Origin of the sequence: Pseudoalteromonas sp. TB25 (genome assembly GCF_000497995.1) — a bacterium.
Lineage (GTDB): Bacteria > Pseudomonadota > Gammaproteobacteria > Enterobacterales > Alteromonadaceae > Pseudoalteromonas > Pseudoalteromonas distincta.
On sequence record NZ_AUTI01000229.1, the window covers coordinates 1 to 48,136 of the forward strand.

A 48,136-nucleotide genomic window follows, 5' to 3' on the forward strand; every position below is an offset into this window, starting at 1 on the left:
CTTGTTTGATATTTAGCAAGTTCTTCGCGTACAGAGTTTGACTCGGTCTCGCGGTAGCGGCGATTCATGTTGTTTAAAACGCCTTCAAACTCATGGTTACGCGTAATTAAATCGCCACGGTCGTTACGGTAATTAAACGCAATCTTAGTGCTACCAGAGCCATCTAAAATAATTTTTTTCGAGTCGCTGTCTAAATCTTGATAAGGCACGTCTAAATCAAAATTGTAATGATCTGCAACCGCTTGCAGCATTTGATAGTAATAAAAGCTGCGTTTATCCCAGCCTTTAATTGCACCGCCAGCAAGGCTTAACTCTGGGTTATGCACTACGCGATTAGGATCAAAATATTGGCGTATACCTAAGCCATCACAGGTTTGACAAGCACCAGCTGGGTTATTAAACGAAAACAAACGCGGCTCAAGTTCAGTCATTGCATAGCCACAAGTAGGGCAGGCAAAATTTGCTGAAAATAGAATCTCTTCAGCGCTGCTATCGTCCATGTATGCTACATGTGCAACGCCATTAGACATTTCAAGTGCAGTTTCGAACGATTCTGCTAAGCGTTGTTGTAAGCCATCTTTTACTTTAAATCTGTCTATAACAACTTCTATTGTATGTTTTTTATGAAGCTCAAGCGTTGGAGGATCAGACAAGTCACATACTTCACCGTCTATACGGGCGCGAATATAACCTTGGCTAGATAGCTGTTCTAATAACTTAACATGCTCACCTTTACGCTCTTTTACTATTGGCGCAAGCAGCATTAATTTACTGCCCTCAGGTAGAGCCAAAACAGTATCTACCATTTGGCTAACGGTTTGCGCAGCAAGTGGTAAATCATGTGTAGGACATCGTGGTTCGCCAACGCGGGCAAACATAAGTCGTAAATAATCGTAAATTTCGGTAATAGTACCTACGGTTGAACGCGGGTTATGAGACGTTGACTTTTGCTCAATAGAAATGGCAGGAGAGAGGCCTTCGATGTGATCCACATCAGGCTTTTCCATGAGCGATAAAAATTGTCTTGCGTACGCAGAGAGTGATTCAACATATCGGCGTTGTCCTTCTGCATAAAGCGTATCAAATGCAAGTGATGACTTCCCCGAACCAGATAGACCCGTAATAACTATTAATTTATCACGTGGGATGGTTAGGCTGATGTCTTTTAAATTGTGCGTTCGGGCGCCTCGGACTTCAATGTTTTCCATGCTATCTCGTTTATTACCAAAATTATTTACTCAGTATCGCATAATACGAAGCAATATTAATCCTTGATCAATGAAAAATCCTTACTTATAGGCGATTAATTATTGCCAAGCTTATGGTAGAATCCCAACCTCAATTTTTCATAGAGTAAGATCACGCAGATAATGACCGCATCTTCACTTAATTCACGAGAAAAACGCGCCGCTGTATCACTGGCGAGTGTGTTTGCATTTAGAATGCTCGGCTTGTTTATGCTGATGCCTGTATTGGCTATTTATGGACAATCGCTTGAAGGTTTTTCGCCTATTTGGATTGGTTTTGCCATTGGTGCGTATGGTTTAACGCAAGCTGTACTACAAATACCTATGGGTCGATTATCCGATAAGATTGGTCGTAAAAAGGTTATTGTTGGTGGCTTAGTTGTATTTGCTATTGGCTCTGTCGTTGCTGCATTAGCTGACTCTATCCAAATGGTTACCGTAGGCCGTGCTTTACAAGGTATGGGCGCAATAGCCAGTGCGCTACTCGCGTTTGCTTCAGATTTAAGCCGCGATGAGCAACGACCAAAAGTAATGGCCGTTATTGGTATGAGCATAGGAATGAGCTTTGCCTTTGCTATGTTACTTGGGCCAATTGTTGCAGCTTCGTGGGGTATTGCTGGTGTATTTTGGTTGACTGCTATTTTAGCTGTCTTTGGTATATTTATAGTGACCATGCTAGTGCCAAAGGCGGTAAATAAAGCGCCCAAAGGCGATACATTAGCAAGCTTCAGCGACATTAAAAAATTAATTAAACATCCTCAGTTAGCACGATTAAATGCAGGTGTATTGTTATTGCATTTAACGCTAACCACAATTTTTGTGGTACTGCCGAGCCAATTAATTAAAGATGGCTTGGTTGCCGACCATCACTGGTATTTGTATATTCCAGTGCTATTTTTAGCATTTTTATTAATGGTACCAATAATGATTGTGGCCATTAAAAAAGAGAAAGAAAAACAAGCATTTATTGGCTCAGTAGCCTTGTTAACTATTAGTATGTTAGCAATGTCGGTATGGGTTAATAGTGTAGTAGGCATTGCTGTGTGTATGCTGCTTTATTTTGTGGCGTTTAACTTTTTAGAAGCCACTATGCCTGCGCTTGTATCGCGAATAGCACCAGCAAGCCAAAAAGGCTCAGCGATGGGTGGCTACTCATCGAGTCAGTTTTTAGGCGCCTTTTTGGGCGGTATGTTAGGTGGCTATGTAGCACAAACTACAACGGCGCAAGCTGTGTTTGCGGCAGCGGCACTTGTTGGGTTAATATGGCTTATTATTGCGTGGAAAATGCAAGTCCCACCCAAAAGTAAAGTTATTAGTTTAATGACCAAATTAGATTCTGAAGAGCATGCTCAAGTACTTGCTTCTCAGTTAGTTGCTTTACCAGGTGTAATAGAAGCAACTGTAGTTCGCGATGAAAGTCGCAGCTATTTAAAGATTAATGATAAAGAATTTGACCTAGACCAAGCGCGTAAAGTCGCTGGTTTAATCTAACATTTATAGGAGATGGTTCCATGGCACGCGGTGTGAACAAAGTAATTTTGGTTGGTAATTTAGGGCAAGATCCTGAAGTTCGTTATATGCCTAACGGCAACGGTGTAGCAAATATTACCCTAGCAACTTCGGATAGCTATAAAGATAAGAACACTGGCCAAATGGTTGATAAAACTGAGTGGCACCGTGTTGTATTTTTTGGCAAGTTAGCTGAAATTGTTGGTGAATATTGTCGTAAAGGTTCACAAATTTATGTTGAAGGTAAACTTCAAACACGTAAGTGGACCGATCAACAAGGCCAAGAAAAGTACACTACAGAAATAGTTGTAGATGGCTTTACTGGTCAAATGCAAATGTTGGGCGCACGTGGTGGCGATCAACAAAGTGGTGGTTACCAAGGTAATCAATCACAAGGTGGGCAACAAGGTGGTTACCAAGGTAATCAAGCGCAAAGTGCTCAACAAAGTGGTGGTTACGGCCAAAATAATCAAGGCCAAAATAACCAGCAACAAGGTGGTTATGCTCCACAACAGCAAGCAGCACCTGCAGCGCAACCTCAGTCAGCGCCAGCACCACAACAAAATAATCAATACCAACAACCGCAAGGCGGCTTTGCACCACAACAAAATAGTGCACCGCAGCAGCAAGGTGGTTTCGCTCCTAAACCACAAAGTGCTCCGCAAGGTGGTGCATCAAACCCAATGGAACCAACCATTGATTTTGATGACGATATCCCGTTCTGACGATATAAAGTTATCAGTGTAAAGGTAATTAGATTCTTTACACTTTTTACTCTAAACCCAGTATTCGTACTGGGTTTTTTATGCGTATTGCGCTGTGATGATAATCAAAAAACTATCAATATAAGACCTCATTAGGCTGTAAAGTGAAATAGTATTGTTGGTAATGTTAAATTACAGTAAATTTTATCTTGTATTTAATTGATATATATCGTTAACACTTACCATTAAACTACTTTCCCCTGATTACACAATGAGAAACATGAAAACTAATATCTTATTTTTATTTCTTGTTTTGCAATTCTTGAGCCCTAGTTCACACGCTCAACCTACTTCAGACGTTACTCATATTTTATTTATAAATTCAACAAATCAAGATATGCCTTGGTATAAAAGTGTTGAGCTTGGACTGCGTACAGAGCTTACAAAACGTTCTTTTAGTTATGAACTATTTGTCGAAAATATGGATGTAAATCGCTTTGATGAAGTTAATCAAAAACAGTTAATGAAAGACTACCTCAAACAAAAATATAAAAATAAGCACATCGATATCATCGTTACTCAGTCGCCTTCTGCAGCGACGTTACTATCTCAATTAGATGATTTTTTTATAAATGCTCCACGAATATACTTAGAGCCAGGCGCCCAGTTTAATCTACCAAAAAAGACCAGCGGAGCTGTGATCCAAGCTAAATTAGATTATGCGCAAGCAACAGCAAATGCTGTTAATTTAATGAAGCCTAAAAAATTGATCGTGATTTTAGATACAAAAAACGATATTGGTATGAGCTTTCATCGAGGACTATTTTCGGTTATTAACCGTGATTTTTCGTATTTAAGTGTAGAAAAGTGGTTTGATCTTCCATTACCAGAATTACTCACCAAAGTAAGAAATGCCCCAGCAGATTCAATTATTTTATTTACCCCCATTTTTAGGCGTTACGATAATAAATCACTTAGTCCTTATCAGCTAGTAGAGCGATTAACTGAAGAAAGTCCGGCGCCAGTGTTTAGCTATTGGGAAGTACTATTAGGCTCAGGTGTTGTTGGTGGGTATGTATTGTCGGGTGAAAAAATAGGTAAACGTATTGCCGATTCAATAGTTTTTTATAATGAAAATAAAGCGTTAAATGAAATTAGTGGTGAAGGGCTTAGTACATACTCATATGATTGGCGACAATTAAGTAAGTTTAATATTGCTCCGCAGAGCTTGCCAGAAGAGTCAATTATCTCTTATTACGAGCCAACTTACTTTGAGAAAAATAAAATATTAATTTACAGCGCTACTGTAATTATTTTTATTCTTAGCAGTTTTTTAGTTTTTGTTTTGTTTTTAAACCAACGCCGCATTCAACTTTTAAAAGAGCTTGATGAAGAAAAGCAAAGATTAGAGTCGCGCGTTGAAGAGCGCACTGAAGAGCTTTTGCACGCCAAGGAAGAAGCAGAGCATCTGACATCCGCTAAGTCTGAGTTTTTAGCAAATATGAGTCATGAAATTAGAACCCCTATGAGTGGGATTATTGGTTTGACTAATATTTTGCTCGAAAAAGGTTTACCTGGTGAGTATGAGTATTATTTAGATAAAATTAAATACTCCTCAGATCAACTCCTGGTGGTTATTAACGATATTTTAGACTTTTCAAAAATTGAGTCTGGAAACATTAACCTTGAGGAATTTCCTTTTTCTGTAAATTCGATTGTTGATTATATCAAAGCAACCTTCAATGAATTGGCCCAAAGTAAAGGGGTCACATTTGATATTGTCATTGATGAGGCAGTTAAACTGGACTTAATCGGCGATGTAGTGCGAATAAATCAGGTGCTGTTAAATTTATGCTCTAACGCAATTAAATTCACCCCTCACGGCACTGTATCGGTTTTAATTGAGTCAAGAAAGTTATTAGACGATCCGCAAAGTGTTTGCTTATATTTTACAGTTAAAGACTCAGGTATTGGCATCGCTGAGGATAATCTTAGTAATTTATTTGAATCATTTACTCAGGCAGATAGTTCTACAACTAGGAAGTTTGGTGGTACAGGGTTAGGTTTAACAATTAGTAAGAGTTTATGCCAATTGATGGGTGGTGATATAACAGTACACAGCACTCAAGGTGTGGGTAGTGAGTTTGTAGCTTCGGTGGAAGTTAAATTGAACAACCAAGCGTTGATTGATGATACGCCTAACCTAATCTTTACTGATCCGTTTGATGTATTAATTATAGATGATAATGAAGAGGACCTTAAAGTAATTGAAAATCAGTTTACAGCTATGGGTTTAGCATGTACTGCGTGCTCGTCTGCTAAGCAAGCTATTGATATTATTGAACAGAATAAAGAAAAATTTAAAGTCATTATTGTCGATTGGATAATGCCAGCGATGAGTAGTGAAACATTTTTAACGCGTATTTATAATATTAATCCCCAGCTTTGCAGTAATATAATTGTACTTACAAGGGATCATGAGGTTTTACTTAATGATGTGGCTAACAAAATAAATATAAACACAATTTTGCAAAAACCTGTTTATTCGAGTGTCTTGTATAAGGAGGTGAGCAGTAGAGTGTTAGGTTTTTTTAATGAAGTGCCTAAAGTAAATACTGTGAGTGAACAGTCGCTGGCGGGTATTAAAGTATTAGTTGTGGAAGATAATTCAATCAATCGACTCATAGTTACCAACATACTAGAAAATAGCGGCGCTCAGGTTTACTTAGTTGATAATGGATTAGAGTGCATCCAAACAGTAAAGTTAGAGCCGTTTGATATAATTTTAATGGATATTCATATGCCTATCATGGACGGTGTTGAGGCGACTCAAATTATTCGTAATGATAGTGATGAAACTATCGCAAATATTCCAATAATTGCCTTAACAGCTAATGTTATGAAAGATGATATTACACGATACTTATCTATTGGCATGAATGCTCATGTTGCAAAACCCATTAAAACACAAAAACTACGTGAAACTATAATTCGCTGTTTAAATAAATAGTTGCGCTATATAAATAACTTAATATTTTTATCAAATACCTTCCGCAATCCCTTCCATTGGCTTGAGCCGATTTTTTAATAACTTAAAAAAATTTATAAAATAGAATTTGACTCACGCGTGTTTGTATGTGAAATTCCATATATTCGATTTTTCGTATATTCACTTGGTAAAGGTTGAGTTATAAATGTCAGAAGTTAATGGGTTACCAAATACAAATAAAATACACAGCGTTGTTCCACATACTAAAAATTTTAATGTTAGTTTTTCTGAGCACAAACCTAAAATTTTATTGTTATATGGATCATTAAGAGCGCGTTCTTATAGTAAGTTGGTAATAGAGGAGAGTGCACGTTTATTAACGTATTTTGGTGCTGAGGTTAAAATTTTTAATCCTGAAGGTTTACCTCAAACCGATAGTGAAGATGAATCACACCCTAAAGTACAAGAGTTACGAGATTTAATGCTTTGGTCAGAAGGGCAAGTATGGTGCTCTCCAGAACGTCATGGCTCAATGACGAGCATATTCAAAAACCAAATTGATTGGATACCACTCAATTTAGGTGGTGTAAGGCCAACGCAAGGTAAAACACTCGCAGTGCTGCAAGTTTGTGGTGGATCGCAATCATTTAATGTAGTGAATCAACTACGAGTATTAGGGCGTTGGATGCGTATGGTAACAATACCAAATCAGTCCTCAGTGCCACAAGCTCATTTAGAATTTGAAGAAAATGGGCGCATGAAACCCTCTCCACTTTATAATCGGATTGTTGATGTTATGGAGGAGTTGATAAAATTTACTTTGTTATTACGAGATCAAAAAGATTACTTTGTAGATCTTTATTCTGAACGTGTGGAATCTGCAGAAGAACTTAGCCAACGCGTTAATCAAAGCTCTATTTAGGACAGAACAATGGGATTATTTGAACGTTATCTTTCTGTGTGGGTAGCCTTAGCTATTACTTTTGGTATTGTAGCTGGTTCTATAATGCCAAGTGCATTTAGCTTAATTGCTGGTTTTGAATATGCCCATGTAAATATTGTAATCGCAGTACTTATTTGGTTGATGATTTACCCAATGATGGTGCAAATTGATTTTTCATCAATTAAAGATGTAGGTAAAAAACCAAAAGGGTTAGTGCTCACTATCGTTATTAATTGGCTTATAAAGCCCTTTACTATGGCGCTACTAGGCTGGTTATTTTTTAAGGGTATTTTTGCCGATTTTGTTGACCCACAAACAGCTACAGAATATATAGCTGGTATGATTTTGTTGGGTGTTGCGCCTTGTACCGCTATGGTGTTTGTGTGGAGTCAATTGACAAAAGGCGATGCTAATTACACCTTAGTGCAGGTATCAATAAATGACATAATTATGATTTTTGCCTTCGCACCTATTGCAGGGCTATTACTTGGTGTGACTGATATTACTGTACCTTGGGATACACTGCTATTATCGGTGGTATTGTATGTACTTATCCCGCTGGTGGCCGGTGCTGTTACCCGTAAAAAGCTTGATAAAGAAGATGACCATACGTGTTTAAATAACTTTTTAAAGGTAATGAAACCTTATTCTATTATTGGCTTACTCGCGACAGTAGCGCTATTGTTTGGTTTCCAATCGCAGATATTAATAGAAAAACCAGAGGCAATAGTTCTTATTGCAATCCCGCTTTTAATTCAAACTTACGGTATTTTTGCGATTGCTTATATTGCAGCTAAAAAAATGGGGCTTGCACATAACATAGCGGCGCCTGCATGTATGATTGCCACTTCAAACTTTTTTGAGCTAGCTGTTGCGGTTGCTATTTCATTATTTGGTTTACATTCTGGGGCTGCACTTGCCACTGTGGTGGGAGTGTTGGTAGAAGTCCCCGTAATGCTAAGCTTGGTATACTTTGCAAATAAAACCCGCCATTGGTTTAATTAAGGCGGTATGCAGCATAATCTCTGCTGGCATACTTTTTAAAATGATCTGTCGATGGCTTTCATCTATTTACAGAATAAAGGGCATAGCTGTTTATTTTTGTAAGTTCTCGTTTATCTGAGTGTTTTTTGTTTAGTACTATTAATAAACGTTTAAACTTAGTTTGCAGCCTTGTGCTTCTATAGATATTGAACAACACTTTAGTTATCAATATAACGAGTGGCAGGCTATGCAAAAGAGTAAACTCTGGCTTTTAAAGTACTTCAAAGGTATCTCTTTTGTTTTGTTTTTGATGATACTTATTAGTTTTAATTTCATTTTAAATGATGCATTACATCAAAAAGCACATGTTTCTGGGCAGCAGTTTGTTAAACGCGTTTATGAATTAAATTTATCTCCCTCTATAAATAATGAAGTGTTGGTCGCATTAGCTAAAAATGAAGGCTTTAAGTTAGAGCTGCAAAATTCTTCTGATCACTTTAGGAACTTAGTAAATTTAGAACGCGAAGTTTTTACTTTTAAAACGTTAAGTTTGAGCCTTTATCACTATCCAGTGTGGGTAACACAAAGCTACTTATTTATATTTTTGAATCTGATTATATTAGGCGCTGCTAATTGGTCTTATCGCTGGTGGAGCCTGTTAAAAGTAAACCGTAAAGTAATGCCTAAAAATACAGTTATACAGCCGACTAAAATTATTCAACAAAGGCATAAAAATACTCAACTAATCGAACAGGCAAAAAAATGTGATTTAAGTTCTTTGTATGGAGTTAATACTGCATCACATAACTTATTTTTACTTATTGAGTGTGATTGTAGCTTTGATAAAAAAACGGATATAGAAGCCAATTTTAAAGTCTTAATTACTAAAAAATTAGCCGAGCTTAAAGATGTGTCGGTAAAAATACTAAACTCTAATTACTTAGCGGTTACCTTACCAAACATTTCTATTAGCGAGTTGAATAGCTACGTTGAAAAGCTTCATAAAAATGTGTTTTTAATATGTCAAAATCATCAAAAAAATATTACTCATAAAAATATTAAAATAGGTGCGTGTGATTATCAATTAGGCGCTGATCAAGTGGCGGTTTATAAGCTAGCAAAATCAGCACTCGCGCTATCACAAAGCAGCCTATTGCAGCATTGCCACCGTTTAACGTTAAATCACTGCCAAGAAAAACACCTCTCTAGCAAACAGGTTATAGAAAACATTAAAAAGAATAAATTTATATTATTCTTTCAGCCTGTATTTGAACTCTCTAGTGGAGATATCCTGCAGCATGAAGCTCTTATTCGGGTTAGGCATAGCCAACTTGGTTTACTGGCCGCTCGTTATTTTATTAAGCAGGTTTATAGTGATCAAGACGCTTTAATATTAGATAAAGCTGTAATAACACAAGTCAAAAAGCTAATGCTCAGTGAGTCTTCGGCTTTAACAGTTAGTGTAAATCTACACCCTAAAAATTGGTTTAATACTGTATTTTGGGAGTGGTTAGCCAATCAAATGGCAGAGCTTAAGTTAAATACTAAATTACAATTTGAAATAAGTGAGGCAGAATTTTTTACTCATAGAGAGTCGATAACTAATGCACTCAATGTTATTAAAAAAGGGCATTCACATATTGTGATTGATAATGTAAAAAGCAGTGAGAAAGTAGCCATGCTAGTTGATTATAACCAAGTATGTGGGCTTAAGTTATCTTACGAACTGGTTCATTTGTTAGATGAAAAAACTCAAAGTCAAAAGAAAATAAAAAGGATAGTCGAAGCCGCTAGTCTTTTAAATCTACCCGTATACGCGGTGGGCGTAGAGACTCAAAAAGAGCTACTTACGCTTACCAAATTGGGAGTGGTAGGAGCTCAAGGTTTTTACTTTTCAGAGCCACTTCAAGAGTTTACGCAAGCGGTATTTAATTAAGGTCTAGATTAACCCTCTATATTTAAGCCCATTTAAGCCTTGAAGCCCGCCAGTATGAACAGCAATAATTTTACTCCCAGATGGGAAATAATCTTGCTCAATAAGCTGCCACAATGCATACATCATTTTTCCGCTATAAATAGGCTCAAGCGGTAGGTTGTGTGTGCGGCCTATATCTTGGCAAAACTGCCATAACTCAGGTGAAAACTTACCATAGCCACCATCATGAAACTCTGTGAGTAACTGCCAGTTAGTTTGATTATTAGCTTTAGCGCTCAGCTTTTTTATTTCTTCATTTAAATAATCAGCTTGTTTTAATACCGCTATACCAATAACTTGTGTTGTTGAAGCACTGCCTTCTATTAGTCCAGCAAGTGTGCCACCACTACCTGTAGGACAAACTAAGTAGCTATGTTCGGGTAAGCTTTGTACTAATTCTTTACACCCTAATAAAGCATGTTCATTTGTACCACCTTCAGGGATGATATAAGCGTTTGGAAAGCGCTCTTGCAAAGCATTAAGGTAATCGCTGTCTTGGCGTTTTCGATACTCTATACGATTAACAACATGTAGGTTCATACCACAATGTTTTGCAAATTGGATTGTTGGGTTGTTGTTATCCAGTTCTGGTCCGCGAATAATCGCGCGAGTTTTTATATTAAATTCTTTTCCTGCCGCTGCGCAGGCATGAATATGGTTTGAAAACGCACCACCAAAAGTCAGAAGCTCTGTTTTATTTATCTTTTGCATATACGCTAAATTGTATTTTAATTTACGCCATTTATTGCCACTTATTAGCGGATGGAGTAAATCATCACGTTTTATACCTAAACAAATATTTCTCTTTTTTAGAAACGAGCTATCTAATTGTTGAATATAGTTATTTTCATCTATTTTGAATTTTTCACGCATTTTATTGGTTTTCAATTTGGCAAAGTAGTTAAAATGTACGACACTTATTTCATACATAATTAACAATAGTAGCTATATGAAAGAAAAGCTGTTTTCATGGTTAAATCGTAGTTTAGATCCAAATACAGCTATTGGTGTTGCAACTTACGCAGATACTGTTAACGCGGTATGTTTAAAAAAACAACGCGACCAATGGATGGTTCACAGTTCTCACAGTGTTAATGTGTCTGAGCAAACTGATTATACCGCTGCAATTGTTGCTTGTACAAATGAGGTGTCTACTGATATTTGTGCAGTTAATTTAGTCATACCGCACTACTTTTATCAAATAGTGCAAATGGATAAACCAAATCTCAGCGATGAAGAAATAATTCAGTCGCTGCCTTGGACTACAAAAGATTTAGTTGATATAGCTTCTGAAAACATTGTAGCTGACTTTATCGATTATCCAATAACGTTACCAATGCAAAGCAGCAAAATGAATGTATTTATTACCAATAAGCTGCAGCTACTTCCGTTTATAGACAGTTTTGAACAAATTAAACCAGTTTTGCGTGCAATGACCTCTGAAGAAATGGTTTTAGTAACTTTATTTGGCTCATACAAAGAGGCGCATATGCTGATTGTGCAGCATGCTAATCATGAACCTCGAATCTTAATTATTCGTGATGGACAATTAGTATTAGCTAGGCGATTAAATGGTTTTTTAGGTATTTCAGACAAGGATCAAAACCAAGAACTAGTAGAGGCGTTAGGGTTAGAAATTCAGCGTTCGATGGACTTTTTTGAAAGCCAGCTCAAGCAACCGCCAATTCGCAGCATACAGTTACAGTGCGATGATTTATCTTCATTAACTCTTAGAGCCGGTCTTGCAGAGTTTTTACAAGTAAAAGTTGTAGATTTTGCGCCTAACTTAGAATTAGCGCAGCAATTAGAGGCAAACTTTTATTATGCGCTCGGAGCAGCCTATCAATTAACAGATCCGGAGTCTGTGCTATGAAAACCCGGATTAATTTTTATCAAAAAACCTTACGAGTACGCCGAGACCCAGTCCCTTTATCGGGAATGATTACGTTGTGGTTAGGTGCGCTATTAATTATTGCAATCACGTGGGCTTTTTACAGTTATAAAACTTATTCAAGTGAGCTTGATTTAGAACAAAAAAAGAAATATCTCAAACAAGGAAAAGCTCAGTTAGAAGTTGTAAAACAGCAGCTAGCAGAGAAGCAAAATAAAACAATTTTTATTAATGAGCTAAAAACACTTCAGCAAGAGGTTTTGCATAAGCAGCAAATATTTAGTTATTTAGAGCAAAGCTCAGATCAATCCGCAACCGACTATGCGCAGGTTATGCAAGATTTAGCCAAGTATCACGAGCCTAATATCTGGCTTACCCATATTAAATTTGTAGGGCAAAGTGTCACGTTTCAAGGGCAAGTATCGCAGTCAAAATTTTTACCTATGTGGTTTAATAATTTAAAGCAGTCACCTTTTTTTATTGATAAAGAATTTTCAGTTTTAGAACTGTCAACAAAAGATGGTCTGAGTGAATTTAATGTGGCGACCGACCTTGCTGATAAAGGCGCTAAACCATGAACAACAAGAAAGACAAAGGTTGGCCTATTTGGGCAAAGTATCGAGCTCAATTTGCATCGCTGCAAAAGCGTGAGAAGTATTCCACTGTATTTGTAGGCTTATTCATGGTGATTTACCTCGGCCTGTGGTTTGTTATTTTTCCACAGCAAGATGAAGTTGCTCATATTCGCTCTGAACAAAATGCAGCATTGCAGGAGTTACAGCAGATAAATGCGCAACTCTCCATGTTAAATCAAGCACTAAACTACGACTACACTAAGGTTTTACGCAGTCAAATTGCACAAACCAGAGATGAGTTAGCAGAAATAAATAATCAACTTAATAGTTTTAGCCAAGGCTTTGTAGCGGCTAAAAATGTACCTGCCGTTTTAAAAGATTTGCTCGTAGATAGTAGCGACGTAAAAGTGAGTAGCTTTAATGTCAAACCAGCACAGGCTATCGATGTAGAAAAACTAGGTGAACATGATACGCAAACATTATTTTTTGAGCATCAGATGGTCGTTACTTTAGAAGGTAGCTACTTTAGCTTACAAAAATATTTAGCCGCATTAAAAAATAATCAAGATAAGTTATTAATACAGGAGTTTAGTTATCAGGTACTAGAGTACCCTCAAGCTGAATTAACTTTACAAATTGCTACAGTGAGCGCTAATGAAAAATTTATCGCATTATAATTTATGTTTTTTATTACTTTTGTTCACTTTCGCACCCAGTGCATTAGCGCAATTACGCGATCCTACTCAACCAAATATGTATGTAAATAACAACAAGAGTGTAACTCAAAACACAGAACTTAAATTGCAATCTATTATTAAAAACAGTACAGCATTTAAGGCCATTATTTCAGGCCATATTTATCGAGTCGGTGATGCTGTAGACGATTTTCGGGTGCTAAGCATTAACTCAAAACAGGTTGTGTTAGCAAATGATGATAAACAAATAAAATTAGAATTATATGACTATGAAATTAAAAAATAATTTATCTCATCCGTGGCTTGTTCTTCTATTGTTACCTACATTTTTAACTGCGTGCCATAGCTTTAAACCAGGTAAAGAGGTTAAAACTCATATAGAACAAGAGCTGGCTGAAAAGCCTGTAGATACTAAAGCGATTGCGCCTTTACAGATGCCGAGTGAGCTTACCCAAAGCCTACTATCATCAATAAATAATGAGCAAACTATAAGTGATGATTTATCTATAAAGCGTTTTGATGTAGCCGCTAATGACGTTGAAATAGGCGCCTTTTTTGCAGGCTTAACAGACGATACGCCTTTTAGTGTTGCTGTGCATCCTGAGGTAAATGGCACAATTAGTTTAAATCTTAAAAGCGTTACTTTTAATGAAGTCATTGCTGTTATTAAGCGTATGTATCCTTTAGATATTGTTAATGAAGGACGAATAGTACAAGTACTGCCAGCCAAAATGCGCACAGAAACAATACCTGTAAATTATTTAATGATGCAGCGCCATGGTCAGTCTACAGTGAGTGTGGTTGCTGGTGGGGTTAGTCAATTTGCACAAAGTGGCAGTAGTTCGAATGGTTCAAGTTCAGGTAGTAGTAACCAGCAAAATAATGAGTTTGGCGGCGATAATCAAAGCTTAGATTTAAACGGTTCTCGAATCCAAACAATTAATAAAAATGACTTTTGGAAAGAATTAGAAGTCGCCCTTAAGTCTTTAATTGGCGCAAGCGGTGGGCGCTATGTTGTTGCAAGCCCACAAGCTAGTTTGGTAACCGTAAATGCATTACCAAGCGAAATTAGTCAGCTAAAAGAGTTTTTGCGTCAAAGCCAAGAAAACCTGCAACGCCAAGTTATTCTAGAAGCAAAAATAATAGAAGTAACTTTAAAAGATGAGTACCAACAGGGAGTTAACTGGGAGCGTATAGCGAGTGGTTTAGAAGGCGGTATTTCGTTTGCTACAACAGCGGGTTCTACTATTAGTAATAGTATTTCAGCCGCAATTGGTGGAGCGTCATCGCTAACCATTCAAAAAGGAGACTTTAACGGGGTTATTAATTTGCTTGAAACGCAAGGTGATGTGCAAATGCTATCTAACCCTCGAGTTACCGCTACAAACAATCAAAAAGCAGTTATAAAAGTAGGGCAAGACGAATATTTTGTTACTAATGTATCAAGTACGACGGTAACGGGTACTGCTACAACGACCTCGCCTGAAATTGATTTAACGCCGTTCTTTTCTGGTATTGCCCTTGATGTAACGCCGCAAATTGACAAGTATGGCTCAGTTATTTTGCATGTTCACCCTTCAGTAACTGAAACAGAAGAGCAGCTAAAAGTAATTACATTAGACGATCAACGTTTTGAGTTGCCTCTAGCACAAAGTAACATTCGAGAATCAGATACTGTTATTCGCGCTCAAAGTGGCGAAATAGTGGTTATTGGTGGTTTGATGCAAACATCAACACAGGATGAAGAATCAAAAACCCCCGTGTTGGGTGATATCCCACTATTTGGCAATTTATTTAAAAGTATTCGTAAACGCCAAGAGAAAAAAGAACTGATTATTCTAATCAAACCAACGGTTGTTATGCCAGATACTTGGAAAAAACAACAAGGTGAAAGCCGTCAGCTTTTAAAAACATGGTATGAAAACTAACTATGTATTTAAGCTTTTTTAATTTAAGTGAAATGCCTTTCACGTTAACCCCTAACACAGATTTTTTTTGTGCACTTGAACCGCACCATGAAGCGATGCAAGTGTTAACAACAGCTATTGAAATGGGTGAAGGGTTTATTAAAGTCACTGGTGAAGTTGGGACTGGTAAAACGCTACTTTGTAGAAAGCTATTAAACCAACTTGAGCCAGATTACATTGTGGCTTATTTACCTAACTCTTATTTAAGCCCAGAAGAGCTTAGATGGGCGATTGCCATTGAGCTGGGTATGGATGTAGATAAAGCATTAGATCAGCAAGCACTAGGGCAGCTTATAAATCATCACTTACTCGACTTACAAGAAGATAATGAGCGTGTAGTGCTCTTGATAGATGAGGCGCAATGCTTGGGTTGGGAGACTCTAGAGGCGCTGAGATTATTTACAAACTTAGAAACAGAAAGTGAAAAACTAATTCAAGTTGTGTTATTTGGGCAACCTGAACTTGATGAAAAGCTGGCAAACAACAAAGTAAGGCAATTACGCCAACGTATCAGTTTTTCGTATAAATTACGGGCGATGACTGGCGCTGAGGTTGTTTATTATATTAATCACCGCTTACAAGTTGCAGGGTTTAATAGGCCTCCTTTATTTAATAATAGTATGGGGCTCAAAATTGCTAGAGCTAGCCGTGGAATTCCTAGGTTAGTTAATATTTTATGCCACAAAGCACTATTACAAGCTTACGGTGAAGGGTTAAATATAATAACAAATCGCCATATTCAACTTGCCATAAAAGATACCGAAGACTGCGCAAAGTATCGAACCGGACAATATTGGAGCTACAGTGCTTTAATGTTTAGTGTTTTAGCTATTGCTGCCATATGGGTATGGAGGCAGTTGTTATGAGCGTTATAAATAATATGCTTAAAAATATTGAGCAACGTGAAGCTAAGCAAGTAAGTATTCAAGAAGGTATAAGTTTAAAGCCGATATATGATGTAAAAAATATTGCATTTAAAGCCGTAATTTTACTTATTATGTTAAGTGTCATTTTTTTAGCATACCTATATTTACCGACCGCCGACAAAAAAGAGACTCAACGTGAGTCTGTGTTACCACAGCAAAAAATGGTCGCGGTTCTAAGCTCTAATTTATCTGATTATCAAGATGAAAAAAGCAATGTAGAACCTTTAGTTGAGCAAGATGTTGTGAAAACGGTTGTGCAAGTTGAGCAAATAAAACCAGAAGTGAATGATTTAGCTGAATCCAAGTTGAGTGAAGCAACATTACTGGTTTCTCAACCAACGGCTGAGCCAGTTGTAATTGCCGAGGTTAAACAAGGCCCTGCACTAGCTAAAGATAATGTACTGGTAACTAGCGAAGCTATTGTCAGCAAACCAAAAATTACTCCAATGATTAAAACTAAGTCTCAAAATACTATGACTAAAAGCGTGGCAGAAGCTAAGTCGCCACAGGCTTTATTGATTGAGCAATTAGCCGCAGCTAAACAAGCAATACAGTTTGGCTTATACAATGAAGCCATTAGTGATTTAAATATTATTTTAGCGCAATTGCCTTTGCACGTTGAAGCTCGAAATTTACTCGCTGCAACTTACTTTAAACAACAAGATATAAATTCTGCGCAACAGGTTTTGCAAGCAGGTATTCGCCAAAACCCTAACGTACTTGAATGGCGTGTAATGCTAAGCAAAATACTTATTATGCAACAACAGTATGAAGGAGTATTGCTGCTTTTAAGTGATGAATTTGAGGCTCAAGCGAATCTTGATTTTTGGGTGCTACAAGGTACTGCTGCGCAAAGTGCGAGTAAGCACCATAAAGCACTTGAAAGCTTTAAACATCTTACACAACTACAGCCTAGTCAAGCTAAGTGGTGGCTGGCACTTGCAACCTCAAAAGATGCATTAGGAGAGTACCTCGATGCTAAACAGCTTTACAAAGTGGCTCTAGATTTAGGTGGATTAAATACAGCTATGACGCAGCATGCATTACAGCGTTTAGTTGCGCTAAAGGAGGCCGTATGAGACCTAGTTTAAAAATGCGCTTAGGGGACTTACTTGTTCATGAGCACATGATCACCGAAGCGCAACTAAGCGAAGCGCTAAACGTTCAAGCTGCGACGGGTCGTAAATTAGGTTCGACGCTTATTACACTTGAGTTTATTAGTGAACCACAACTATTACGTTTTTTAGCGCAGCAATTACAAGTACCTTTTTTAGATATATCACAGCGAAAAATATCAGCTGATGTATCTAAGCTTTTATCTGAGGTTTATGCACGTCGCTACAGAGCATTAGTAATTGAAGACAATGGTGACTCTGTTTTAGTCGGGATGAGCGATCCTGCTGATCTAAGGGGGCTTGATCAACTTGCAACTATGCTTGCTCCTAAACGAATAGATTTAGCTGTTGTACAAGAAAGTCAAATAATGGCTGCGTTTGACAACGTGTATCGCCGTACAGATGAAATTACCAACTTTGCAGCACAACTTCATGAAGAATATCAAGACGTAGAAGAGTTTGATTTAAATTCTTTAGGTGATGAGACATCAGATGCAACCGTTGTTAAGTTACTGCAATCAATATTTGAGGATGCAGTGCAAGTTCGTGCATCCGATATTCACATTGAGCCAGATGAAGGTTTGCTTCGCATTCGTCAACGTGTAGATGGCATATTACAAGAGCACACTCTTAACCAAGTAAAAATAGCATCGGCATTAGTGTTACGTTTAAAGCTTATGTCGGGATTAGATATATCTGAAAAACGCCTCCCTCAAGATGGCCGGTTTAATATAAAAGTACGCAGCCATAGTATTGATGTGCGTTTATCTACCATGCCGGTTCAGCATGGTGAGTCAGTTGTAATGCGCCTGCTTGACCAATCCGCAGGATTACTATCGTTAGATGAAACGGGTATGCCTGTACACATATTAAAACGTGTGCGCAGCATTATAAAACGTCCACATGGGATGGTTTTAGTTACCGGGCCAACAGGTTCGGGTAAAACAACCACACTATACGGTGCACTAAGTGAGCTGAATCAACAAGAAAGTAAAATTATCACAGTAGAGGATCCTGTTGAGTATCGTATTGGCCGTATTAACCAGGTACAAATAAATAATAAAATAGGGCTGAGCTTTGCAAGTATTTTACGGACCGCTCTAAGGCAAGATCCTGACATTATAATGGTTGGCGAAATGCGTGACCAAGAAACCGTAGATATTGGATTAAGGGCCGCTTTAACAGGCCACCTCGTACTATCAACGTTACATACCAATGATGCAATTACCAGTGCTATGCGTTTAATCGACATGGGGGCACCGGCTTACTTAGTGGCAAGTTCACTGCGCGCGATTATTGCTCAGCGATTAGTAAGACGAGTATGTAATGACTGCAGAGTACCGTACTTGCCAGATCGCCAAGAATTAAGTTGGTTAAAATATTTAGGCGAAGAGATTACAGATGCTCAATTTTCTAAAGGGCAAGGTTGCACCGCATGTAATCACAGTGGCTATAAAGGGCGTGTAGGTATTTTTGAGTTACTCGAAATGGATGATGCAATGATGGATGCATTACGAGTTAACGACACGCAAGGTTTTGCAAAAGCCGCTAAAAATAGCGCGAATTTTTCGCCGCTCTCAACAATGGCATTAAACTATGCTAAGCAAGGTGTTACCTCTTTAGATGAAGTATTTAAAGTGGCTGAATATATCCCAGAAATAGTAGGGGATATTGATGCAACTATATAGCTACAAAGCTAAAGACAGCAAAGGTATGTTGGTTAAAGGGCAATTAGAAGCGAGTAACCAAGCTGGCGTAGCTGATAGTTTAATGAAGCGTCAATTTATACCAATATCAATCTCTTTAGTTGAAACAAAAAATAACATCAAAATTTTTGATAATTTATTTGTCGAAAAAATAACGCTAGACGACATGATTATGTTTTCTAGGCAAATGTATTCGCTATTAAAAGCAGGTATACCAATTATACGAGCAATGGTTGGGTTGGCAGAAACAACACAAAATAAAAAATTTAAAAATGTACTAATAGAAGTTACCAAGCAGCTCGAACAAGGCCGCGACTTATCCAGTGCAATGGCGATACATAACGAGGTATTTAGCCGTTTAACAGTATCCATGGTAATGGTTGGTGAAGGCTCTGGACGATTAGAAGATGCGTTTTATCAACTCGCTATTTATTTTGAGAAAGAACAAGAAACCCGAAAGCGTATAAAAGCAGCTATGCGCTACCCTACTTTTGTTATTTTGGCTCTAGTAGCGGCTATGATTATTTTGAATATTTTTGTTATTCCTACCTTTGCCAGTATGTTCGAAAAATTTGATGCCGAATTGCCATTAATGACTCAAATATTAATTGGCACTAGCAGCTTTTTTGTTAACTACTGGTGGTTATTATTGGTGATGGTTATTGGTTCTGTTTTTGCTTGGAGGCGTTATTTAAATACAGAGCCTGGACGCTTTAAGTGGGATCAATATAAATTAAAAATTCCATTTATTGGGGATATTTTAAAACGGACATTGCTTGCGCGCTACAGTCAAAGTTTAGCTATGGTATTGCGCTCCGGTGTGCCTATGACCACTGGTTTATCACTAACAGCGCATGCCGTAGATAACAGCTATATGGAAAAAGCGATTATTACTATGCGCCAAGATATAGAAAAGGGCGATAGTTTACTCAGAGCCTCAAAAAGTTCTCAGCTGTTTTCTCAGCTTGTATTACAGATGGTGGCGGTAGGTGAAGAAACGGGCCGGGTTGATGAGCTCTTACAAGAGGCTGCTGATTATTATGAGCGTGAAGTTGATTACGACTTACGGAGCTTAACTGCAAAAATAGAACCTATTTTAACTGTGTTTGTTGCCATTATGGTGCTGATTTTAGCGTTGGGTATTTTTATGCCGATGTGGAACATGATGTCCGCGATTAAAGGTAATTAACCAAGTGATTGCATCAAAGGCTTACTCAAAAGGTTTCTCATTATTTGAGTTAGTTATTGTTGTGATTTTACTGGCAGTAATTTTGAGCTTTGCTATACCTCAATATATAGGTATTAAAAATCAAGCGCATAATGCAAGCGTTGACGCTATAGCAGGTAGTTTCTCATCGGCCGTTGGCATGGTTAGGGGTCAATGGGAATTAGAAGGTAGGCCAAACAGCAGGTCAAACAAAACATTTGTTAATTATGGAGGTGTAATAGTTGGTATTGATGGATCGTTAGGTACACCAACAAGTGATGAAACAGAAAAAAAAGATACTCGTGCAGAAGCTATAAATGCGAATAAATGCCGCCAAGTTTTAAATATAATTTTACAAGATGCACCCAGTAGTACGTTAAGTAATGAAATATCAAGAATAAAAAGTGTAAGTTTTTAGTTATGTACAATGCAGAAAGTACGCAATGCGACTACTATTTAACTCATACCATTGATATTAAAAGTATACCTACCAATACGGGTGAAATATCAGGTTTAACAGGTTTTTCATACTTTGCTAAAACAGGCAAAGTAAAAATATTTAAAAATTAAGTAATTAAAAAGAGGCTTACTTATGAAAACGCAATCGTTAAAAAGTTTACCAATGAATAAACAAGCAGGTTTTACACTTGTTGAATTGATCATCGTAATTGTTATTTTAGGCATTTTAGCTGTTACCGCAGCACCTCGCTTTTTAAACTTGCAAGGTGATGCCAATGCTTCAACACTTGAAGGCTTACAAGGGTCGATTCGCAGTGGTATGAATATTGTGAATGGCAAATCTATTATTGCTAGTGATCACAAAAAGGATGAGGCTACAGTTACAGTAGATACTGGTGTAGCAGTACCTACTGTTTATGGTTATCCAGCAGCAACAGAAGAAGCCTTTGAAGCATTTTTAGATGTCAACTTTGCAGATGGAACACCAAATGCAATTGATTCAGCTGATTTCAATTTATTTGTAAACGATACAACAGTAACTATTTTTCCTAATAGTTACACTGTGGATGCAACTACTGTTGATGATTGTCGAATTGAATACACGCAAGCTACTGCGACGACAGGCCCTGTAGTTGTAACTCCTCCAGTGATTACACTTGTTACTACGGGTTGTTAATTACATAAATGATAAGCAGTAGTAAGCAACGATTGCGTGGCTTCACACTCATTGAGTTAATTATTACTCTAGTGATATTGGGAATACTGTCGGTAACGGCAGTTCCCAAATTTCTGGGCAGCTCAACAGAAGACGCCTATTCGTATCGAGACCGTACTTTAAATGCACTTAGGACAGTGCAGCTACGTGCAATGCAAAATACAGCAACAACAAGTTGCCATACCCTTTATATAACCTCCACACTTATTGCTCCCTCCACACCCGATACATGTACCGGTGGAGCAGATACCAATAACACCGATCATTTAGTGGTACAAATAAACACGCAAAGAAGTGATATAACATTTAGCGCTTTAGATAGTAACGCGAATATATTTACCCAAATTAGTTTTGATCCTTTAGGTAAATCAAATCAAACCTGTACTACGCAGTGTCGAATAGATGTTGGATTAGCTGGCGTATGCATAAGTGGTGAAGGGCTTATATATGCGTGCCCTTAAAGTAAAAGGTTTTACTCTAATAGAGCTTATTATTGGCATTGTCATGTTTGCAATTGCATTAAGTATTATTACAGCTTTAATTGCCCCACAAGCCAAAAAAAGTGCAGAGCCGATTGTGGCTTTAAGAGCCTCTGAATTTGGTCAATCATTAATGAACGAAATCCAAAGTAAGTCGTTTGATGAGCACAGTGATAGAAGCGCACCTTTTAGACGTTGCGGCGAAACAACCTTAGGTGCTGAGGCTTGTACCGCACCTGCTGACTTCGGAGTAGATAACTCAGAAACCAGAACTAGTTATAACGATGTAGATGACTATATTGCACTGTCTAACCAGCCTATTACTAATAGCTTAGGTGAGGTGTTAAGCGAGTACAGCGACTTTAATTTAGTTGTTACTGTTGAGTACGATAGCGACTTTAACGAATCGACCACCAACGATGGCACAACCTTTAAGCGTATTACTATTGAAGTAACATCACCCTTAGGCGAAGTTTACGGATTTAGTGCATATAAAGGGAATTACTAATGCAAAGAGCTAAATACCAAAATGCATTTACCCTTATAGAACTATTACTTGTCATGGTTATTATTGGTATTTTAGCCGTAAGTGCATTTTCATTTATTGGTGCTGGGGTCAGTATTTACTCACAAGGGGTTGAGCGCCAAGAAGCAGTAGCTCAGGCCCGCTTTTTAATAACGCGACTTAGTAAAGAGCTTCGCCACGCTACGCCAAACTCATTAAGGCTCTCTTGCGATAACAGCACTAGCGGAGCATGTAGTGCTCAGCAGTGCTTAGAATTTACGCCGTTTTTATCAGCGACTCACTATACAAATTACCTACCTACCGTAGCGCCTTTTAATGTTAGCGCTGTTGATTTTGAACTTAATAATTTAACGCAGCCGCAAGTTGGAGATTGGGCAACAACTTACCCGTTAAGCAGCGCTGATATATACGATGAGAATAATAATAAGCGTTTAAAACTATCAGCATTTAATAGCTCCACCACTAGTGCAATTGATGAGTGGCAATTTAGTAAAGCGTTTGCCCAAGAGTCGCCAAGTAAGCGCCTTTATTTACTCTCTCAACCTGTAAGTTTTTGCGTTGAAGAGCAGTATTTATATAGATATACCGATTACGGTTTTACAGTTAATCAATTAGATGCCGTGAGCTTACAAATAAGCAGTGGTGTTAAACGTGATTTATTAGGTATTTACATTGCCAATAATTTAGCGAGCGATTTATTTTTTACTCTTGATGCGCTCTCCCTACAAAGAAACGCTGTGCTTAATGTGAATGCGCAAATGCAATTTAACGATACTGAAGTAATGAATTTTAACCATGAGGTGCATATTCCTAATGTACCTTAAAAAAAATCATCACGGAAAAGCCTTACCCAGTAAACAAAAAGGGAACTTAATAATTGTTTCTTTGGTAATTATTGTTGCTTTATTAGCACTAGGATTAGCATTAGTTAAAGTGCTTTCTGGTGCATCTCAACAAAATACCATTGAGTATTACGGCGCTCGCGCTTTTATGGCGGCGCAAAGTGGATTAGAAAGTGGTTTAACGCAACTCTTTCCAATAAATAGCTCAGTGCAAAGCTGTGCATCAGTTACAACTAATTTAACCTTTCAAACTGCATATTTAGCTAATTGTAACGTGCTGGTGAGTTGCGATGAATATATAGACCTACCCGACAGCAGCACAACAAACGGGCTTGTTAATATTTATTACTTACAAAGTAGTGCAACGTGCGCCGCAATTGATTGCCCTGCAGGAAATGATTGCAGAAAGGATTATTGGGAAACACAAAGAACACTCAGTGTGGAGGCTAAAACTTTACCATGATAAAAAGTGCATTAGTCATTATATTTTTTAGCTGCGTGTTACTTTGTAATCACGCAAATGCAGTGCCTCCAAAAATCGAGGGCCGTTATATAGAGCTGCAAGATACATACACATCGCCTGTTTGGACAAAAGTAAATTTTCAACAGCAATATATAACGCCTCCTGCTGTATTTATGCTCTCAACAAACCAAGGTGGAAACCCTGCAATAATAAGAATACGTAATATAACCACAACTAGCTTTGAGGCCTTACCGCTTGAACCTTCAGGAGAAGATGGTGGACATATTAGTATGGGGGCGCACTATTTAGCTGTTGAGTATGGTGTGCATCAATTTCCAGACGGCACAATTATGGAAGTGGGCAGTACAGACTTATTACTCGAATTACAGTATGGCTCTAAGTCTGGCTTTGCTCCACTGACACCTAAAGGCTATAAGTCTTTAACATTTGCTGAACCGTTTACTCAAAGGCCAAACTTTTTCCATTCGTTACAAACACTCAATAGCATAGACAGCAATCCACCTTCTGAGGCATTAATTCCGTTTTTAACAGTTGCAGTAGAAAGTAATTCTCTATCTGCCAGCGGCGTTAATATTGCTTTAGAGGCATCTGAAACAGCACTTGGGATCATAAAAAACGAAACTGTTGCTTACATGGCAGTGGAGCCAGGAAGTAACCGCACATTTACTGACGATAATGGCGTTGAGGTATCGTGGGAAACTTTTTTCACAGGCTTTGAAATTGACGGTTGGAGCGATGGCTGTAATTACTTTAGTTTTACTAATAACTTTAGTGTGGCTCCTTTGGTGGTTGCAAGTAAAAATTCACGCCAAGAAGATGATGGCGGGTGGCTACGCAGCTGTAACCTAAGAACTGACAGGCTAGGGCTTGTTGTTGACGAAGACCGTGATGGCGATAACGAGCGCCGTCACGTAAACGAGGAAGCATCAATACTCGCCATGACCAGTACCTTTGTGTTTAACGGTGATATTTTAGATTGTGATACCTTGTTCCCTGGCGCTATTTCTACTTATAACAATGGTGAGGTGCAGTTAGTTCAGGGGGTAGAAATAACAGATGGCAATGCGCAGTTTGTCACCACCACAAGTTTAATTTCTACTGCGCTGACGAGCCCTCCTTTGTGTAATGGTCAGGCGTGTGTTGCTGGTGGTTATAACTCTTTAGAACCTAATCAAGCGGCGCAGGTGCCAACGGTTACAAATGATGGTAGCTCAACAGGGCCCGTACCTACTTCTTTAGCTGGCGACTATTATTACGATGAGTTGCAGTTAAGTATGCTGGAAACAGAGTACAGAGTAACAGCGCCTACACGTATATTTTTAAAAGACACAACCTCACTATTATCAACTTCATTTTTGAATATAGGTAAAACAAGTATAGTGGTCGAAACCGGCGCGTATTTAGCTATTTATGTTGATGGTGCGATTGCTATTGCAGCCGATGCCAATATTGCGGCCTATATTGTTGCCACTGGTGAGGTAAGAATCGCACAAAATGTAACGTATCAGGGGTCAATTACATCGGCTACTCAAATTATTACCGAAGGGAGCTCAACGTTTGACGCTCTACCAGTACCCGAAAGTATCCCTGGTTTTTGTGGCATTTATACACCAGAAACACTGGATCATTATCGTTTAACAATAAGCGATAACAATGCTCTAACGTGTGAAGCTAAAGAGATGACACTCACAGCCTGCGCAAATGACGCCTGCGATTTATTATTCGCAGAGCCGTCTAGTTTAAACCTTTCTCCAGATAATAGTGGTCAGCAAAGTTGGGTTACGGGGGAGAATATTAATTTTACAGGATCAGCGGTTGTCGAATTTGCTAAACGCACCACAGGCAGTGTTACATTTGGATACAACACTGCAGAACCTTCAGCACCTCTTCGTTGTTATATCGGTGGTAATAATGTTGGTTTGAGTGGCTGTAAAGTTACGTTTTCTGATGCCGGATTTATTTTTAATAATGATACAGATGGAAATACTACCATTCCAACTCAGCTATCAGCAAAACCCTCAAGTACAGGCTTTAATGCAAAAGCGTTATCTATCCAGGCGGTAAAAACTAATACCACTACGGGCGTATGTGAAGCGGCATTTCCTGCAGGTGGTGATGTAAGCTTAGATTTATCGTATACATGCAGTGCTGGTGCAAGTTGCTCTGATACGGTTTCACTTAGTAACAACAATAATACCTTTGCGGTCGAGCAAGCAGCTAAATCGTTCACGCTAAACTTTGATAGTGAGTCTAAAGCCCCGATTGTTATAAATTATCCCGACGCAGGAAAGTTGAGTTTAAATGTAAACACCAATTTAATTTTAGACCCAGTCACTAATTTATCAGTAAATTTAACGGGTAGTTCAAATGAGTATGTTGTAAAGCCATTCGGATTAGCGATGGAAATTGCAAGTGATGGTTATGCAGCAGACGCTGATGGAAGTTTATTTAGATTAACTGGCGAAGCATTTGATTTAAAGATGAATGCGGTGCAATGGCAAACAGGGCAAGACACTAACAACGATGGTTACCCAGATAACTACAGCAATATAATAAATAACACCATTGCCAAGCACTTTATTACAGAGCAACCACTTGTAGAGGCATTACTTAAAGCGCCTACGCTAGGCGTTCAAGGTACGCTTGAAGCGATGAGCACTGTTGCCTTTAGTGACACAGGCAGTTTGAGTGAATCTATATCGCAGTATAATTACGACCAAGTTGGCATCATTGATTTAACAGCAGGTCTGCAAGATGCCGATTACTTTGGCGCGGGAGATGTAAAAGGTGAATTATATAATATTGGTCGTTTTGCACCTTCGCAGTTTCAGGTAGTGGGGGTTCAAGCTGCCGCACAATGCACGCAATACGGCAGTAATTTAACTTACCTTGATCAACCTTTTGAACTTGGCTTTACAGTTCAAGCGCTAAATCAAAATGGTGAGCTAATGGCTAATTATAAAGAGGGCTTTGATAAGTCCAGTGTAGAGGTTAATGCCGAAAATAATGAAGTAGCTAACTATGTACCCGCAACTAATTTTGCTAGCCGATTAGTAAACCTAGGAAATAATAACTGGGGAGATATAAGTGACGGCCAGTGGCAAATGAGCCAACTTAACACGACACTCGAAAGATTAGGTGTAGGGCAAGCAGATGGACCGTTTGCTATGGTGAGTTTAATGGTAACGCTTTCTAACATAGAAGGAGCAACGCTCATTGATGCAAATGATAAACCTAATACACAAACAGCATGCTCGGGTGGCTGTAATAGCGTAAGACTAAATACATTACCAATAGAGTTTAAATTTGGACGCTTAGTCCTTGGTAATAACGCAGGCTCCGATCTCGACCCTTTACTTATTCCTATGCAGGCTCAGTATTACAATGGCAGTGGATTTGTAAATAACGCAGAAGATAACTGTAGTGTATTTGATCATACCCAAATCACTCAAATATCACCTAACAGCCCGCAGTTAGCCTATGAATATGGAACGGGTGTATCTGGCCAGTTAGAGGCGGGAGTGTATCCGGCAAACAATGGTATTTATGCACAGCCAAATGGTTTGGGTGAATTTACCTTAGAATATAATACTTATGATTGGTTAAAGTGGGATTGGCTGGGGGATGAAACACAGCTTGATCCTCGTACTATTTTACAATTTGGACGCTTTCGAGGAAATGATCGGGTTATTTACTGGCGTGAAACACGCGAATAGTTGTAAACTAAGATAATAATTGAACAAAGCTTGTGTTTTGTGCTGCAAGTACATAGCATAAGGCTTTAATTATAAAAAATAATAACGACCAAATAATTGCCGCTTTTTGGGACTGGAATATATGCGAATTACTCCTTTATCTCTGTTAATTTCAGCTAGTTTGTTAGCTAGTAGTGCATTTGCACAAGACACAGCTACAGTAACTGGAATTGAGTCAGAGATTAGTGTTAAACAGACAGAATACGATAACTCGACAAGAATACTTGAAAAACATCTTAAAGAAGAAAGTCAGTTACAAAATCAACTAGAGCTACTTCGTTCTCGTTCTACAGAGCTAGATAAAGAAAAAAACCAAGCGCTCGATGCGATGAACGAAATGTACCGTCGTTTAATTGACGATCCCACTATTAATATTAGTGCGGCTCAATCACGCTATCAAAAAGCGGTGATTGATCATAAGCAAAACAAAGATGATATTTCTATGCAGTTGGCGGCAATTGCATCCCACCGTAAAGATATAGAGCAAATTCGTGTTGCTAAGCATACGCTTTTAAATACTTTAGAAAGTTTAAAAGAGCAGTTAACTACAGCCAGAGTAGAGCGTTTACGTAACGAGTTTACACGTGAAGGCACGCTTGAAGTTAACCATACGATTAACTGTAAGCGAACAGAAACGCTAGCGGCGTGTGAGCAACGCGGTCAGCAAATGGGGCTACAAAAAGCAACTAAACGCTTTGTAGATCAAATATTTGCAAACTTAACAGAAGAGCGCATTGTTGAGCCAAAACGTAATTTGGCGGGCGCTCAAGTACAAATATTAAGTAGCCATGTAGTTAACAGTGCATTTAGCGGCCAAGGTAACTACAACGTTAACTTAAGCGTAACCATGCGCGGCGAAGTAAACAGTAGCCGTTTATGTAGCTTATTAAGCATTGATAACCGTTATTGTTCTGAGTACGGCACGCCACTTACTGCTGCTTATCAACCCGCGTATAACAATACATTTACTGATAGTCAGTTAACATTCAGTAATAGCGCGGATAATAGTAACACGGTGTCGGTTTCTCGTTTAGAAAAGCAGCCAGTACGTGATTATTCAGTTAAACCTGCATCGGCGAAAAAAGATTACCCTTCTATCCTTAATAAGAAGAAGGATCAATCAATAGAGCTGACATTACGATCAAACGTATACGACGATGAAGTGTTTATCGATGGTGTAAGCTTTGGCTCAACACGCTTGATCACACGTTTACCGCCGGGTATTCACAACATTGAAATACGTAAACTTGGCTATAAGCCTTATCAAGTTCGTGTTGATTTGAATAAAGCACAAACAATTAATGCAAATTTGGTAAAAAAGCCTAAGTCGATTGCTGCATCGACCTATACTCGAGAGCAACCAGAAGTAACAACACGCCAGGTTAGTGAAAACGTTAATGTATTAAATGCAAACGTTGAAACGCCGGTTGTCGTTATTCCTGCAGGCAAATTTAAAATGGGCGATATCAATGGCAATGGTTTAGCTAATGAACGTCCAGTAATTGAAAAAGTAATAGCAAATTCTTTCGCTATGCAAAGTAAAGAAGTAACCGTAGGTGCCTACGAAAAATTTGTAGCAAATACAGGTTATAAAACTCAAGCGGAAAAAAATAAAGGGTGTGCGTATTATTTAAATGGCGAACCAGTATGGGAAGCAAATTTAAATTGGCGTAATCCTGGTTTTGAGCAAGGCAGTGACTTTCCTGCTGTATGTTTAACTTATAACGATGCAAAAGCTTACGCTGAGTGGTTATCGGGTCAAACAGGACAGCAATTTCGTTTACCTAACGAAGTTGAGTGGGAATACGCAGCACGTGCAGGAACCGAAACAGAATACCCTTGGGGTAACGAAATTGGTAAAAACCTAGCTAACTGTGGTTGGTGTGGTAGTGAATGGTCAAATAGACGTGCATCACCAGTAGGTTCTTTTTCTCCAAATGCATTTGGATTATACGATACCGTAGGCAATGTATGGGAATGGACCGATAAAGAATCAGGTGAGTCTGATGTAGCAGTAAGAGGCGGAGCGTGGAATTTTGCACCAAGCCTTGCTCGTGCATCTACGCGTTTAATTTTAGCGCCTGATTTTAGATCTAACTACATTGGTTTTCGCTTAGTTCGCGAACGATAAACTCAATTAAGGAAGCTTTGCTTCCTTTTTTCACAAATTCACAAAGGCGCTGCGCTTTATATTGCTCATATAGTTGAGCATGTTAAAGTGAGGCAGCTAATATAAGAACGTATTTCAAAGGTCATCCAGCCTCATGTTTAAAAAACTCCGTGGTATTTTTTCTAACGATCTATCGATCGACTTGGGTACAGCCAATACCCTAATTTATGTAAAAGAAGAAGGTATTGTATTAAACGAACCTTCTGTTGTTGCTATTCGCCAAGAACGCGCTGGTGGACCTAAAAGTGTTGCATCTGTAGGTACAGAAGCAAAACAAATGCTAGGTCGTACACCAGGAAATATTAAAGCAATCCGTCCAATGAAAGACGGTGTGATTGCTGATTTTTATGTAACTGAAAAAATGTTACAACACTTCATTAAGCAAGTGCATAACAATAACTTTATGCGCCCAAGCCCGCGTGTACTAATTTGTGTACCGTGTGGTGCTACTCAAGTAGAAAAACGTGCAATACGTGAATCTGCAATGGGTGCCGGTGCTCGTGAAGTTTACTTAATTGAAGAACCAATGGCAGCAGCTATTGGCGCAGGTTTACCAGTATCAGAAGCAACAGGTTCTATGGTTGTTGATATTGGTGGTGGTACAACTGAAGTGGCTATTATTTCACTTAACGGTGTTGTTTACTCATCATCTGTTCGTATTGGTGGCGATAAGTTTGACGAAGCTATTATTAATTATGTACGTCGTAACTTTGGTAGCTTAATTGGTGAAGCGACAGCTGAAAATATTAAGCATCAAATTGGCTCTGCGTTCAAAACTGATGAGCCAATCGAAATTGAAGTGCGCGGTCGTAACCTTGCCGAAGGTGTTCCGCGTTCATTCACGCTTAACTCACACGAAATCCTAGAAGCTCTACAAGAGCCGTTAATGGGTATTGTGAGTGCAGTAATGGTTGCACTTGAGCAATCACCACCAGAGCTGGCATCAGATATATCTGCGCACGGCATGGTACTTACTGGCGGTGGTGCATTGTTAAAAGATTTAGACCGTTTATTAATGGAAGAAACGGGTATTCCGGTTGTTGTAGCTGATGATCCACTTACGTGTGTTGCGCGTGGTGGTGGTAAAGCATTAGAAATGATCGATGTTCATGGTGGTGACGTTTTTAGTTACGACTAATGAAATTAATGTTTGGACGCACAGTTTCTTTGCAACTGCGACTTTTTGTCGCAGTGCTTTTGAGTATCGTACTCATAGTTGGAGACAGATATACGCAAGGTGGTACCGTTGTTCGTACCAGCCTTAATACTCTAGTTAGCCCACTAATCTATGTTGCTAATTTACCCTACGAATTATTTAGCTTAAGTGCTAAAAGCCTGCATACGCGGGATCAACTTCTTACTGAAAACGAAGCGCTGAAAAAAAAGCAAATGCTACAAAGCGAGCAACTTCAGCAGTATCAATTTCTAGCCAGAGAAAATCAAAAACTGCGCGCCTTATTAGGCTCATCTGCAAAGCAATCAAATCGTAAAATTATTGCTCAGGTACTTTCTGTACATTCAAACCCGTATAGTCATCAGGTTGTTATTAACCGTGGTACTACTGACGGGCTTAGTGAAGGCCAAGCTGTAATTGATGAAATGGGTGTAGTAGGGCAGCTTACAAAGGTTGGTTCAACAACTTCACGCGTGCTACTAATGACCGACACCACACATGCCACACCTGTACGTATACTTCGTAACGATGTACGAACGGTTGTTGAAGGCATAGGTAAAATTAACGTCGTTAAGCTCTCTCACGTTCCACACAGTTTAGATGTGCGAATTGGCGATGTACTTGTTACATCGGGTTTAGGGGGCACATTCCCTGAAGGATACCCGGTGGCAGTAGTAACCGAAATAAATCGTGATGAAGGGCGACCGTTTGCACAAGTTTTTGCAGAACCTATTGCGCAACTAGATCGCATTCGTTTGCTGGTTATTTTATGGCGTAATCAACAGGAGCAAATCAGCGATGATTAACCGTTATTCATTGTTAATTGCGCTAAGCATCTTTTTTGCGTTAATAATGGCACTAATGCCACTTCCATTTTCGTTTGAACCATTTAGACCTGACTGGGTTTTACTTGTACTTATGTATTGGTCGCTAGCAGTACCGCATCGCTTAAATATTGGTACTGCTTGGGTTGTTGGTTTATTAATAGATTTAGCGTCTGGCTCACCGCTGGGCGTGAACTCGCTTACATTCTCGGTATGTATTTTTGTAACCGCGAGCAACTTTCAAAAAATTCGTAACTTTTCGCTTTGGCAACAAAGCCTACTAATTGGTTTATTTTTAACGCTGTATCACTTAATGCAGTTTTGGCTAAATCACTTTTTGTTAGGGGTTTATTTTAATCCACAGTACTTATGGCCAGTAGCAACCGGAATGGTTAGCTGGTTTTGGGTCTTTTTACTACTTCGTAAATATCGCAGACATTTTAGGATCAGGTAATGACTACCGCAGTATATTTGGCATCAGCCTCTCCCCGTCGTAAAGAGTTATTAAGCCAATTAGGTGTCGAATTTACACAATTTAGTGTTGATGCAGATGAAAGCCCACTTCCAAAGGAGCAACCTAGAGCACTTGTTGAGCGTTTAGCGCGCTTGAAAGCCCAAAGCGGTGTAGAGCTTGGATATACCGATCGCCCTGTACTTGGTAGTGATACCGTGGTTGTTATAGACAACGAGTCATTGGGTAAACCTCGCGATAAAAACGATTTTACACACACGTTAAAACGCCTATCGGGTAACACGCATCAAGTTCTTACCGCAGTTGCATTTGCAACGCAAAATGATGTGCTTAGCTGTGTTGTAAGCACAGATGTTACTTTTAAAACCTTAACAGATGAAGAAATTAATGCTTATTGGGAGTCAGGTGAGCCACAAGATAAAGCCGGTGGCTATGGTATCCAAGGTTTAGGCGGCCGCTTTGTAACTCACATTGCGGGTAGCTATTTTTCTGTTGTAGGCTTACCTTTATATGAAACCGAACAATTATTAAAAACATTCTTAAGAAGGTAACATGAGTACAGAATTACTGATCAATGTCACACCGAGCGAAAGCCGTGTTGCCCTAATAGAAAACGGTGTACTGCAAGAAATACAGCTAGAGCGAATCGGTAATCTAGGTATTGTAGGCAATATTTACTTAGGAAAAATAAGCCGTGTACTTCCGGGTATGCAGGCTGCTTTTGTTGATATCGGCCTTGAAAAAGCGGCGTTTTTGCATGCATCCGATATTGTAAATAGTGCCTCCATTGTTGAAGGTGTAGACGACGTACCAATAAAAAAAGTACAAGATATTAGAGAGTTAGTTCGTCAAGGCCAGTATATTATGGTGCAAGTGGTAAAAGATCCGCTAGGCACTAAAGGCGCAAGACTTACCACTGATATTACCATTCCTTCTCGTTATTTAGTGTTTATGCCAGATGCGACCCACGTAGGGGTTAGTCAGCGTATTGAAACTGAAGAAGAGCGCTCACGCCTTAAAAAAATAGTCGCAGAATATGGCGATGAAAATGGCAGTTTTATTGTTCGCACAGCAGCCGAGGGCGCTAGCGAAGCAGAATTACGACACGATGCCGGTTTTTTAAGAAAACTATGGGAAAAAATTACAGCTCGTCGCAAAAAAACCAGTAAAGCCAGTATTCTACATGAAGACTTAACGCTTGCCTTTAGAACCCTACGTGACTACGTAGGCGAAGATATGGAGCGCATTCGCGTTGACTCTAAACTTACTCATGAAGAGCTAAAGTTATTTACTGAAGAGTTTGTTCCACAACTGTCTCAAGTACTCGAATACTACCCAGGCGAGCGACCTATATTTGATTTGTTTGACGTTGAAAACGAAATTCAAAAAGCACTACATCGTAAAGTTACGCTAAAATCCGGTGGTTATATAATTATTGACCAAACAGAAGCAATGACGACTGTTGATGTTAATACTGGCGCATTTGTAGGACATCGTAATTTAGAAGAAACCATTTTTAATACCAACGTAGAAGCAACCTCTGCAATTGCTCGCCAGCTTAGGCTGCGTAACTTAGGCGGTATTATCATTATCGACTTTATCGATATGGTAAGTGAGGATCATAAAAGGCGGGTGCTTCATTCACTTGAATCAGCCCTTGCAAAAGATCGCACTAAAACGAATATTAATGGGCTTTCAGCGCTTGGCCTTGTTGAAATGACGCGTAAACGTACACGCGAAAGCTTAGAGCATATTTTATGTGATGTATGCCCAGCATGTTCCGGTCGTGGTTCACAAAAAACAGTTGAAACGGTTTGCTACGAAATACTACGTGAAATAGTGCGTGTTAACCGAGCATACGCAGCGGACAAGTTTATGGTGTATGCAGCGCCTGCTGTAAGTGAGGCCCTACTAAACGATGAGTATCATAACCTTGCTGAGCTTGAACTATTTATTGGTAAGCAAGTCAATATTCAAACAGAGAGCTTATACAGCCAAGAACAGTTTGATGTGGTAATGATGTAATGAAAGCAAAAGCGGTCTGTTTTTTTTGTTTTAGAAAGTTATGGCAGACCTGCGCCATAATTTTGGTATTACTGGCCGTTATTGTTTCAATTTTAAAATATACCCTCCCGTATGCAAACGAATACAAAGGTGACATAGAAAGCTATTTACACGAAAAGTTTGAAATAAGCTTATCTATCGGTGAAATATCAGCTAGTTGGCAGGGCAGTGGTCCTGCATTAGTGCTAGAAAATTTATCGTTTAAAGATAACGAAACCGCACCAATATCACTCACCATTGCTAAAACCAGCTTAGAGCTAAACCTATGGGAAAGCTTAAAAGCACTGCAACTTAGATCTAATTATTTTGTTATTAATGGTTTTCATACCAGTGTAAATATCACCAACTTATTTAAAACCGGTGACAACGACGAAGTTTCTTTTGAGCAAAAAGAGCTAATTGAAGAACTGTTTTTGGGTAAAACGGGTCATTTTGCAATAGAAAATTCCAGTATTAACTTTATTTTAGAAGATGGTAAAGAACGTAAATTACTACTTCAAAACATTGTTTGGCAAAATGAAGATGAGCAGCACCTTGGTAGTGGAAGCCTGGCACTGCCGGGTATTTCGGTCGGAGACTTTGACGCGCGCATAGCACTTACCGGGGATACTCTAGAGCAGGTTGCGGGTGACATCTATGTGCAGGCCAATAAGGTCGATGTATCTAACTGGTTAGCGCAATATATAAATACGCAAAAACAACAACTACATAGCGATATTAATTTACAAGCATGGCTAAAACTAGATAAAGGTTTTGTAAGCGATGTGAAAATGCAGTGGTTACCAAGCTTTGTACGCTGGCAGCGAGAAGAGCAAAGCCACCAAGTTAGTTTGAGTGAAGGTGGATTCCATCTATATCCAGAACAAAATAGCTGGCACTTAAAAAGTACCGGTTTAACATTTAATAGTAACGATAAAGCATGGCCAAGTTTAGAGTTTGAAGCCCAACTAGGGCTGCAAAATAAAGTGTGGCTGCATCAAGTTGATTTTGAATTACTGAGTAACCTAGCCGGGCTAAGTAATTTTAATGCACTTGAACCATTTTTAGAACGCCAACCTAGTGGGCAAATAGATCAAGCTTATTTAAGTTTTTCTAATGCACAGCAATGGCAATTATGGTTTGAGGCTAACAATATTGGCTGGCAAGAATTAAGATCGGTACCAGCAGCGCAAGGACTTAGAGTAAATGGTTTACTTACCCAAAGTAGTGGTCGAATAAATTTATTTGGTGAAAATGGCACATTAGTCACAGGCGAAAGCTTTAGTAACGACATAAATTATAATCAGCTAAATGTAGAGCTAGATTTAGCTAAGCGAGATGATGGCTGGCATATAAGTAGTGACAATATCTGGTTTGATAATGATGAAGTTACTCTTGCTGCAGAATTACAAATTAGCCTAACAGATGATCCTCGATTAGATCTTTACGCAGAAGCGTTCGCTCCAGATGCCAATATTGCAGATCATTACTTCCCATTAAAAGCGATGAGCCCTGAACTTGTTAGCTATTTAAATGATGCAATTAAAGGCGGAGAAGTATCTAAAGCACAGGTCTTATTTGCAGGGCCTTTGTCTGGTTTCCCATTTACTGATGGTAGTGGTCAGTTTGATGTATTAGCACAAATAGACAATGCAACCTATGAGTTTGACCCTGATTGGCCTGCGGTCACTAATGCTAATGTACAGCTACATTTTGCTAATGAGCGGATGGACATATATAGCCAGCAAGGCAAGTTGGTTAATTTAGATATTGGTAATAGTGTACAGGTGAGCATTGCAGATTTAATGAATGCTGATGAACTTATTGTGCAAATTGATAAAAAAGCAGAGATGGAAAAGTTACATGACTTTTTTGCAGCGACACCTATTGCCAAACCTCTTGCTGAAATTTTTAAAGTTGTACAGGGCAAAGGCGAAGCCGATGCCAGTATTGAGCTTTTAGTAGGCTCTAAGTTTAAAGGCGGAGCCAGTGTTAGCGGCAAAGTTAATTTAAATGACTTGCCAGTATTTATAGCAACGCCAGGCATTGAGCTTAAAAACTTAACTGGCGAGCTTAATTTTAAAAACGACAACATCACACTTAAAAATGCGACTGCGAAGTGGTTGGGTATGCCACTAAATATTAATTACAGCAGTAAAAGTGATGCTAAAAACTACCAAGCAAACATAGATATAAACGCCAAAATTGACGCCGATACACTAATCGATAGTGGGCAAGGTATATTAAAAAATTATTTAGGCGGGCAAAGCGATGTTGATATTGGTTTAGTACTTAATTTTACCGAACAAGGCTTTAATTATCGTGCACAGGTAAACTCAGAACTACTTGGCTTAACGAGTAACTTACCCGCACCTTATAATAAAAATAGCGAACAAATGTGGGCGCTTGATGCAGTAGTTCAAGGTGATGATATTTCTAATCTCATTACAGCAAACGCTAATCAACAGTTTTACTTTAATGCTATTTTAGAAAATGGAAAATCACAGTTTAGTAATGCCCATTTTGTGCTCGGAAAACAAGATTTAGGATTAAACCAAAAAGACTTAAGCGTAAATATAAATCTTGAGCAGAGTGAATTAGTGCCTTGGTTTGATCTGATTGATCAAATAATTAAAGCAGGTAAAGCAAATCCAGATAAAGAATCAAAAGGGATTATGCCACCGCTTAATGAGGTGGTCGCAAATATAGGTATGCTTGATGCGAGTAACATCATCTTTAATGATTTTGAAATGCGTTTAGCACCATCAAAAGACGATTTATACCTAAAGCTAAATGCTAAAGAACTTAGAGCTGGGGTTTTTATTCCTACATCACAGCCTAGCCAGCCTATACGAATTAATGCCGATTACTTAAGGCTTAATTTTGCACAGCCTAGCGAGCAATTAATTGAAATAACAGATGTACTTCCTGAGGAAGACTTGAGCTGGCTTACTAAAATACCTGCCATTGAGTTTGAATGTAGTGACTGCAAAATTGATCGCTATCAGCTTGATAAAGTGAGTGCGTCATTATTAGGTGATGGCGAGCGCTTATCGATATCAGAACTTGTAATCGATAAAGGAGATCATGTATTGCGCACTAAAGGGCTATGGCAAAATGGCTTAACAACGCTAAGTGGTGAGCTTAAAAGTGATGATATAGGCGCGTTGTTTGGCGAGTTTGATATTACCTCTGCAATTAAGGATTCTAAAGCTGATCTAAATTATGATCTTACTTGGCAAGCTGCACCTTATGACTTTGATGTGAAAACTTTAAGTGGTGAAGTTACTTGGGATTTAGGGGAAGGTCACTTAACTGAAATCAGTGATGGTGGTGCACGCGTATTTTCGCTGTTGAGCCTTGATTCACTCGTACGTAAACTGAAACTTGATTTTAGAGATGTATTTTCAAAGGGCTTTTTTTATAACAGCATGCAAGGCTCTATGCAGTTAGAAAACGGTATCGCTTACACTAAAGATACTAAAATGGATGGTGTGCCTGCCGATTTAACAATTAAAGGCTACGCAAATTTAAATACGCTAGATATAGATTACGACCTTGCTGTAGCGCCACAAGTAACCTCAAGCATTCCGGTTATAGTGGCATGGATGGTTAATCCAGTAACAGGGCTTGCTGCTTTAGCACTTGATAAAGTTATTCATTCTGCGCGCGTCATCTCAGAGATCAATTTTAAAGTAACGGGTAAAATGAACGATCCTATTGTTCAAGAACTCGACAGAAAAAGTCGTGAAGTTACACTACCTCAAGCTGCGCAAAATCAGCCACAAGCATCAGTCGATTTAAAACTTAAAGATGCACAAGTAACAGTAACGCAATGAACAAAACAGCAAGCATAAGCACACCCACAATAGTTGCCCTACAAATGTGTTCAGGGCTAAACCCTGATGACAACATAGCAAGCTTAAAGCGCGCACTTAAAACTCTGCCAGCAACAAGACCATTACTTGTTTGCTTGCCAGAAGCTTTTTTAGTGTTTAGTAAAAGTGGTAACGATACGTTACGTGTTGCTAAGCAAGTTGATCAATACAAATTACAACTTAGTGAATTGTGCCAACACCATAATATTTGGTTAAATGCAGGCACAATGCCTGAGCCATTTAACGAACATAAGTATTACGCAGCATCGCACTTATATAATAATCAAGGCGAGCTGGTTGCAACGTATAACAAAATACATTTATTTGATGTAACCGTTGATGATAAAACAGGTAGCTATCGAGAGTCAGATTTTACCCAAGCAGGTCGCGATGTAGTGGTTGTTGATTCTCCCTTTGGTAAAATTGGCTTAACAGTATGTTATGATCTGCGCTTTAGTGGCTTATTTAACGAACTAGTACGCCAAGGCGCCGATATTATTTTAGTACCCAGTGCATTTACAGTCCCTACAGGGCAAGCGCATTGGCAACCGCTATTAGCAGCTCGCGCAATAGAAACACAATGTTATGTAGTTGCAGCTGCTCAGTACGGTACACATGAAAATGGCCGACAAACATATGGCCACAGTATTATTATTTCACCTTGGGGCAATACCCTGAGTGAATTGCCAACAGGCACCGGTTTTATAAGCTGCAACGCAGATTTAGACCAGTTACAAAAAATTAGACGAGATATGCCCGTGCAGTCTCATCAACGATTTAGAGAGCATTTATTATGAATTCGGTTGAACAGCATTTACTACAAGACAGCCAGCTAAATAGAGAAGAGCTCGAAAAAACGCTCGCTTACATACATCAGCATAAAGTGGATTACGCCGATTTATATTTTCAATCAAGCCACCACGAATCATGGGTGCTTGAAGACGGCTTAGTTAAAGAAGGCTCTTATAACGTTGAACGTGGCGTTGGTGTACGTGCTGTAAGCGGCGAAAAAACAGGTTTTTCTTACTCTGATGCAATAAATCTTGAAGCACTTAATAAAGCGGCTACAGCGGCTCGTAGCATCGCAGATGCTGGCGAAGATAGAGCGATTAAAGTATTTAGTGATGTTAAAGCTAAAGAGCAGTTTGCAGCACATCAGCCAATTTCGAGTATGAGCGATACCGACAAGGTGAGTTTATTACGCGAACTTGAAAACTATATTCGTGAACTAGCACCCGATGCAGAGCAAGTAATTAGTTCAATGTCGGCGGTATACGAAGAAGTATTAATCGCAGCAAGTGATGGTACGTTTGCCACCGATATTCGCCCGCTTATTCGTTTAAACTGCTCAGTGCTGCTTGAAAAAAATGGTCGCCGTGAACGCGGTGGCGCAGGTGGTGGTGCACGTTTAGATTATGGTTACTTTAAAGAGCTTGTTGATGGTAAACCACGTTGGATGGAATTTGCTGAAGAAGCTGTACGCCAAGCTAAAGTAAACCTTGAAGCTATTGATGCACCTGCAGGCACGATGGAAGTTGTACTTGGTAATGGTTGGCCTGGCGTGCTTTTACACGAAGCAGTAGGGCATGGACTTGAAGGCGACTTTAACCGCAAAGGCGCGTCTGCGTTTAGTGGTAAAGTGGGCCAAAAAGTAGCATCTGAGCTGTGTACGGTTGTTGATGATGGCACCATGGCTGATCGCCGTGGGTCACTTAATGTTGATGATGAAGGCACACCAGCCGCTTACAACGTACTTATCGAAAACGGTATTTTAAAAGGCTATATGCAAGATAAGCTAAACGCGCGTTTAATGGGTGTAAATCCTACCGGTAACGCACGTCGTGAGTCGTATGCACATTTACCAATGCCTCGCATGACTAACACCTACATGTTAGGTGGTGAGCACAGCCAAGCCGATATTATAAGCTCAGTTAAAAAAGGGGTATTCGCGCCTAACTTTGGCGGCGGACAAGTTGATATAACCTCAGGTAAGTTTGTATTTAGCGCATCAGAAGCGTATTTAATCGAAAATGGTAAAATTACCCAACCAATTAAAGGCGCAACGCTTATTGGTAATGGACCAGAAGTAATGCAGCAAATATCTATGGTTGGTAACGACTTAGCACTTGATAAAGGTGTTGGTGTTTGTGGTAAAGATGGTCAAAGCGTACCGGTAGGCGTAGGCCAACCAAGCCTTAAAATTGATCAGTTAACGGTCGGTGGTACAGCTTAAATATTACTCAAGCGCGAAGTGAATTCGCACCTACGTGCTTGATGTTTATTGTAGGTGAGGTTTTACACCTCGCTTTTTAAATACAGACTTAGAAATAGAGCGCGAAATAAATTCGCACCTACGATTTGTATTTTTACTTTGTGTAGGCGAGGTTTATGCCTCTCCTTCACCTTCTTTATTTTTTTCAGCCTCTTTGTACCATAACGCAAAAAAGCACTCTGTTAATTTGTGCTCTATCTCAAGCGCTTTTTCTGTCGGGCAAAACAAGGTAAAGCTTGCTTTAAATTCACCTAAATCGGTTGTACCAAAGTGAATTACTGGTTCTGGGCCAGATATTTTTGCATCAAGTTTACGCTCAATCATCGAATTATAACGGCTTGCTACTTCTTGAAACTCTTCGCAGTACAGCTTAGCTTGCTCAGTGAGTGTGTCGTGAATAGGGTAAGGGTTAAAGCTCTCTCTTCGGACAATAATAAAATGATGTGTAACAAAGCGTTTTACAAAGTTTAAGTTTTTAATAGAGCTGGTAATCAGCTTATTATTAGGTATGTATATGGTTTTTCTAGAAAATTGATAAGTATGTATATCAATTTCATGCATGGTTGTTTTTATCCAATCCGTTTCAGCTACTTCACCAAAGTAATCACCTACTTGTATCCAATCACCCACTCTAAACGGGCGAGTTGTTACGAGGTAAAAAAAGCCTATTACACACTGAATAAACTCACGCGTTGCAAGTACAATCGCCACGGCAAAAGCAGCAATAGAAAGTGCAAAGTTTTGAATTTCAGTAGACCACACAAATAGCAGCGATATCATCATTACAAAATTAATAAAGTGCTTAATATTGTGTGCGATGTAACGGATGTCTTTTTCTTTTTTTTCTGCGCGACTTTTAGCTAGCTTATCAACAAGCACTTTTAGTACAAATGCAATTGTGATCATTACAATTGAAAGAAGAAACGGATGCAGCAATATATCTTTAGTCATGGTATCCAATTAAACGTGAGTTGATAAAAACAGGCTCAGTATATTGATTTATTAAACCAATTAGCAAATTTAGTGTAAAAAAGTAACCAATAAAAAATGTAGCTACGTTATTGAGTTACTTGCTCAGTGCAATGCTTGTGATTTTTAGCCATTCTTTTTCGGCATATGAGTACAAGCTCAATGGCTGAAATAAAAATCAAAGTATAGCCAAGCGTTTCTATACCTTCCTCAACAATGTTTTTTACCGCACGTACATAGTCATCACCCATTACTGAATGCCAAAATGCGCCTTTGCCCATCATTCGCGAAAATGCGAGTAAAGTAACCATGCCTGATAAGCAAATTCCATAACTAGGAGTGAGGCTATAGGCTTTTAAAGCGTTAAAAATACTTCCTCTGTTTGTTATTAAATAAACAAACACGCCAGCTAAAATTGAATAGACGATACTTTGCCAAGCGCCATCAAAAAAGTATAAGTCGAGGTAGGTATCAAACTCTCTTACAAACATCATTGCCGATAATGCAGCTAGTAATACAGCCGGTATTTTGAGTTGAAAGTTAATTCGCGAAGCGTAAAAAAATAAAATACAGCTTAAAAAAGTTAAAACATCTTGCATATGTTCGGTAAGAGTTTCTTCACTGTAAAGTGCATCCTGTTTTAATTCAAACCCTTCAAGTTGAATTAAATGAGCAACACCCGCTAGGCATAATAAATAAATAAAAGATCGCAGTAAAAACATAAATAACCAAGAGAAACTATAAATGCGCGGGATTCTAATCGTTAAAATGCTTTAAAGCCAAAACAAAATTTAAACTTTTAATCTTTTTATCGGTCTAAAATTTTTGCTGTTAAAATAATGGCTTAGTTGTTTTTTAATGTTGAATAGATGTTTGTAATGTGACGTTTTAAGTGGTTTATTGTGCAAAATATAACAAGCATTAAAAAGCCCTTACTAATTACTTAACAAGGGCTTTTTATAATTGAGCGCTTAGAGTTTAGCGCCTAGCGCATAGTATCCGACTACTCTGTACATCCAAATCTGGAAACACTCTGGAAACCTACATATTATCTAGTTTAGGAGGCTTTTCCAGAAAAAGTGAAAAATCGCAAAGAAATTTGGACTTTTTTGAGTTCTGGAAAGTAGTTTTCCAGATTTTGTACTTTCCATTTTTAAGAGTTACACCGTTGGATTATATTATTAAGATAATTTAAAAACTTTTTACTAGCACGAAAAGGTTTCATCGTATTAAAAAGACTAATTCAAAATCTAATTTTCTATGCTAATCTTTGAAAGACTTCAATAAAATAGGAATGGAAAGCCTTTGAAAAAAATTGATTTACACATACATACTGTCAGTACACCGAGCGATAAGAAATTTACTTTTAGTATGGAGCGGATGAAATGGTATGTAGAAGAGGCTAAATTAGACGCCATCGCAATTACTAATCATAATATGTTTGATTTAGAGCAGTTCCGTATAATCCAACAACAGCTTGCAGTTAAAGTCTTTCCAGGAATTGAGGTAGATATAGAGGGAACTCACCTTTTAGTAATAGCTGAAGATAATGAGTTAAATGACTTTAAAAGTCGCTGCGACATGATTACAGAACTCATACCTGATAAATATACTTCGATTACATTTGAAGAATTCCATGAAGTTTTTACAAGCCTTTCAAATTACCTGTTGATCCCTCATTACAAAAAGTCCCCAGAAATAAAAGAGGAGACGCTCAATAAGCTGAGAGAGCATGTAATGACTGGTGAGGTTACAAGCCCTAGGAAGTTTATTTACAGTATTAAAGATGCAGATGCACTCGTGCCTGTATGTTTTAGTGACTTACGTGTAGAAGATAAATTAAATGTTGTTCCTCCAAGGCATACATATATTGATGTTGGGGAAATTACACTCAAAGCTTTAAAGCTTGCACTATCAGATAAGTATAAAGTACATCTTTCAAAAGAAGAAGGGCATCAATTCTTTGAGGCGTTGAATAATGGCTTGAAATTATCTACAGGTTTAAACGTTGTTCTAGGCGAACGTTCGACTGGTAAGTCACATACACTCAATTTAATTGCGGAGCAGAATACAACTGAAGATGTAAAAGTTAAGTATGTTAGGCAGTTTTCTCTGTTACAGAGAGATGAAGATGATGAAAGGGATTTTTCTAGGAGTCTTTCGACGAGTCAATCCAGGATTACCGAGAACTATTTAAAGGAATTTAAAGAGTCAGTTGATTTGATGAGAGATGTTGATATTAGTCGTTCAGATAGAGAGCTTAATGACTTTGTTGATTCTTTACTGAGTCATGCTGCTGAATCGCATAAACTTGATGCTTTTGCTAAGGCTCATTTATTCACTGAATCAGGCTTTACTATTGATGATTTAGATTCATTGAAGACTCTCATCAATGCGGCTATGGTTTTAGCTGATAACTCTGGGTATAGAGAGATTATCAATAGATATGTTTCGGATGATAATCTAAAAAATTTGGTTGTTGATTTAATAAAAGAACATAACAAAAATAAAGACCTGGAACTCAAGAAATCATTTGTTAATGATCTTGTAGACAATATTAAAAGTGAGTTGAAAATGCATACAGCCGCAGCTCCAATTAGTGATGTCAATCTATATAAGCATGCTCTAGACCTTAAGAGGGTCGAGAAATTTAATACTCTGTGTCGGAATATAAAACAAGACACTGAGTTCCTTCGTAAGGATATCCAAGGATTTTCTAAGGTAGCAAAAAGAAGCAAATTTACAAATGCTCGTGATGTTGGTGGTGTATTAAGTCGAAGGATTTCTTTCGTTAGCTCCTTCTCTAAGTACGAAGAGACTGGCTTTAGTTACTTGAAGGAATTACGAAAAATAGAAGAACTCGCCGAGACTGAGTACCACAAATTGTTTGTTAAAATTAACTACGATATTTTGAATTCTTCTGGGTACCAGGTATCAGGCGGGGAGAGATCTGAATATCGATTATTACAAGAAATAAGTGATGCTAGTCAATTTGATTTACTATTGATTGATGAGCCAGAATCTTCTTTTGACAACATATTTTTATATAAAAAAGTAAATCGTCTTATAAAGGAAATGTCTGGCTTCATGCCCGTAATTCTGGTGACACACAACAGTACCGTTGGTGCATCAATAAAGCCTGATTATCTTGTGTATACAAGCAAGAGGGTAAATGATGGAAAAGTTGAGTATGATTTATATACAGGTTACCCAACGGATAAGGTACTAGTTGGCCTTGATGGCATGGAAACTGATAATCATAAAGTACTGCTTGATTGTTTAGAAGCAGGTCGTGAACCTTATGCAGTTAGGAGAAAAGAATATGAAGTGCTTGAAGATCGTTAATGGCAAAGGAGAGTTTTCTTTGGATGGGGATTCTTGGAAAGTGTTGGATGATATATCTAAGGAGGACATACTGGTTATAGTTAACAAGTGTTTAGAAGATTGTTTTGAGATGGATGATCCTTCTGAAGCCGAAGTTCACAATAAAGCACATGAAATTATCTATAAAAACCTATATGTAAAATTCGATGAACTCAATAACCAAAGAAGCAGATTTAAAGATGAGAGTGAAAATATATTCAAAGATGCTTTAGCTAAATACAGTTAATATAAGTTGAACATCAGAGTTGAGTAATAGGACTTACTCAACTCTGAGCTAGTACTTCTAAGTGTCACTAGTGGGCGATGGTAACGCCTTTGATATCTAAATTAAATACCCGCAACCTCTTTAATAAAACGGCTTACTACTATTTGAAGCTCTTTTTGTGCTCCCCATTGACTGTCATAAGCTTCAAACACATTAATTTGATCGTGATCAAATGAACTCTCTATGTTTTTTTCTGCTTGTTGATATTTTTCAATAGCAGTAATTAATTCAGCGTTAAGTAGAGGCTTGTAAACATTTAACGAGTCGGAAATTGTCATTTGGAACTTTTGGTTTATTTCAGCTGCACCCTCAGTGCAAGTATCATCAGGAATATTGTTCATAATATTAAATTCTTGGTCAGACAATTTAGATGAAACTTCTATAGCGTCGGCTAACGATTTAGATAGCTGAATTAGACTTTCTTTGTTTATTTCCCAAACTCGATCTTTTCTTTGTTTCCTGACTGAATCGAAGTGTATCGCGGTAGCCGTAATAGTTCCCGCTGCGATTATTAGGTTAAGAGTAAACGCATGATCAAAATTAAATTTAAGGTCAAAAACTAGATACCAGACAGTTAAACAAAAACCTGTTAGAAGACCGAGAATATATTTAACCATTTACACCTTATTAAGCGACAATTACGGTGGCCGGTCTAGCGACAATTATCTTGGCCGGTTGATCTGATAAGGTTCGGTACAGCAGAACGGAGGAGTTCACTGTGCCGGGAACACGAATCACTGATCAGCAGGTCACTATTTATATGAAACATAGAAAGCGTAATAGCCAAGTTATCGCGGCTGCGAAAGCAGGTATTTCTGAACGTTCAGCAAGGCGCATTGATAAACTGGATGAGCAGCCATTGTCTAATAAACGCCAATGGCGAACACGTATAGATCCACTTGAATCTATCTGGGACAGTATTGTTGTCCCTCTACTTCAAGGTGATGCTACGTTAACTCCAGTGGGAATTTTTGATCATCTTTGCGAGTTTCACACCGACAAATTTAACCCGAGCTCACGGCGTACATTAGAGCGTCGAATTCATAAATGGCGGGCACTGTATGGCTCAAGCAAAGAGGTCGTATTCCTGCAAACACACGAGTATGGCCTATTAGGTATATGTGATTTCACACATGTGAAGTCACCCGTTACCATTGCTAGTGAACCCCTTAAGCATATGTTGTTTCATTATCGTATGCCCGCCAGNGCGGTGAAAGCTTTGCTGCTTTTTCTGATGGTGTGCAAAACGCATTTAAAGCAGCCGGCGGTGTGCCTAAAGAAGTGCGTACAGACAGTCTCAGTGCCGCCTATCGTAATCATACTAATGATAATGATTTTACAGAGCGCTTTAATGAGCTAGTTATCCATTATGGCTTTAAAGCGACCCGTAATAACCGCGGTATTGCGCATGAAAATGGGGCTATTGAGAGCCCTCATGGGCATCTTAAATCGCAACTGGAGCAAGCATTAAAAATCCGTGGTAGTTATGACTTTCAGACAAGAGAAGTCTATGAATCGTTTGTTGCAGACATTGTTGCTCGCCGTAATCGCCGTGTAAGTGATAAGTACGCAGTAGAGCAGCGACAATTACACGCTTTACCACGGACGATGAGCGTCAATTACACCGAGCATTATCTAACGGTGTCACGTACGAGTACTATTTCATTGAAACGTGTTACCTATAGCGTCCCGTCACGCCTTATTGGTAGCCGATTACTTGTTCGTTTATATGACAACCGCTTAGAGCTGCGCTATGGCAGCGATTTAGTTCAAACGTTAGCGCGTGTCTATGCTTCTAAAGGGTGCCGTGCACGCAATATTAGTTACTTGCATGTTATTGACGCATTGGTTAAAAAACCATTGGCATTTCGCTACTCACAACTACGTGACGACTTACTCCCAAGCGACAATTACAAAGCTATTTGGGAATACGTTAATACTCATCTTTTAGCGGATGAAGCGAGCTATTACATGGTAAAACTGCTCCATTTAGCAAAACAAAGTGGGTGTGAACGTCAATTAGGACGATTTGTAGCAGTGTCAATTACTCAGCGACAATTACCGGCCATCCGAGAATGTGAAGCGCAATTTTTAGTGATTGCATCAAACATACCCACAATAAAAATAAAGCAACACAGCTTGAGCGCTTATAGCAGCATGATACCGGGAGGTCTACATGGATAACTTCACGGCCTCGTTACCTTTAATGCTGAAACAATTAAAGCTTAGCACCATGCTTCAACAGTGGAATACCCTGGGAAAAAAAGCGATGGAAGAACAATGGAGCCCGCAGCAATACTTGTCTGAGCTGTGCCATGTTGAACTTGCGACACGCGATGACAAACGCCTTCAGCGGCTTTTAAAAGATGCAAAATTGCCAATGGGTAAACACCTTAGCAGCTTCGACTTTACCCTTGTTGATGGGGTTAGTAAGCCCCTTGTTGCTGATTTAATAAATCAGCCGGATTGGTTGAAGCACGGTGGCAATATATTGTTATTTGGCGCCAGTGGTCTTGGTAAAACGCATATCGCCAGTAGCATCGGTTATGGCCTTATCGAGCAGGGCCATAAAGTTAAGTTCGTTGCCGCGTCAGCGATTGTTCAACAACTCCAGCAAGCAAAGCGACATTTACGCTTGCAAGACGAACTTGTAAAGCTCGATAAATACAGCTTATTAATCGTTGATGACGTTGGTTACGTTCGAAAAACTGAACAGGAAACGAGCGTGCTGTTTGAATTGATAGCCCATCGCTATGAGCGACACAGCATGATCATCACATCAAACAAATCATTTGAGCAATGGGATGAACTATTTGAAGATTCAACGATGACAGTCGCGGCAATCGATCGTTTGGTTCATCATGCCACGATTATTCATTGTGAAGGTGACAGCTACCGACGCAAAACAGCGCTCAATAAGAGTAAATAAAATTCGGTATCAACCGGCCAAGATAATTGACGCGGAACCGGCCAAGTTAATTGACGCTAGATA

General features: G+C 38.7%; 39 protein-coding genes and 2 pseudogenes. 36 read left to right on the plus strand and 5 right to left on the minus strand.

Annotation, left to right across the window (positions count from 1 at the left end; all coding sequences use genetic code 11):
- Positions 1–1,208, minus strand: a pseudogene (locus L652_RS0106620) (excinuclease ABC subunit UvrA); the annotation flags it as partial.
- A 162-nt stretch (positions 1,209–1,370) separates the two neighbouring features.
- On the opposite strand from L652_RS0106620, the gene L652_RS0106625 reads away from it, so the two are divergent.
- The 6 genes from L652_RS0106625 to L652_RS0106650 all read left to right on the plus strand — a co-directional run bounded on the left by L652_RS0106625 (position 1,371) and on the right by L652_RS0106650 (position 10,312).
- Positions 1,371–2,738: an MFS transporter gene (locus L652_RS0106625; RefSeq protein WP_024595276.1), complete on the plus strand. Its 1,368-nt coding sequence runs from the start codon at positions 1,371–1,373 to the stop codon at positions 2,736–2,738.
- Between the two features lie 20 nt (positions 2,739–2,758).
- Positions 2,759–3,481 carry a single-stranded DNA-binding protein gene (gene ssb / locus L652_RS0106630; protein ID WP_002958391.1) on the plus strand — a complete coding sequence of 241 codons (723 nt, stop codon included), beginning with the start codon at positions 2,759–2,761 and terminating at the stop codon, positions 3,479–3,481.
- A 259-nt stretch (positions 3,482–3,740) separates the two neighbouring features.
- Positions 3,741–6,470, plus strand: coding sequence for a response regulator (locus tag L652_RS1000000125110; protein WP_024595275.1), 2,730 nt, complete (start codon positions 3,741–3,743; stop codon positions 6,468–6,470).
- Between the two features lie 184 nt (positions 6,471–6,654).
- Positions 6,655–7,371 carry an arsenical resistance protein ArsH gene (gene arsH / locus L652_RS0106640; RefSeq protein WP_024595323.1) on the plus strand — a complete coding sequence of 239 codons (717 nt, stop codon included), beginning with the start codon at positions 6,655–6,657 and terminating at the stop codon, positions 7,369–7,371.
- Between the two features lie 9 nt (positions 7,372–7,380).
- Positions 7,381–8,397, plus strand: coding sequence for an ACR3 family arsenite efflux transporter (gene arsB, locus L652_RS0106645; protein WP_024595324.1), 1,017 nt, complete (start codon positions 7,381–7,383; stop codon positions 8,395–8,397).
- A gap of 226 nt (positions 8,398–8,623) precedes the next feature.
- Positions 8,624–10,312: an EAL domain-containing protein gene (locus L652_RS0106650; RefSeq protein ID WP_024595325.1), complete on the plus strand. Its 1,689-nt coding sequence runs from the start codon at positions 8,624–8,626 to the stop codon at positions 10,310–10,312.
- Positions 10,313–10,315: 3 nt separating this feature from the next.
- Here L652_RS0106650 and L652_RS0106655 read toward each other — a convergent pair whose 3' ends face one another.
- On the minus strand, positions 10,316–11,224 hold the full coding sequence (locus tag L652_RS0106655; RefSeq protein WP_024603376.1) for a pyridoxal-phosphate dependent enzyme: 909 nt from the start codon (positions 11,222–11,224) through the stop codon (positions 10,316–10,318).
- Between the two features lie 76 nt (positions 11,225–11,300).
- Between L652_RS0106655 and L652_RS0106660 the strand changes: the two genes are divergently transcribed.
- From L652_RS0106660 to tldD, 26 genes are all read left to right on the plus strand, one after another.
- Entirely contained in the window at positions 11,301–12,224 is a 924-nt protein-coding gene (locus L652_RS0106660; RefSeq protein WP_024594794.1) for a hypothetical protein, read from the plus strand.
- Complete coding sequence (locus L652_RS0106665) at positions 12,221–12,820, plus strand: PilN domain-containing protein (protein WP_024594795.1); 600 nt, start codon at positions 12,221–12,223, stop codon at positions 12,818–12,820. The genes L652_RS0106660 and L652_RS0106665 overlap by 4 nt, the downstream gene beginning before the upstream one ends.
- A complete protein-coding gene (locus L652_RS0106670) occupies positions 12,817–13,494 on the plus strand; it encodes a hypothetical protein (protein WP_024598056.1) in 678 nt (225 codons plus the stop codon). Before L652_RS0106665 ends, L652_RS0106670 begins: the two co-directional genes overlap by 4 nt.
- Entirely contained in the window at positions 13,472–13,798 is a 327-nt protein-coding gene (locus L652_RS0106675) for an agglutinin biogenesis protein MshK (RefSeq protein ID WP_024594540.1), read from the plus strand. The genes L652_RS0106670 and L652_RS0106675 overlap by 23 nt, the downstream gene beginning before the upstream one ends.
- Positions 13,782–15,440 carry a pilus (MSHA type) biogenesis protein MshL gene (gene mshL / locus L652_RS0106680; RefSeq protein WP_024594539.1) on the plus strand — a complete coding sequence of 553 codons (1,659 nt, stop codon included), beginning with the start codon at positions 13,782–13,784 and terminating at the stop codon, positions 15,438–15,440. The genes L652_RS0106675 and mshL overlap by 17 nt, the downstream gene beginning before the upstream one ends.
- A gap of 2 nt (positions 15,441–15,442) precedes the next feature.
- Positions 15,443–16,345: an AAA family ATPase gene (locus tag L652_RS0106685; protein ID WP_024594538.1), complete on the plus strand. Its 903-nt coding sequence runs from the start codon at positions 15,443–15,445 to the stop codon at positions 16,343–16,345.
- Positions 16,342–17,484: a tetratricopeptide repeat protein gene (locus L652_RS0106690; RefSeq protein WP_024594537.1), complete on the plus strand. Its 1,143-nt coding sequence runs from the start codon at positions 16,342–16,344 to the stop codon at positions 17,482–17,484. The genes L652_RS0106685 and L652_RS0106690 overlap by 4 nt, the downstream gene beginning before the upstream one ends.
- Entirely contained in the window at positions 17,481–19,208 is a 1,728-nt protein-coding gene (locus tag L652_RS0106695; protein WP_024594536.1) for a GspE/PulE family protein, read from the plus strand. Before L652_RS0106690 ends, L652_RS0106695 begins: the two co-directional genes overlap by 4 nt.
- On the plus strand, positions 19,195–20,415 hold the full coding sequence (locus tag L652_RS0106700; protein WP_024594535.1) for a type II secretion system F family protein: 1,221 nt from the start codon (positions 19,195–19,197) through the stop codon (positions 20,413–20,415). The genes L652_RS0106695 and L652_RS0106700 overlap by 14 nt, the downstream gene beginning before the upstream one ends.
- A 4-nt stretch (positions 20,416–20,419) precedes the next feature.
- Positions 20,420–20,851, plus strand: coding sequence for a prepilin-type N-terminal cleavage/methylation domain-containing protein (locus tag L652_RS01000000123380; RefSeq protein ID WP_253947678.1), 432 nt, complete (start codon positions 20,420–20,422; stop codon positions 20,849–20,851).
- Positions 20,852–20,853: 2 nt separating this feature from the next.
- Positions 20,854–21,003: a hypothetical protein gene (locus L652_RS1000000125340; RefSeq protein WP_253947677.1), complete on the plus strand. Its 150-nt coding sequence runs from the start codon at positions 20,854–20,856 to the stop codon at positions 21,001–21,003.
- Positions 21,004–21,025: 22 nt separating this feature from the next.
- Positions 21,026–21,568, plus strand: a complete 543-nt coding sequence (locus L652_RS0106710; protein ID WP_024594534.1) for a prepilin-type N-terminal cleavage/methylation domain-containing protein — start codon at positions 21,026–21,028, stop codon at positions 21,566–21,568.
- 8 nt (positions 21,569–21,576) lie between these two features.
- The gene (locus L652_RS0106715; RefSeq protein ID WP_024594533.1) at positions 21,577–22,068 is read left to right on the plus strand and encodes a type II secretion system protein; all 492 of its coding nucleotides are present in this window, start codon (positions 21,577–21,579) and stop codon (positions 22,066–22,068) included.
- A complete protein-coding gene (locus L652_RS0106720; RefSeq protein WP_024594532.1) occupies positions 22,055–22,594 on the plus strand; it encodes a type II secretion system protein in 540 nt (179 codons plus the stop codon). The genes L652_RS0106715 and L652_RS0106720 overlap by 14 nt, the downstream gene beginning before the upstream one ends.
- A complete protein-coding gene (locus tag L652_RS0106725) occupies positions 22,594–23,436 on the plus strand; it encodes a type II secretion system protein (protein WP_024594531.1) in 843 nt (280 codons plus the stop codon). The genes L652_RS0106720 and L652_RS0106725 overlap by 1 nt, the downstream gene beginning before the upstream one ends.
- The gene (locus L652_RS0106730) at positions 23,426–23,917 is read left to right on the plus strand and encodes a hypothetical protein (protein ID WP_024594530.1); all 492 of its coding nucleotides are present in this window, start codon (positions 23,426–23,428) and stop codon (positions 23,915–23,917) included. The genes L652_RS0106725 and L652_RS0106730 overlap by 11 nt, the downstream gene beginning before the upstream one ends.
- A gap of 62 nt (positions 23,918–23,979) precedes the next feature.
- Complete coding sequence (locus L652_RS0106735; protein ID WP_253951849.1) at positions 23,980–27,654, plus strand: H-type lectin domain-containing protein; 3,675 nt, start codon at positions 23,980–23,982, stop codon at positions 27,652–27,654.
- 121 nt (positions 27,655–27,775) lie between these two features.
- Positions 27,776–29,824: a formylglycine-generating enzyme family protein gene (locus tag L652_RS0106740; RefSeq protein WP_024594528.1), complete on the plus strand. Its 2,049-nt coding sequence runs from the start codon at positions 27,776–27,778 to the stop codon at positions 29,822–29,824.
- A 133-nt stretch (positions 29,825–29,957) separates the two neighbouring features.
- Positions 29,958–31,001, plus strand: coding sequence for a rod shape-determining protein (locus L652_RS0106745; protein WP_002958401.1), 1,044 nt, complete (start codon positions 29,958–29,960; stop codon positions 30,999–31,001).
- Positions 31,001–31,843, plus strand: a complete 843-nt coding sequence (gene mreC, locus L652_RS0106750) for a rod shape-determining protein MreC (protein ID WP_173400216.1) — start codon at positions 31,001–31,003, stop codon at positions 31,841–31,843. Before L652_RS0106745 ends, mreC begins: the two co-directional genes overlap by 1 nt.
- Complete coding sequence (gene mreD, locus L652_RS0106755; protein WP_002958403.1) at positions 31,836–32,315, plus strand: rod shape-determining protein MreD; 480 nt, start codon at positions 31,836–31,838, stop codon at positions 32,313–32,315. The genes mreC and mreD overlap by 8 nt, the downstream gene beginning before the upstream one ends.
- Positions 32,315–32,884: a Maf family protein gene (locus tag L652_RS0106760; protein ID WP_024594527.1), complete on the plus strand. Its 570-nt coding sequence runs from the start codon at positions 32,315–32,317 to the stop codon at positions 32,882–32,884. Before mreD ends, L652_RS0106760 begins: the two co-directional genes overlap by 1 nt.
- Before the next feature lies 1 nt (position 32,885).
- A complete protein-coding gene (gene rng / locus L652_RS0106765) occupies positions 32,886–34,358 on the plus strand; it encodes a ribonuclease G (protein WP_007586345.1) in 1,473 nt (490 codons plus the stop codon).
- Entirely contained in the window at positions 34,358–38,215 is a 3,858-nt protein-coding gene (locus L652_RS0106770; protein WP_024597407.1) for a YhdP family protein, read from the plus strand. Before rng ends, L652_RS0106770 begins: the two co-directional genes overlap by 1 nt.
- Positions 38,212–39,051, plus strand: a complete 840-nt coding sequence (locus L652_RS0106775) for a carbon-nitrogen hydrolase family protein (RefSeq protein ID WP_024597408.1) — start codon at positions 38,212–38,214, stop codon at positions 39,049–39,051. Before L652_RS0106770 ends, L652_RS0106775 begins: the two co-directional genes overlap by 4 nt.
- Positions 39,048–40,487: a metalloprotease TldD gene (gene tldD / locus L652_RS0106780; protein WP_024597409.1), complete on the plus strand. Its 1,440-nt coding sequence runs from the start codon at positions 39,048–39,050 to the stop codon at positions 40,485–40,487. Before L652_RS0106775 ends, tldD begins: the two co-directional genes overlap by 4 nt.
- A gap of 153 nt (positions 40,488–40,640) precedes the next feature.
- Here tldD and L652_RS0106785 read toward each other — a convergent pair whose 3' ends face one another.
- Together L652_RS0106785 and L652_RS0106790 are read right to left on the minus strand one after the other, a co-directional pair.
- Entirely contained in the window at positions 40,641–41,477 is an 837-nt protein-coding gene (locus L652_RS0106785) for a mechanosensitive ion channel family protein (protein ID WP_024597410.1), read from the minus strand.
- Between the two features lie 107 nt (positions 41,478–41,584).
- Positions 41,585–42,217, minus strand: a complete 633-nt coding sequence (locus L652_RS0106790; protein ID WP_024597411.1) for a hypothetical protein — start codon at positions 42,215–42,217, stop codon at positions 41,585–41,587.
- Between the two features lie 583 nt (positions 42,218–42,800).
- Here L652_RS0106790 and L652_RS0106795 point away from each other — a divergent pair.
- Entirely contained in the window at positions 42,801–44,840 is a 2,040-nt protein-coding gene (locus tag L652_RS0106795; RefSeq protein ID WP_024596479.1) for a PHP domain-containing protein, read from the plus strand.
- The gene (locus L652_RS0106800; RefSeq protein WP_024596480.1) at positions 44,818–45,105 is read left to right on the plus strand and encodes a hypothetical protein; all 288 of its coding nucleotides are present in this window, start codon (positions 44,818–44,820) and stop codon (positions 45,103–45,105) included. The genes L652_RS0106795 and L652_RS0106800 overlap by 23 nt, the downstream gene beginning before the upstream one ends.
- A 101-nt stretch (positions 45,106–45,206) precedes the next feature.
- Here L652_RS0106800 and L652_RS0106805 read toward each other — a convergent pair whose 3' ends face one another.
- Positions 45,207–45,761: a hypothetical protein gene (locus L652_RS0106805; protein ID WP_024596481.1), complete on the minus strand. Its 555-nt coding sequence runs from the start codon at positions 45,759–45,761 to the stop codon at positions 45,207–45,209.
- A 101-nt stretch (positions 45,762–45,862) separates the two neighbouring features.
- On the opposite strand from L652_RS0106805, the pseudogene L652_RS01000000123385 reads away from it, so the two are divergent.
- Both L652_RS01000000123385 and istB read left to right on the plus strand, forming a co-directional pair.
- Positions 45,863–47,328 (plus strand): annotated as a pseudogene (locus L652_RS01000000123385) (IS21 family transposase).
- Positions 47,321–48,073, plus strand: a complete 753-nt coding sequence (gene istB, locus L652_RS0106815; protein WP_008108712.1) for an IS21-like element helper ATPase IstB — start codon at positions 47,321–47,323, stop codon at positions 48,071–48,073. Before L652_RS01000000123385 ends, istB begins: the two are co-directional and overlap by 8 nt.
- The last annotated feature ends 63 nt before the right edge of the window (positions 48,074–48,136 follow it).

Excerpts from the sequence above, each read along its gene's own strand:
- L652_RS0106625 (WP_024595276.1), top strand. The coding sequence starts at position 1,371 with ATGACCGCATCTTCACTTAATTCACGAGAAAAACGCGCCGCTGTATCA.
- ssb (WP_002958391.1), top strand. The coding sequence starts at position 2,759 with ATGGCACGCGGTGTGAACAAAGTAATTTTGGTTGGTAATTTAGGGCAA.
- L652_RS1000000125110 (WP_024595275.1), top strand. The coding sequence starts at position 3,741 with ATGAAAACTAATATCTTATTTTTATTTCTTGTTTTGCAATTCTTGAGC.
- arsH (WP_024595323.1), top strand. The coding sequence starts at position 6,655 with ATGTCAGAAGTTAATGGGTTACCAAATACAAATAAAATACACAGCGTT.
- arsB (WP_024595324.1), top strand. The coding sequence starts at position 7,381 with ATGGGATTATTTGAACGTTATCTTTCTGTGTGGGTAGCCTTAGCTATT.
- L652_RS0106650 (WP_024595325.1), top strand. The coding sequence starts at position 8,624 with ATGCAAAAGAGTAAACTCTGGCTTTTAAAGTACTTCAAAGGTATCTCT.
- L652_RS0106655 (WP_024603376.1), bottom strand. The coding sequence starts at position 11,224 with ATGCGTGAAAAATTCAAAATAGATGAAAATAACTATATTCAACAATTA.
- L652_RS0106660 (WP_024594794.1), top strand. The coding sequence starts at position 11,301 with ATGAAAGAAAAGCTGTTTTCATGGTTAAATCGTAGTTTAGATCCAAAT.
- L652_RS0106665 (WP_024594795.1), top strand. The coding sequence starts at position 12,221 with ATGAAAACCCGGATTAATTTTTATCAAAAAACCTTACGAGTACGCCGA.
- L652_RS0106670 (WP_024598056.1), top strand. The coding sequence starts at position 12,817 with ATGAACAACAAGAAAGACAAAGGTTGGCCTATTTGGGCAAAGTATCGA.
- L652_RS0106675 (WP_024594540.1), top strand. The coding sequence starts at position 13,472 with ATGAAAAATTTATCGCATTATAATTTATGTTTTTTATTACTTTTGTTC.
- mshL (WP_024594539.1), top strand. The coding sequence starts at position 13,782 with ATGAAATTAAAAAATAATTTATCTCATCCGTGGCTTGTTCTTCTATTG.
- L652_RS0106685 (WP_024594538.1), top strand. The coding sequence starts at position 15,443 with ATGTATTTAAGCTTTTTTAATTTAAGTGAAATGCCTTTCACGTTAACC.
- L652_RS0106690 (WP_024594537.1), top strand. The coding sequence starts at position 16,342 with ATGAGCGTTATAAATAATATGCTTAAAAATATTGAGCAACGTGAAGCT.
- L652_RS0106695 (WP_024594536.1), top strand. The coding sequence starts at position 17,481 with ATGAGACCTAGTTTAAAAATGCGCTTAGGGGACTTACTTGTTCATGAG.
- L652_RS0106700 (WP_024594535.1), top strand. The coding sequence starts at position 19,195 with ATGCAACTATATAGCTACAAAGCTAAAGACAGCAAAGGTATGTTGGTT.
- L652_RS1000000125340 (WP_253947677.1), top strand. The coding sequence starts at position 20,854 with ATGTACAATGCAGAAAGTACGCAATGCGACTACTATTTAACTCATACC.
- L652_RS0106710 (WP_024594534.1), top strand. The coding sequence starts at position 21,026 with ATGAAAACGCAATCGTTAAAAAGTTTACCAATGAATAAACAAGCAGGT.
- L652_RS0106715 (WP_024594533.1), top strand. The coding sequence starts at position 21,577 with ATGATAAGCAGTAGTAAGCAACGATTGCGTGGCTTCACACTCATTGAG.
- L652_RS0106720 (WP_024594532.1), top strand. The coding sequence starts at position 22,055 with ATGCGTGCCCTTAAAGTAAAAGGTTTTACTCTAATAGAGCTTATTATT.
- L652_RS0106725 (WP_024594531.1), top strand. The coding sequence starts at position 22,594 with ATGCAAAGAGCTAAATACCAAAATGCATTTACCCTTATAGAACTATTA.
- L652_RS0106730 (WP_024594530.1), top strand. The coding sequence starts at position 23,426 with ATGTACCTTAAAAAAAATCATCACGGAAAAGCCTTACCCAGTAAACAA.
- L652_RS0106740 (WP_024594528.1), top strand. The coding sequence starts at position 27,776 with ATGCGAATTACTCCTTTATCTCTGTTAATTTCAGCTAGTTTGTTAGCT.
- L652_RS0106745 (WP_002958401.1), top strand. The coding sequence starts at position 29,958 with ATGTTTAAAAAACTCCGTGGTATTTTTTCTAACGATCTATCGATCGAC.
- mreC (WP_173400216.1), top strand. The coding sequence starts at position 31,001 with ATGAAATTAATGTTTGGACGCACAGTTTCTTTGCAACTGCGACTTTTT.
- mreD (WP_002958403.1), top strand. The coding sequence starts at position 31,836 with ATGATTAACCGTTATTCATTGTTAATTGCGCTAAGCATCTTTTTTGCG.
- L652_RS0106760 (WP_024594527.1), top strand. The coding sequence starts at position 32,315 with ATGACTACCGCAGTATATTTGGCATCAGCCTCTCCCCGTCGTAAAGAG.
- rng (WP_007586345.1), top strand. The coding sequence starts at position 32,886 with ATGAGTACAGAATTACTGATCAATGTCACACCGAGCGAAAGCCGTGTT.
- L652_RS0106770 (WP_024597407.1), top strand. The coding sequence starts at position 34,358 with ATGAAAGCAAAAGCGGTCTGTTTTTTTTGTTTTAGAAAGTTATGGCAG.
- L652_RS0106775 (WP_024597408.1), top strand. The coding sequence starts at position 38,212 with ATGAACAAAACAGCAAGCATAAGCACACCCACAATAGTTGCCCTACAA.
- tldD (WP_024597409.1), top strand. The coding sequence starts at position 39,048 with ATGAATTCGGTTGAACAGCATTTACTACAAGACAGCCAGCTAAATAGA.
- L652_RS0106785 (WP_024597410.1), bottom strand. The coding sequence starts at position 41,477 with ATGACTAAAGATATATTGCTGCATCCGTTTCTTCTTTCAATTGTAATG.
- L652_RS0106790 (WP_024597411.1), bottom strand. The coding sequence starts at position 42,217 with ATGTTTTTACTGCGATCTTTTATTTATTTATTATGCCTAGCGGGTGTT.
- L652_RS0106800 (WP_024596480.1), top strand. The coding sequence starts at position 44,818 with ATGAAGTGCTTGAAGATCGTTAATGGCAAAGGAGAGTTTTCTTTGGAT.
- L652_RS0106805 (WP_024596481.1), bottom strand. The coding sequence starts at position 45,761 with ATGGTTAAATATATTCTCGGTCTTCTAACAGGTTTTTGTTTAACTGTC.
- istB (WP_008108712.1), top strand. The coding sequence starts at position 47,321 with ATGGATAACTTCACGGCCTCGTTACCTTTAATGCTGAAACAATTAAAG.